Annotated in this window: 55 protein-coding genes, 3 tRNA genes and 2 pseudogenes (1 of these 60 cut by a window edge); 24 read left to right on the top strand and 36 right to left on the bottom strand. The window is 68.5% G+C overall.

The window, feature by feature from the left end; genetic code table 11:
* Window positions 1-59: 59 nt before the first annotated feature.
* The 6 genes from ACFU53_RS06765 to ACFU53_RS06790 form a co-directional block, all read right to left on the bottom strand.
* Window positions 60-428 carry a hypothetical protein gene (locus tag ACFU53_RS06765; protein ID WP_383986768.1) on the bottom strand — a complete coding sequence of 123 codons (369 nt, stop codon included), beginning with the start codon at window positions 426-428 and terminating at the stop codon, window positions 60-62.
* A 218-nt stretch (window positions 429-646) separates the two neighbouring features.
* On the bottom strand, window positions 647-1,663 hold the full coding sequence (gene hpaD / locus ACFU53_RS06770) for a 3,4-dihydroxyphenylacetate 2,3-dioxygenase (protein WP_383986770.1): 1,017 nt from the start codon (window positions 1,661-1,663) through the stop codon (window positions 647-649).
* A complete protein-coding gene (hpaE, locus tag ACFU53_RS06775; protein WP_383986773.1) occupies window positions 1,660-3,147 on the bottom strand; it encodes a 5-carboxymethyl-2-hydroxymuconate semialdehyde dehydrogenase in 1,488 nt (495 codons plus the stop codon). The genes hpaD and hpaE overlap by 4 nt, the downstream gene beginning before the upstream one ends.
* A complete protein-coding gene (locus tag ACFU53_RS06780) occupies window positions 3,131-4,684 on the bottom strand; it encodes a fumarylacetoacetate hydrolase family protein (RefSeq protein WP_383986775.1) in 1,554 nt (517 codons plus the stop codon). Before ACFU53_RS06780 ends, hpaE begins: the two co-directional genes overlap by 17 nt.
* A complete protein-coding gene (gene hpaB, locus ACFU53_RS06785; RefSeq protein ID WP_383986778.1) occupies window positions 4,681-6,150 on the bottom strand; it encodes a 4-hydroxyphenylacetate 3-monooxygenase, oxygenase component in 1,470 nt (489 codons plus the stop codon). Before hpaB ends, ACFU53_RS06780 begins: the two co-directional genes overlap by 4 nt.
* A 59-nt stretch (window positions 6,151-6,209) precedes the next feature.
* Entirely contained in the window at window positions 6,210-6,713 is a 504-nt protein-coding gene (locus tag ACFU53_RS06790; protein ID WP_383986781.1) for a flavin reductase family protein, read from the bottom strand.
* 326 nt (window positions 6,714-7,039) lie between these two features.
* Here ACFU53_RS06790 and ACFU53_RS06795 point away from each other — a divergent pair, with 326 nt between their 5' ends.
* Window positions 7,040-7,585 (top strand): MarR family winged helix-turn-helix transcriptional regulator, encoded by a 546-nt coding sequence (locus ACFU53_RS06795; RefSeq protein ID WP_383986784.1) that lies wholly within the window; start codon window positions 7,040-7,042, stop codon window positions 7,583-7,585.
* On the opposite strand, the gene ACFU53_RS06800 is transcribed toward ACFU53_RS06795, so the two are convergent.
* From ACFU53_RS06800 to ACFU53_RS06815, 4 genes are all read right to left on the bottom strand, one after another.
* Window positions 7,521-8,294 (bottom strand): alpha/beta hydrolase, encoded by a 774-nt coding sequence (locus ACFU53_RS06800; protein WP_383986786.1) that lies wholly within the window; start codon window positions 8,292-8,294, stop codon window positions 7,521-7,523. The genes ACFU53_RS06795 and ACFU53_RS06800 overlap by 65 nt on opposite strands.
* 325 nt (window positions 8,295-8,619) lie before the next feature.
* The gene (locus ACFU53_RS06805) at window positions 8,620-9,537 is read right to left on the bottom strand and encodes an alpha/beta hydrolase (RefSeq protein ID WP_383986789.1); all 918 of its coding nucleotides are present in this window, start codon (window positions 9,535-9,537) and stop codon (window positions 8,620-8,622) included.
* 85 nt (window positions 9,538-9,622) lie between these two features.
* Window positions 9,623-10,684, bottom strand: a complete 1,062-nt coding sequence (locus ACFU53_RS06810; protein ID WP_383986791.1) for an alkene reductase — start codon at window positions 10,682-10,684, stop codon at window positions 9,623-9,625.
* A gap of 322 nt (window positions 10,685-11,006) precedes the next feature.
* Window positions 11,007-11,798, bottom strand: a complete 792-nt coding sequence (locus tag ACFU53_RS06815; RefSeq protein WP_383986794.1) for an SDR family NAD(P)-dependent oxidoreductase — start codon at window positions 11,796-11,798, stop codon at window positions 11,007-11,009.
* A gap of 694 nt (window positions 11,799-12,492) precedes the next feature.
* Between ACFU53_RS06815 and ACFU53_RS06820 the strand changes: the two genes are divergently transcribed.
* The 3 genes from ACFU53_RS06820 (at window position 12,493) to ACFU53_RS06830 (ending at window position 15,477) form a co-directional block, all read left to right on the top strand.
* A complete protein-coding gene (locus ACFU53_RS06820; RefSeq protein WP_383986796.1) occupies window positions 12,493-13,059 on the top strand; it encodes a TetR/AcrR family transcriptional regulator in 567 nt (188 codons plus the stop codon).
* A gap of 725 nt (window positions 13,060-13,784) precedes the next feature.
* The gene (locus tag ACFU53_RS06825) at window positions 13,785-14,798 is read left to right on the top strand and encodes an NADP-dependent oxidoreductase (RefSeq protein WP_383986799.1); all 1,014 of its coding nucleotides are present in this window, start codon (window positions 13,785-13,787) and stop codon (window positions 14,796-14,798) included.
* A 603-nt stretch (window positions 14,799-15,401) separates the two neighbouring features.
* Window positions 15,402-15,477: transfer RNA gene (locus ACFU53_RS06830), tRNA-Arg, on the top strand.
* 55 nt (window positions 15,478-15,532) lie between these two features.
* Here the strand turns inward: ACFU53_RS06830 and ACFU53_RS06835 are convergent.
* From ACFU53_RS06835 to ACFU53_RS06885, 11 genes are all read right to left on the bottom strand, one after another.
* Window positions 15,533-16,696: a tyrosine-type recombinase/integrase gene (locus ACFU53_RS06835; RefSeq protein WP_383986802.1), complete on the bottom strand. Its 1,164-nt coding sequence runs from the start codon at window positions 16,694-16,696 to the stop codon at window positions 15,533-15,535.
* Window positions 16,696-16,878: a helix-turn-helix domain-containing protein gene (locus tag ACFU53_RS06840; RefSeq protein WP_037705495.1), complete on the bottom strand. Its 183-nt coding sequence runs from the start codon at window positions 16,876-16,878 to the stop codon at window positions 16,696-16,698. The genes ACFU53_RS06835 and ACFU53_RS06840 overlap by 1 nt, the downstream gene beginning before the upstream one ends.
* A complete protein-coding gene (locus ACFU53_RS06845) occupies window positions 16,871-18,154 on the bottom strand; it encodes a replication initiator (protein WP_383986957.1) in 1,284 nt (427 codons plus the stop codon). The genes ACFU53_RS06840 and ACFU53_RS06845 overlap by 8 nt, the downstream gene beginning before the upstream one ends.
* A 155-nt stretch (window positions 18,155-18,309) precedes the next feature.
* Window positions 18,310-18,555, bottom strand: coding sequence for a SpdD protein (locus ACFU53_RS06850; RefSeq protein WP_383986805.1), 246 nt, complete (start codon window positions 18,553-18,555; stop codon window positions 18,310-18,312).
* Window positions 18,556-18,580: 25 nt separating this feature from the next.
* A complete protein-coding gene (locus ACFU53_RS06855) occupies window positions 18,581-18,775 on the bottom strand; it encodes a hypothetical protein (RefSeq protein ID WP_383986808.1) in 195 nt (64 codons plus the stop codon).
* A gap of 15 nt (window positions 18,776-18,790) precedes the next feature.
* Complete coding sequence (locus tag ACFU53_RS06860) at window positions 18,791-18,979, bottom strand: mobile element transfer protein (RefSeq protein WP_383986811.1); 189 nt, start codon at window positions 18,977-18,979, stop codon at window positions 18,791-18,793.
* A gap of 2 nt (window positions 18,980-18,981) precedes the next feature.
* Window positions 18,982-19,167, bottom strand: coding sequence for a hypothetical protein (locus ACFU53_RS06865; RefSeq protein WP_383986814.1), 186 nt, complete (start codon window positions 19,165-19,167; stop codon window positions 18,982-18,984).
* A 3-nt stretch (window positions 19,168-19,170) separates the two neighbouring features.
* Window positions 19,171-19,836, bottom strand: coding sequence for a DUF2637 domain-containing protein (locus tag ACFU53_RS06870; RefSeq protein WP_383986817.1), 666 nt, complete (start codon window positions 19,834-19,836; stop codon window positions 19,171-19,173).
* A gap of 88 nt (window positions 19,837-19,924) precedes the next feature.
* The gene (locus ACFU53_RS06875; protein WP_383986820.1) at window positions 19,925-21,301 is read right to left on the bottom strand and encodes an FtsK/SpoIIIE domain-containing protein; all 1,377 of its coding nucleotides are present in this window, start codon (window positions 21,299-21,301) and stop codon (window positions 19,925-19,927) included.
* The gene (locus tag ACFU53_RS06880) at window positions 21,301-21,657 is read right to left on the bottom strand and encodes a hypothetical protein (protein WP_046709300.1); all 357 of its coding nucleotides are present in this window, start codon (window positions 21,655-21,657) and stop codon (window positions 21,301-21,303) included. Before ACFU53_RS06880 ends, ACFU53_RS06875 begins: the two co-directional genes overlap by 1 nt.
* A 168-nt stretch (window positions 21,658-21,825) precedes the next feature.
* Window positions 21,826-22,614, bottom strand: coding sequence for a GntR family transcriptional regulator (locus ACFU53_RS06885; protein ID WP_383986822.1), 789 nt, complete (start codon window positions 22,612-22,614; stop codon window positions 21,826-21,828).
* Window positions 22,615-22,721: 107 nt separating this feature from the next.
* On the opposite strand from ACFU53_RS06885, the gene ACFU53_RS06890 reads away from it, so the two are divergent.
* Genes ACFU53_RS06890 through ACFU53_RS06905 form a run of 4 tightly spaced genes read left to right on the top strand, consistent with a single transcriptional unit; the run spans window position 22,722 to window position 24,447 of the window.
* Window positions 22,722-23,129, top strand: a complete 408-nt coding sequence (locus ACFU53_RS06890) for an NUDIX hydrolase (RefSeq protein ID WP_383986960.1) — start codon at window positions 22,722-22,724, stop codon at window positions 23,127-23,129.
* 46 nt (window positions 23,130-23,175) lie between these two features.
* The gene (locus ACFU53_RS06895) at window positions 23,176-23,604 is read left to right on the top strand and encodes an ATP-binding protein (RefSeq protein ID WP_383986825.1); all 429 of its coding nucleotides are present in this window, start codon (window positions 23,176-23,178) and stop codon (window positions 23,602-23,604) included.
* Complete coding sequence (locus ACFU53_RS06900; protein WP_383986828.1) at window positions 23,598-23,990, top strand: hypothetical protein; 393 nt, start codon at window positions 23,598-23,600, stop codon at window positions 23,988-23,990. Before ACFU53_RS06895 ends, ACFU53_RS06900 begins: the two co-directional genes overlap by 7 nt.
* A gap of 22 nt (window positions 23,991-24,012) precedes the next feature.
* A complete protein-coding gene (locus ACFU53_RS06905; RefSeq protein WP_383986831.1) occupies window positions 24,013-24,447 on the top strand; it encodes a hypothetical protein in 435 nt (144 codons plus the stop codon).
* A gap of 343 nt (window positions 24,448-24,790) precedes the next feature.
* Here ACFU53_RS06905 and ACFU53_RS06910 read toward each other — a convergent pair whose 3' ends face one another.
* A complete protein-coding gene (locus tag ACFU53_RS06910) occupies window positions 24,791-25,414 on the bottom strand; it encodes a hypothetical protein (protein WP_383986834.1) in 624 nt (207 codons plus the stop codon).
* Window positions 25,415-25,848: 434 nt separating this feature from the next.
* Window positions 25,849-26,166, bottom strand: a complete 318-nt coding sequence (locus ACFU53_RS06915; RefSeq protein WP_383986837.1) for a hypothetical protein — start codon at window positions 26,164-26,166, stop codon at window positions 25,849-25,851.
* 237 nt (window positions 26,167-26,403) lie between these two features.
* On the opposite strand from ACFU53_RS06915, the gene ACFU53_RS06920 reads away from it, so the two are divergent.
* From ACFU53_RS06920 to ACFU53_RS06930, 3 genes are all read left to right on the top strand, one after another.
* A complete protein-coding gene (locus ACFU53_RS06920) occupies window positions 26,404-26,829 on the top strand; it encodes a hypothetical protein (protein WP_383986840.1) in 426 nt (141 codons plus the stop codon).
* 96 nt (window positions 26,830-26,925) lie between these two features.
* A complete protein-coding gene (locus tag ACFU53_RS06925) occupies window positions 26,926-27,171 on the top strand; it encodes a hypothetical protein (RefSeq protein ID WP_383986843.1) in 246 nt (81 codons plus the stop codon).
* 412 nt (window positions 27,172-27,583) lie between these two features.
* A tRNA-OTHER gene (locus tag ACFU53_RS06930) sits at window positions 27,584-27,670 on the top strand.
* Here ACFU53_RS06930 and ACFU53_RS06935 read toward each other — a convergent pair.
* From ACFU53_RS06935 to ACFU53_RS06965, 7 genes are all read right to left on the bottom strand, one after another.
* Window positions 27,632-28,501, bottom strand: coding sequence for a site-specific integrase (locus ACFU53_RS06935; RefSeq protein ID WP_383986846.1), 870 nt, complete (start codon window positions 28,499-28,501; stop codon window positions 27,632-27,634). The genes ACFU53_RS06930 and ACFU53_RS06935 overlap by 39 nt on opposite strands.
* Before the next feature lie 252 nt (window positions 28,502-28,753).
* Window positions 28,754-29,887, bottom strand: coding sequence for a hypothetical protein (locus ACFU53_RS06940; RefSeq protein WP_383986848.1), 1,134 nt, complete (start codon window positions 29,885-29,887; stop codon window positions 28,754-28,756).
* Between the two features lie 87 nt (window positions 29,888-29,974).
* Window positions 29,975-32,056, bottom strand: coding sequence for a methyltransferase, FxLD system (gene fxlM, locus ACFU53_RS06945; RefSeq protein ID WP_383986851.1), 2,082 nt, complete (start codon window positions 32,054-32,056; stop codon window positions 29,975-29,977).
* A 24-nt stretch (window positions 32,057-32,080) separates the two neighbouring features.
* A complete protein-coding gene (locus tag ACFU53_RS06950) occupies window positions 32,081-33,346 on the bottom strand; it encodes a lanthionine synthetase C family protein (protein ID WP_383986854.1) in 1,266 nt (421 codons plus the stop codon).
* Entirely contained in the window at window positions 33,343-36,288 is a 2,946-nt protein-coding gene (locus ACFU53_RS06955) for a lantibiotic dehydratase (RefSeq protein WP_383986857.1), read from the bottom strand. Before ACFU53_RS06955 ends, ACFU53_RS06950 begins: the two co-directional genes overlap by 4 nt.
* A 227-nt stretch (window positions 36,289-36,515) precedes the next feature.
* Complete coding sequence (locus tag ACFU53_RS06960) at window positions 36,516-36,695, bottom strand: FxLD family lanthipeptide (RefSeq protein ID WP_328339846.1); 180 nt, start codon at window positions 36,693-36,695, stop codon at window positions 36,516-36,518.
* 509 nt (window positions 36,696-37,204) lie between these two features.
* The gene (locus ACFU53_RS06965) at window positions 37,205-37,651 is read right to left on the bottom strand and encodes an ATP-binding protein (protein WP_383986860.1); all 447 of its coding nucleotides are present in this window, start codon (window positions 37,649-37,651) and stop codon (window positions 37,205-37,207) included.
* Window positions 37,652-37,891: 240 nt separating this feature from the next.
* Here ACFU53_RS06965 and ACFU53_RS06970 point away from each other — a divergent pair, with 240 nt between their 5' ends.
* From ACFU53_RS06970 to ACFU53_RS06980, 3 genes are all read left to right on the top strand, one after another.
* Window positions 37,892-39,178, top strand: a complete 1,287-nt coding sequence (locus tag ACFU53_RS06970) for an XRE family transcriptional regulator (protein WP_383986863.1) — start codon at window positions 37,892-37,894, stop codon at window positions 39,176-39,178.
* Window positions 39,175-39,714, top strand: coding sequence for a GNAT family N-acetyltransferase (locus ACFU53_RS06975; RefSeq protein WP_383986865.1), 540 nt, complete (start codon window positions 39,175-39,177; stop codon window positions 39,712-39,714). The genes ACFU53_RS06970 and ACFU53_RS06975 overlap by 4 nt, the downstream gene beginning before the upstream one ends.
* Window positions 39,715-39,904: 190 nt before the next feature.
* On the top strand, window positions 39,905-42,178 hold the full coding sequence (locus ACFU53_RS06980; protein ID WP_383986868.1) for a restriction endonuclease: 2,274 nt from the start codon (window positions 39,905-39,907) through the stop codon (window positions 42,176-42,178).
* Between the two features lie 131 nt (window positions 42,179-42,309).
* Here the strand turns inward: ACFU53_RS06980 and ACFU53_RS06985 are convergent, their stop codons facing one another.
* On the bottom strand, window positions 42,310-42,579 hold the full coding sequence (locus ACFU53_RS06985) for a tetratricopeptide repeat protein (protein ID WP_383986963.1): 270 nt from the start codon (window positions 42,577-42,579) through the stop codon (window positions 42,310-42,312).
* A gap of 142 nt (window positions 42,580-42,721) precedes the next feature.
* Between ACFU53_RS06985 and ACFU53_RS06990 the strand changes: the two genes are divergently transcribed.
* Window positions 42,722-43,216: a hypothetical protein gene (locus ACFU53_RS06990; protein ID WP_383986871.1), complete on the top strand. Its 495-nt coding sequence runs from the start codon at window positions 42,722-42,724 to the stop codon at window positions 43,214-43,216.
* 305 nt (window positions 43,217-43,521) lie between these two features.
* Here the strand turns inward: ACFU53_RS06990 and ACFU53_RS06995 are convergent, their stop codons facing one another.
* On the bottom strand, window positions 43,522-44,277 hold the full coding sequence (locus ACFU53_RS06995; protein WP_383986874.1) for a formylglycine-generating enzyme family protein: 756 nt from the start codon (window positions 44,275-44,277) through the stop codon (window positions 43,522-43,524).
* A gap of 485 nt (window positions 44,278-44,762) precedes the next feature.
* Here ACFU53_RS06995 and ACFU53_RS07000 point away from each other — a divergent pair.
* From ACFU53_RS07000 to ACFU53_RS07010, 3 genes are all read left to right on the top strand, one after another.
* Window positions 44,763-44,840, top strand: a tRNA-Arg gene (locus ACFU53_RS07000).
* Between the two features lie 213 nt (window positions 44,841-45,053).
* The gene (locus ACFU53_RS07005) at window positions 45,054-45,320 is read left to right on the top strand and encodes a hypothetical protein (protein WP_383986877.1); all 267 of its coding nucleotides are present in this window, start codon (window positions 45,054-45,056) and stop codon (window positions 45,318-45,320) included.
* Window positions 45,317-45,763 carry a hypothetical protein gene (locus ACFU53_RS07010; protein WP_383986879.1) on the top strand — a complete coding sequence of 149 codons (447 nt, stop codon included), beginning with the start codon at window positions 45,317-45,319 and terminating at the stop codon, window positions 45,761-45,763. The genes ACFU53_RS07005 and ACFU53_RS07010 overlap by 4 nt, the downstream gene beginning before the upstream one ends.
* Before the next feature lie 365 nt (window positions 45,764-46,128).
* Here ACFU53_RS07010 and ACFU53_RS07015 read toward each other — a convergent pair whose 3' ends face one another.
* Window positions 46,129-46,371: a winged helix-turn-helix transcriptional regulator gene (locus ACFU53_RS07015; protein ID WP_383986881.1), complete on the bottom strand. Its 243-nt coding sequence runs from the start codon at window positions 46,369-46,371 to the stop codon at window positions 46,129-46,131.
* A gap of 7 nt (window positions 46,372-46,378) precedes the next feature.
* Between ACFU53_RS07015 and ACFU53_RS07020 the strand changes: the two genes are divergently transcribed.
* Window positions 46,379-46,798: an alpha/beta hydrolase fold domain-containing protein gene (locus ACFU53_RS07020; RefSeq protein ID WP_383986884.1), complete on the top strand. Its 420-nt coding sequence runs from the start codon at window positions 46,379-46,381 to the stop codon at window positions 46,796-46,798.
* A gap of 57 nt (window positions 46,799-46,855) precedes the next feature.
* Window positions 46,856-47,080, top strand: a pseudogene (gene prpE, locus ACFU53_RS07025) (propionyl-CoA synthetase); the annotation flags it as partial.
* A gap of 136 nt (window positions 47,081-47,216) precedes the next feature.
* Here prpE and ACFU53_RS07030 read toward each other — a convergent pair.
* Complete coding sequence (locus tag ACFU53_RS07030; protein WP_221750426.1) at window positions 47,217-47,684, bottom strand: helix-turn-helix domain-containing protein; 468 nt, start codon at window positions 47,682-47,684, stop codon at window positions 47,217-47,219.
* 93 nt (window positions 47,685-47,777) lie between these two features.
* Here ACFU53_RS07030 and ACFU53_RS07035 point away from each other — a divergent pair, with 93 nt between their 5' ends.
* A complete protein-coding gene (locus ACFU53_RS07035) occupies window positions 47,778-48,278 on the top strand; it encodes a PaaI family thioesterase (protein ID WP_383986887.1) in 501 nt (166 codons plus the stop codon).
* 294 nt (window positions 48,279-48,572) lie between these two features.
* Here the strand turns inward: ACFU53_RS07035 and ACFU53_RS07040 are convergent, their stop codons facing one another.
* On the bottom strand, window positions 48,573-50,024 hold the full coding sequence (locus ACFU53_RS07040; protein WP_383986889.1) for an FG-GAP and VCBS repeat-containing protein: 1,452 nt from the start codon (window positions 50,022-50,024) through the stop codon (window positions 48,573-48,575).
* A gap of 236 nt (window positions 50,025-50,260) precedes the next feature.
* Here ACFU53_RS07040 and ACFU53_RS07045 point away from each other — a divergent pair.
* Window positions 50,261-50,475 (top strand): annotated as a pseudogene (locus ACFU53_RS07045) (GNAT family N-acetyltransferase); the annotation flags it as partial.
* A 623-nt stretch (window positions 50,476-51,098) separates the two neighbouring features.
* On the opposite strand, the gene ACFU53_RS07050 reads toward ACFU53_RS07045, so the two are convergent.
* The gene (locus ACFU53_RS07050; protein ID WP_383986892.1) at window positions 51,099-52,607 is read right to left on the bottom strand and encodes a helix-turn-helix domain-containing protein; all 1,509 of its coding nucleotides are present in this window, start codon (window positions 52,605-52,607) and stop codon (window positions 51,099-51,101) included.
* Window positions 52,608-53,363: 756 nt separating this feature from the next.
* On the opposite strand from ACFU53_RS07050, the gene ACFU53_RS07055 reads away from it, so the two are divergent.
* Both ACFU53_RS07055 and ACFU53_RS07060 read left to right on the top strand, forming a co-directional pair.
* Window positions 53,364-53,975, top strand: coding sequence for a DUF4232 domain-containing protein (locus ACFU53_RS07055; protein ID WP_383986895.1), 612 nt, complete (start codon window positions 53,364-53,366; stop codon window positions 53,973-53,975).
* 331 nt (window positions 53,976-54,306) lie between these two features.
* Window positions 54,307-55,438, top strand: partial view of a S1 RNA-binding domain-containing protein gene (locus ACFU53_RS07060; RefSeq protein WP_383986898.1) — the 5' portion only. The gene runs 395 nt beyond the window's last position; 1,132 of the gene's 1,527 nt are visible here — the first part of the coding sequence; the start codon lies at window positions 54,307-54,309; its stop codon lies off the right edge, out of view.

Here is a 55,438-nt window from a genome sequence, read left to right on the forward strand (position 1 = left end):
GGCCAGGACCACCGAGGTGGTCCTGGCCCGTCGCGTGAGTCGCAGAAAGGGGGGCGGAGTCAGGACACGGCGGGTGCGCTCGTGGCTCGCTCCGTGGCGCCGGCGCCGACCGCCGCCGCGTTCTTCCTGCGCAGGACGGCGGGAGCCGTCTCCTTCAGCCCGAGCGCGAGCAGGACGACCAACACGGCACCCGCCGCCGAGATGTACATGGCCGTCTCAAGCCCCCAGTTGTCGGAGGCCCACCCGGCGATCACCGGGGCGAGGAAACCGCCGGCGAGCTCCCCGATGCCCATGACCAGGCCCAGGGCGGTCGCCAGCGCGCCACGGGGGACGGTCTCCGCGGGGATGGTCGCCATGAACAGGGTGAAGCAGCCGAGACCCGTGTACGTGAGCACGACCACTGCGCCGAGCGCCACAGGGCTGCTCACATACACCACGGCCAGGGGGCAGAGCGGGCATGGGTCTCCTCTGCGGGCCCTTCGGCAAGCCGGCAGGTAGGCGTGCCGCCGGATACTAACTGGCATATCCGGTTTTTACAAAGTGTCATGAATAGGATGTATAAGAAGATTTCTTGTCTGTCGTGAGCGCGGCGAGGGGGTCCCGGAAGGGCGCGAAGCACCTCCGGGTCCCCGCACCGCCCGGAGCGTCAGCCGAGGCCGTCCGCGCCCACCTGAACCGCGGACTCGTCGAGGACGGTGTCGGTCACGGGCCGCGGGCGTCCGTCCAGGTCGAGGACGGGGACGGCCTCCTTGTACCAGGACTCGATGACGGCGTTGCCCCAGAAGTCGCGGCGGCGGTCGTCGCGCACGTTCCAGCGGTACGTCTCGTGGTCCGGGTCACCGGTGTAGTAGTCCGAGGTGTAGATCTCCACGCGGTGGCCGTCGGGGTCGCGGAGGTAGAGGTAGAAGGCGTTGGAGACGCCGTGCCGGCCGGGGCCTCGTTCGATGTGGTGCTCCTTGTGCAGCGAGCCGAAGATGTCGGCAGCGCGCAGTACCTGGTGGGACTCGTGGGTGGCCACCCCGACGTGGTGCAGGCGCGGCCCGGCACCCCCCGTGAAGGCGACGTCGTGGACGGTCTGCTTGCGGTACATCCAGGCGGCGTACAGCTCGTGCTCGCCGTCCTCGCTCTGTCCCTCGATCGTTTCCGAGCAGCCGAAGCCGAGGGACTGGTAGTGGGCGTAGGCGGCCGGGATGTCGGGGGTGCAGATGTTGAAGTGGTCCAGGCGGGCGATCTCGGCGCCGTGGCGGATGTCGTAGCGCTGGATGAGGCGCTCGGCGCGCTCGATCTCGTGGAAGAACTCCACGGGGAAGCCGAGCGGGTCGATGACACGGACCGCGTCGCCGACACCGTGCGTCCCCTCGCCCTTCTTCAACCGCTTGACCGGGCAGCCGAGTCCGGCGAAGAACTTCTCCGCCTTGTCGACGTCCTCCGGGGTGCGGACGCGATAGGAGATGTGGTCGAGAGCCGCCAGGTCGCCCTTGCGCAGCACCAGCGAGTGGTGGGTGAGTTCGTCCGTGCCGCGCAGGTACAGCGACTCGGCGTCCTCGTACTGGATGTGGAAGCCGAGCATGTCGGCCCAGAACCAGCGGGCGGCACCGAGGTCGGTGACGGCGAGCTGGGCGTAGGCGGACCGGATGACGTCGGGGGCGTTCGAGGCGGTCATGACGTGGCTCCGAAGCGGGGGGTGTGCACCTCGGCGAGGGCGACGTGGACGATCTTCGATTCGGTGTAGAAGTCGATGCTGTGGGCGCCGCCCTCGCGGCCGACGCCGGAGGCCTTGACCCCGCCGAAAGGCGTGCGCAGGTCGCGGACGTTGTGGGAGTTGATCCAGACCATGCCGGATTCGACGGCGTGCGCGATGCGGTGGCCGCGCTTGAGGTCCGAGGTCCAGACGTAGGCGGCCAGACCGAACTGCGTGGCGTTCGCGAGTTCCACGGCCTCGGTCTCGTCGTCGAAGGGAGCGACGGCCACGACCGGGCCGAAGATCTCCTCCTGGAAGATACGGGCGTCGCGTTCGACGTCGGCGAAGACGGTGGGCTGAAGGTAGTTGCCGTCGGCGAGGTGGTCGGGACGGCTGCCACCGGCGACCAGACGGCCCTCCTTCCTGCCGATCTCCACGTAGCTCAGGACGCGCTCGTAGTGTTCGGGGTGCACGAGCGCGCCGACCTCGGTGGCCGGGTCGGAAGGGAGCCCGACGCGTACGTTGGCGGCCCGCTCCGCCAGTCGCCGGGTGAACTCCTCGTACAGCGGGCGCTCGACGAGTACGCGTGAACCTGCCGTGCAGCGCTCGCCGTTGAGGGAGAACACCCCGAACACGACCGAGTCCAGGGCGGCTTCCAGGTCGGCGTCGGCGAAGACGACGACCGGGGACTTGCCGCCCAGCTCCATCGACACCGTCTTCAGGTGCTCGGCGGAGGACCGGATGATGTGCCGGCCCGTGTCGGAGGAGCCGGTGAAGGAGATCAGCGGTACGTCCGGGTGGTCGACGAGGGCCTGGCCGGCCTCCTCGCCGATGCCGTGGACGATGTTCACCACCCCGGCGGGCACGCCTGCCTCGTCGAAGATCTCCGGCCACAGCGACGCGGACAGCGGGGTCCACTCGGCCGGCTTGAGGATCAGCGTGCAGCCGGACGCCAGCGCGGGTGCCAGCTTCCAACTCTCCAGCATGAAGGGGGTGTTCCAGGGAGTGATCAGCCCGGCGACCCCCACCGGCGTGCGCACCACATAACTGAACTGGTCGTCGCCCTGCCGGAACGCCTCCTCGCCGAGGGCCACGATGACATCCGCGAAGTAGCGGAAGTTCTCGGCGGCCCGCCGCGCCTGGCCGCGGGCCTGCGTGATCGGCAGCCCGGAGTCGAACGACTCGAAGGCGGCGAGCCGGTCATGACGGGCCTCGACGGCGTCGGCGATCCGGTACAGGACACCCGCGCGCGCCCGGTTGGACAGCCCGGCCCACTCCGGGAACGCCACCCGGGCAGCCGTCACCGCCCGGTCCACGTCGGCCGCGGAGCCACGCGCGGCCTGTGCGTAGGCCGTGTTGGAGACCGGGTCGGCGACGTCGAAGGTGCGTCCGTCCCCGGCGTCGACGAGGGCACCGCCGATCCAGTGCGGGATCACGGAGGGAAGGTACTCAGGGGTGGTGCTCACTGCGTGGCTCCGATCTGCTGGGTGAGGTCTCCGCCCTCGCGGAGCAGCGCGCGGATCTTCGACAGGCCCGCGTCGGTGGGAGAGGTGAGCGGCGGGCGGACATGGGACGACGCGATACGTGCTTGTGCCACCGCTCGTACAGCTCGTGCCAGTCGGGACCGAGGGGGTAAAGGCCGTCGATGTCGTGCCCGGCGCGCACCTGCTCGGTGACGAAGCGCTCCCGCTGTTCCTGCTCCCGGCAGTCGGTGATCAGGTCCTCGGCCAGCTCGGGAGGCACGACGACCACGCCGTCCGCGTCGCCCACCAGCAGGTCGCCGGGCTGCACGAGGGCTCCGCCGCAGGCGATCGGCACTCCCGTGTCCCACGGCACATGGCGGCGGCCGAGGACGGAGGGATGGGCTCCGCCGTGGTAGACGGGCAGCCCCAGTTCGGTGACGGCGACGCTGTCGCGCAGGCCTCCGTCGGTGACCACCCCGGCCGCGCCGCGCTGCTGGGCGCGCAGGGCGAGGATGTCGCCGATCGTGCCGGCGGATGTGTCCCGGCGGGCGTCCATGACCAGCACATGGCCGGGTCGCAACTGCTCGATGGCCCGCTTCTGGGCGTTCATGCCGTTGCCGTACCGCTTGAACAGGTCCTCGCGCAGCGGCAGGTAGCGCAGCGTGTGGGCGACGCCGACCATCTTCGTGTCCGGCCGTGTGGGACGTACCCCGTCGATGGACATGTGCGGCAGTCCGCGCCCCCGCAACTGTGCGCTGAGTGTGGCGACCGCGACCGAACGCAGTCCTCGCTCGATGCGTTCGTCGAGCAGTGGCTCGGGGGCGAACGCGGCTCCGTGGGCGGCCTCGCGTTCGGCCGCGTCCGTCCTCGGCATCGCTCCGTACGTCTCCAGCGCGGGCCCGGAGGCGATGGGGTTGCGCAGCCGCCCGGTGGACTGCCCGCTGCCGGTGACCTCTACCTCCACCGTGTCACCGGGGGAGACGACGGACGCGCCGGCCGGAGTGCCCGTGAGGATGACGTCCCCGGGCTCCAGGGTGACCAGTCTCGACAGATCGGCGACGAGCTGTCCGAAGGGGAAGAGGAGCGTGTCGGTGGTGTCGTCCTGCACGAGTTCGCCGTTGACCCAGGTACGCAACCGAAGTGCGTCCGGGGCGAGTTGGCGGGCGTCCAGCAGTCGCGGCCCGATCGGGGTGAAGCCGTCGGCGCCCTTGGAGCGGAGGTTGGAGCCGCGGTCGGCATACCGCAGGTCGTAGACGCCGGCGTCGTTCGCGGCGGTCACCCACCGCACGTGGGACCAGCCGTCCTCCGGCCGCACCCGCTGGGCCCGGCTGCCGACGACCAGGGCGATCTCACCTTCGAACCCGAGAAGTTCACACCCCTCCGGGCGGACGATGGCCTCCTTGGTGCCTGCCAGCGACGAGGGGGGCTTGAGGAAGTAGGAGGGCTGGGCCGGGATCCGGCCGCGCTCCTTGGCCCGGCTGGGGTAGTTGAGATGGACAGCGATGATCTTCGACGGGGGGTTCCCCAGGGGGTGCGTCATCGGGAGCGCTCCAGGCTGCGCTGATTCAAGAAGTCCTGGACCTTCGCCTTGTACGGCTCGCGGTCGTACGACTTCACGTACGCGCCGGCCATGCGGACGGGGTCGCCGAAGAAGTAGTACTCGTAGAGGGCCTGGCGGCTGGAGAAGGCGGAGATGCAGGTGTCCCAGACGAGACGGAAGAGCTTCACGCGCTCGGGGCCGGTGAGGGTGGCCGACTGGAGGTAGGCCTCGATGTCGGCGGCCGCCGGGCCGTTGATGTCGAGTTCGGTCGGGGTGGCCATCAGGCCGGAGGCGCCGAGCTTGCGCAGGATCTGCGGGAAGCGTTGGTAGAGCTTGGGGTAGAGGTTGCGGGCGGCGTTGAGGGGGGCCCAGGCCGGGGTCAGCACCCCGTACTCGTTGACCTCGGCGTCGGCTTCCGCCGCGCGCAGGAAGGCACGCAGCGTCTCCAGCGTGCTGATGATCTCGGCGATGTCCTCCTGGACGTGCTGGAACTGCTCGATGCCGATGGCCTCCGTGAGCAGGGTCACCAGCCCGAGGATGTACTCGGTCTTGGCGGTGGTGCGGGTGACGACCTGGTGGGTCATGTGCACCACGGAGGACGTCTGGGAGTAGAAGCCGTTGCACAGTTCGGCGTCGCCGAGGGCGAAGCAGCGCTCGAAGGGCACGTGCACGTCGTCGAAGACGACGACACAGTCCGATTCCTCGAAGCGGGAGGCGAGGGGGTGGTCGTGGCGCGGGCGGTCGTAGTCGAGGGGCTCGCGGGCGATGTAGCGCAGGCCGGGGGTGTCGTTGGGGATGGCGAAGGCGTACGAGTACGGCTTGTCCTCGGGGGTGCCGCGGAGCACGGTCGAGGGGAAGACGAGCATCTCGTCGGCGAAGGGGGCGATGGTGGCGAGCATGCGCGCCCCGCGGATCACCACGCCGTTGTCGTCCTCCTTCACGATGCGTGCCGCGAGCTTGCCGCCCGCCTGCTGGGTGCCGGCCACGGCCCGGTTGACCTGCGGCGGGATCAGCGTGTGCGTGCACAGCAGATCCTCTTCGCGGGCCTTCTCGTAGTAGCGGCGGATGTTCTCGCCGAAGGCGGGATTGGCCTGGGCGAACCAGTCGGCGGCCGAGGCGAGCGCCATCAGGGAGCTGTTCATGTAGTCGCCGGTGCGGCCCAGCATCCCGTTGCTGTGGTCGGCCCACACCTTGAACGCCTGACGGCGCTTGACGAGATCGTCGGGTGTGCGCGGAGTGAGGAAGGACGTGCCGACCGGCTCACCGGAGGTGGGCGAGGCGTACGTGAGGACGTCCTTGTGTGCGTCGCTGTGCTGGAGGTCGTACAGCTCGGCGTAGGTCTGCACCACGTTGCGGAAAGCGGGGTGTTCCTGGATTCCTCCGGTGAGCGTCTCGCCCTGGATGTGCACGGTCGGGCGGGACTGGGAGAGGCGATCGAGGAATTCCTTGCCGGTGCGTGCGGCCATGGCGGTTCTCCTGGGGAGTGCGGTGGGGCTTGAGAGGGGGTGGGACGGGCGGAAGAGCTTCAGAAGAGGTGCTCGATGCCGTCGGTCGACTCGGTCGTGGAGGCGAAACGGCTCCAGGCGTAGGTCAGGGCGTCGCCGTCGCGGTGACCGAGGTCGGTGACGCGGCCGAGGACCAGGGTGTGGTCGCCGCCGTCGTACGCACGCCAGGGCTCGCACTCCACCCAGGCGAGCGGGTCGGCCAGCCGGGGGACGCGCGCGCCCTCCGCCCACCGGGGCTCCGCGGTGCTCGGGGCCCCGGCGAACAGCCGGGCCACCTGCTCCTGTTCGGCGCCGAGGATGTTCACGCAGAAGGGCCCGTCGGCCAGCTGGTCGTGGCAGCGGGCCCGGCGGGCGACGCTGACCAGGACGAGCGGCGGTTCGGCGGACACGGACGTGAAGGAGTTCATGGTGGCGCCCCGCGGACCGCTGTCGGTGGCGTACGACACCACCGTGACGCCGGTGGCGAAACGGGACATGCAGGCACGCAGCGCGCCGGGACTGGGGGGAGCGAGTGCTTCGGGCATACGAGGCTCCTTGGGATCGATCGCCCGGACCGTCCCCGTCCCCGTCGACGGACAAGGCGGACCGACCAGGGCTACCCGCCCGCGCATCGGGGCGCACGGCCGGGAGGAGACCTGCCCCCTGACAGACCCAGGGGACAAAACAGGACGACTAATACTCAGAGCATGTAATCAATGCTTTGATTAATTGGGGACCGTACCCCCGTCGGCAACTCTGGGGAAGCCCTCGGGCGAAGGTTTTTTACGGCCCGGACACCTGGACGGAGGGCCGACGCACGCCCCGCTTCCCGAGTGCGGTCCCGTGCTGCCGCCCGACCTAGACTCCGACTGTGACCCAGGAACCGGAACCGCTGGATGCCGACCGCCTGCATTTCTGGTCGTTCATCGACCACGCCGTCGACCGGGCATCGCGGGAACTTGCCGGCATCGACCCGCTCGCCATGCGGATGGTTCTCACCCTCCACCGCGCGGCCAACATGCTCGTCTACGACCTCGAATCCGCCGTACACCGGCCTCGCGGCTGGTCATGGCCCGGCTTCAGGGTGCTGTTCGCCATCTGGCTGTCGGGCCCGGTCGAGGCGAAGAAGGTCGCGGAGCTGTCCGGCATGAGCCGAGCCGCCGTGTCGGCGCTGGTGAACACACTGGAACGGGACGGACTGGTGAGCAAGGAGCGCGCCTCCTACGACGGGCGCGCGGTCCAGCTCGGCCTCACCGAGGCCGGACTGCATGCGATCACCACTGCCTTCCAGGCACACAACGCACGTGAACAGGAGTGGGCGGGCGCCCTCAGTGAGGACGAGCAGCAGACCCTCATCGGGTTGCTCGGCAAACTGACCGCGCACTCCGCGCACTTCGATGTCCGGCATCGGACCTGAGGGGTCTTCCAGGGCAACGAGCCAATGGCAGGCGTCCTACCCGGCGGACGGCGTTTGCTTCGCCGCCCAAGCCGCCCACCTTCGCCGCCCAAGCCGACCACACGTGCGGCACGCGCACCTTGAGGGTGTCCAGGTCGGTTCTCGTCGTCGTGCGGTCGTCCAGCATGGGGTAGAGGAGCAGTTGGAACACCGGCCGGATCTCGGCCCGGTCATGGGCGAGCAGCGCGAGGGCCGCGGCGATTCCGCCGCCCGCGCTGGCACCGCCGATCGCGATGCGGTCGACGTCGATGTGCAGGTCGCCCGCCCGCTCGGCCAGTCCACGCAGCGCGGCGTAGGCGTCCTCGACCGCGGCGGGCGCGGGGTGGTCCGGCCCCAGTCGATAGCGAACCGCGGCGACGGTGATGCCGAGCTCGCGGGCGAAGGCGATGTTCGTACGGTCGTCCTGCTCGGGTGCGCCGAAGATCAGCCCGCCTCCGTGAATCCAGAGCAGTGCCGGAGCCGCTGCCTTCAAGCCGGTCGGCTGGAAGACGCGAAGCGAGACGGGCGGTGCGCCCTTGGGCCCGGGCACGACGATCTCCTGAACCGTGACGTCCGGCCCTGGATCGGTCGCGCGCCACTTCACGCTCCGCACGATGCGCGACGACAGACGTCCGTAGGACACATTGGGGAGGAAGCGACCTCGTTTGAGATCGGGGTGGAAGACGCTCATCGGGTCCTCGTTCTTTCCCTCATCGAGGGTGTACGGAATCGTCTGGCCACCGGCGGGTGGCCGGCGTCGAGAGTGGGGACGGTCATACAGCCGGTGCGGCGGAACCTATGGGGTAAGGCTGGCGCGCAGCTACATGAGACTCGCGCGGCGGTGCGTGCGCTGCTGAGGCCGCCGTCGTGGTCGGCCGTCCCGACCGTCGGCTGCCGGACCGGGGCGAGGGCGCGGGCGTCGCGGACCTGCGTGCGACCGCGGGTATGTCGGCGTCCGTCCACCGTCCCGATCCGGCAGGCGTGCGGATCTTGCGACTGCCGCCGGTAGCGCTCGCTCAGATCTTCGTCTTCTCGCGGACCCACGCGCCGATCTGTGCGATGGCGGCGTCGGTCTCCGGAATGCGGCCGGCACCGTAGACGTACGAGTGCTGGCCTCCGGGCACCACGACGGTCGCCGTGTCGATTCCGGCGTCCTTGACGCGGGCGGCGAACTCCTCGTCCTCGCCGGCCAGGACCTCGTAGGTTCCCCAGGAGACGAGGGTCGGGGGCAGGCCGCTCAGGTCTGCCCGGTTCAGATTGATCCGGGTGTCCGTGAACTCGATGCCGGTGCCGCCGATCCAGGCATCCCGGAAGAACTCCAGCAGTTCCTTGCTGAGGATCTTGTCCGTCTCGGCGTTGGTCGCGATGGTCTCGTTGGCGATCTCGAGGTCGCACCAGGGGGAGATCGACACGATGGCGCCGGGCAGGGGCTGCTTCTTGTCGCGGAGGCGAAGCGCCAGGGCGACGGCGATGAACCCGCCGATCGAGTGGCCGATCGTGATGATGTTTCCCGGCTCATACCCTTCGGAGAGCAGCCAGTTGAAGGCCGCCTCCGCGTCGTCCACCTGAGCGGGGTACTTGTGTTCCGGTGCTCGCCGGAAGTCCAGTACCAGTACGGGGGCCCCGGCGGCCTTGGCGATATGGCCTGCGAGCTTTCGGTCGACGTGTGCCGACGCCAGAACGGAGCCCCCGGCGTGGGTGTGCAGGAGGACGTAGTCGGTGTTGGCGTCGACGGGTTCGCACCAGATTCCCAGCACGCCACCCGCGTCCACCTCCCGATAGGTGACGCCTTCCGGCTCCCGGGCCGCGAGATGGACTTGCTCCGCCTGGATGCGCGCCGCCTCCAACTCGGACGGGGGCTTCGCCCCTGTGGCCAACCATTCCGCGAACGCGGTCGCTTCCGGGCTCAGTTCAACAGCAGGGTGCTCAGACACGTGGTACCTCCATGGGGACATGTGGGCATACCGGCCCGTCAGGACCGATATCGCCGGGTTTTGTCAGGCGGTGTGGGTGGGTTTGTCAGCCGGTGAGGGTGGGGTAGTCGGTGTAGCCGGCATCGCCGCCGCCGTAGAAGGTGTCGGGGTCGGGGGTGTTCAGCGGAGCGCCGGTGCGTACGCGCTCGACCAGGTCGGGGTTGGCGAGGGCCATCACGCCGACGGTGACGATGTCGGCCAGGCCGTCTTCGATGTCCTTGGCGCGGGTGGCGATGTCGGTGCCGGCCCGGTTGAGAACCAAGGTGTTCGGCCACAGCTTGCGGAGGGTGTGCAGGAGTTCGTCGTCGCCGCCGTGGCCGATGTGCAGGTAGGCGAGGTCGAGCGGGGCGAGGGCGCGTACGAGTGCCGGGTACAGCTCCTGGGTGTCGCTCTCCGCGATGTCGTTGAACGGGTTTCCGGGAGAGATCCGGAGGCCGGTGCGGCCGGCGCCGATCTCCTCGGCCACGGCGGTGGCGACCTCGACTGCGAAGCGGATGCGGTTGTCGATGGAGCCGCCGTAGCGGTCGGTGCGCTGGTTGGTGTTGGTGGCGAGGAACTGGTGCACGAGGTAGCCGTTGGCGCCGTGGATCTCGACGCCGTCGGCGCCTGCCGCGATGGCGGCCGCGGCGGCGCGCCGGAAGTCCTCGACCGTCGCGGCGACCTCCTCGGTGGACAGCTCGCGCGGTACCGGCATCTCCTGGAGCCCGGTGGCGGTGAACATCTCGCCCGCCGGCTGGACCGGGGAGGGGGCGACCGGCTGCCGGTGGTGGGGGGTGTTGTCGGGGTGGGACATCCGTCCGGCGTGCATGAGCTGGATGACGAGGCGACCGTCGGCCTTGTGTACGGCGTCGGTGACCTTGCGCCAGCCGGCGATGTGCTCCTCGGAGTGGATGCCGGGGGTGAGCGGGTAGCCCTGGCCGTCGGCGTTGGGCTGGGTGCCCTCGGTGATGATGAGGGCGTGCGAGGCGCGCTGGGCGTAGTACTCGGCGTTCAGCTCGGTGGGTATGCCTTCCGGGGTGGACCGGTCCCGTGTCATGGGGGCCATCGCCAGCCGGTGCGGCAGGGAGATCTCCCCAGCGACGATCGGGGTCCACAGGGCGTTCAACATGGATGTTTCCTCAAAATAAAGGGGTGCGAGAGAGTTGCGGGCTGGCGGGCTGGCGCGAGTAGCGCGTAGGCGGTGACCGGCCGGACGGGCCTGGTGACCTTCCACCATGGAAGGCGGACCGCGTGGAGGGGCAGTCGACGGTGCGGAGGGGCTTGCCACGCACGCGACCGCCGCCATGGAGGGCTGGGCCCCGGCTGTCTGGACAGGAGGGAGATCGCCGAGCGCGTCGGTCTTCCCCCACGCCGCAGGACGCATCGGTCGTGTACAGCAGCGGCCGTGCCGTAGTCACCAAGGGACTGCGGCACCGGATTGGGAGCGGTGGTCAGCCGCGGTAGCGATCGGCCGGGACCCTCAGCGACAGGTTCGGGACGAGGGTCTGACGCGCCTTCTCGAACGACTCCCAGTCGCTGATCTCCGGCAGCGACGGGATGGTGACGGGCTCCCCGGCGTCGAGGCCGGCGAGCGCCGCGTCGACGACGTCGTCCGCACTCATGATCCACTCATCGGGAAACGCCCCGAGGTCGGCGCCGGAGCCGTCCCAGAACTCCGTGCGGACAGCGCCCGGCAGCACGGCCTGGACCACGACGGGGCTCTCGGCGAGCTCCTGCTGCAGGGCCTGGGTGAACGTCAGCACGTAGCTCTTGGTGCCGCTGTAGACGGCGCTGACGGGCAGGATGTTGAGAGCCAGAGCAGAGGAGATGTTCACCACGGTCCCGTGCCCGCGGGCCGTCAGGCCCGGCAGGACCGCGGTGGTCAGCCTGGTCAGCGAGGTCACGTTGAGGTTGATCAGCGCCACGGAGGCCGCGGCGTCGGAGGTTGCCAGCGGGGTGAACAGCCCTCCGCCGGCGTTGTTGATCAGCACCGCGATGCTCTCGTCGGTCCGCAGACGCTCCTCGACCACGGAGATCTGCGCCGCATCGGTGAGGTCGGCGGTGACGATGTCCACGGCGCGGCCCGTGCGGCTGCGGATGTCCGACGCCAGCGTTTCCAGCCGCGCAGCGTTCCGGGCCACCAGGATCAGGTCGTAGCCCCGGTCGGCAAGACGCTGCGCGTAGGCGGAACCCAGGCCGGCGGACGCGCCGGTGACGACAGCGGTCTTGTTCTGCGTGGTCATGGGGTGGATCTCATTTCTGGTCCGGCGGATGAGGAGAGGGCCGAGGCGTCGACCTCTCTTTAGATTACGATAGGTATCTAAAGCGATCCAGTCAATGTCCGCCGCCCGCCGCCCGCCGCCGGAGACTGCTCGACGCGCAAACGCGGGGCCGCAGAGTCGGGCGTCGATCAGGTCCGAATGGGGACCCCCCGGGCGCATGGTCGGCACGGCACGGACGGTTTCGCGTACGGCCCTCACGACGAGCGCACGGGCACGGGCACGGCGAACGACACCCCTGCGGAGACACGCACGCTGCACACACGCCGAGCACAACGCGAGCCGCCTCCGACCGGCGCCGGATCACCCCCGGCCGCTTGAGGGCGAGCAGCACGGTCTCCGGCTTCGACAACCCCTCGGCTTGCTGCGTACAGGCTCAGGTCCCCAGGTATAGGACCCACGTGTCACCAAAGGGGATCGAACAGGCCCGTTCAGTCGCCACGCATGCGCTGCACGAGACTTCGCATCGGCACCTTCTCGCGACCGCACCCGGGAACGGAGGCATCACACGGGCGGAAGTCACTGCCGGTTCGGACGCGGGCCCACGAGCTTCTCGCCCTGCGGCAGAGAAGGATCCGTACGGAAGAGGGTTCCGTGGCCGGCCGCCCGGCGCTTCGCATATGATAGATGCACTTCACTATCTATCGCGGGGTGACTGATGAGTCGCGTTTCCCAAGCGCAAGCGCTCGAGAACCGTAGGCGCGCGGTCGCCGCGGCCTCCCAGCTCTTCCGGGAGCGGGGCGTGAACGGCATCAGCGTCGCCGATCTGATGAAGTCCATCGGACTGACCACGGGCGGCTTCTACAAGCAGTTCCCCTCCAAGGAGGCCCTGGTGGCCGAGGCGGCTCAAGCCGCTTTCGGGGACCTAGACCTACTCCTGGCGTCGTTCGACACGGCGCACGGCGATCACGACACCGCGCGCGGCGCCCTCGTCGACTTCTACCTGTCGGCCGAGCACCGTGACCAGCCCGGCGCCGGTTGTCCCACCGCGGGATTCGCAGGGGACATGGCTCGCGAGCCCACAGCCGGGGAGGTGCGCGAAACGTACGCAGCCGGGGTCCAGGAATTCGCCGCGTGGCTGTCTACCGACGCCAACGACGGCCTTCCCGTGGTGGCCACCCTGGTCGGCGCGATCCTGCTCGCCCGGGCCACGGCGGGAACAGAGCTGTCGGAGAAGATCCTGGCGTCGACCCACAAAGCCCTGACCGCACAACACAGGCCTTGACCGAAATCCTGAACACGGGTTAGACGGCTGTGGCCCAACGCCACGTAGTTGCAGGGTTGTTGGTCCCGTCAAGGGGGTTGCTTTCCCTGCGGCGGCAAGGACGTACTTCCCGAAACCGAACTTGCAGAGCCCCGCCCACTGCCGCCGTCCCAGCGTCGGGCCGACGACTGCACGAGACGGTCGACCGAGCCGGACTCCCGGCCGCCGACGGCTGGCTACCCGCATCCAGCGCCGTCACAACGCTCAACCGAGCAGCAGCCCAGCCCCCGAACCACCCTGCACACAGCCATCACGAACGGACGCCTGGAGCCTGCCGGCACCACGAGCATCACCACCGATCCCGCAGCCGCGCCGGCACTGATCGCCCAGGACGCCGTCGATCCGCTCCCGTCCGCCGAGATCCGGCGCGTGCGCGTCCGCGGCGCGGACTGGGCGCCCCACGCTTCCTGGACCGCCCCCCACACCCACGACCTCAAGGGTCCTGGCGATCGAGCAGTTCGGCATGTCCCTGTTGAGACGGGGGTCCCTGCCGGCGCCCTGAAGAACTTCGGTCCCCGCATCCGTAAGGGTGACCCCAATCCTCCTGAGTTTACTTTTCTATACTCAGCCGGTAGCGTCATGACCAGTACATCAACCCGGCCGCACGCGAGAAACGGGCGCGCAAGGGGACCTGCGCGAAGAATCACATCGACCACCAGAAACCCCCACACAGAATGGCGGCCGGCATGAAGGCAATCGTCGTCGAGAAGTACGGCAAGGACGGCGCGCGCGCCGCAGAGGTACCCGAGCCCATGGTCGGGGACCGCGACGTCCTGGTCAGAGTGAGCGCCGCCAGTATCAACCCGCTGGACAAAATGGTCCGCAACGGGGAGTTCAAGCAGCTCCTGAAGTACAAGCGTCCGTTCGTACTCGGCCACGACGTGGCCGGCGTCGTGACGCGGGTCGGCTCCGCCGTACACGGCCTCGAAGTCGGCGACGAGGTGTACGCCCGTCCGCGCGACCTGCGGATCGGAGCCTTCGCGGAGTTCATCGCGATCGACATGGATGATGTCGCGCCCAAGCCGGCCTCGCTCACCCTCGAAGAGGCGGCCGCAGTGCCTTTGGTGGCCTTGGCCGCCTGGCAGGTTCTCGTGGACCGTGCCCATGTGAAGCCGGGTCAGAAGGTGCTCATCCACGCCGGTGCCGGTGGCCTCGGATCGACGGTCATCCAGCTCGCCAAGCACCTTGGCGCCACGGTGGCGACGACCACGAACACCGACACCGAGAAGCTGGTCAGGAGCCTCGGCGCCGACGTCGTCGTCGACTACACCAAGGAGGACTTCTCGAAGGTACTGTCCGGCTACGACCTGGTGCTGGACTCCCTGGGCGGAGCGAACCTCGAGAAGTCGCTGACCGTACTGAAGCCCGGCGGCCTGGCCATCAGTGTCGTCGGCCCGCCGGACGCCGGCTTCGCCAAGCAACTCGGCGCCCCCTCCTTCCTGGGTCTGGTCATGAACGCGCTCAGTCGCAAGATCCGTAAGCAGGCGAAGGCGCTGGGCGTGCGCTACCAGTTCTTCTTCATGCAGGCCAACGGCTCCCAGCTGCGCAAACTCGGCGCCCTCTACGACAGCGGGAAACTCCGCCCGGTCATCGACAGCACCTTCCCGTTCGACCAGACACTCGAGGCGATGGCGCACGTCGAGCAGGGCCGCACCAAGGCCGGCAAGGTCGTGGTCTCGATGGTGCCCGACAACGACTGAGGATCGTCGCTGATAAGCCATTTCCATGCGGGTCGATGGAAACCGACTAAATCAATCTGCACTCGACCGATTGAGAAAACGATGAGCCAGAACTGTCGGCTGATCCTCCATGCGCAGTCTGATGTTGGTCCGCCTTGCGGCTTCTCCCGCCCTGTTGCCGGGCCTGGCCTGGTACCGCGCCAGCGACCGTGAGCTCCGGGTCTGCGTGGATCGCACGAGACCCCTACCGCCGGGGAGCAAGGTGCGACCTGTCATGCCAGGCGCTGCGAGACAGCGCCAAGTAGCCCCACAAGCTGACGCAGGGAGCAGAACGGTCCAACCGCCCTCGGTCCCGGCGCCCACAACGTCCACCAACCATTCACTGCAAACCATAGAAACACCAGGTCAGGGGCACTCTAGCTCGCCGTGGCGCTCTCCTGCCCCTATACAAAGGCCCCTCGCTGGCGCGCATCCGCTACGCTATCCCTGGTCGGTCGCTGGTACGTCATGCTGTCTGCTTGAGTGACTCTGCGGAGGGCGTCGCACCACGTCTGACCAGCGGGCTTGTGCTCCTCGTCGAAGATCCGCAGCCTGGGTTTTCAGCAAGGTTTCCCACAAGCCCCCGCCTTCGTAGCTCAGGGGATAGAGCACCGCTCTCCTAAAGCGGGTGTCGCAGGTTCGAATCCTGCCGGGGGCACCAGCCAAAAGGCCCCGGACCGATCATGGTCCGGGGCCTTTGACATCCACTTTTGACATCAACGCGGGCGGTCACTCGCAACCGGCCGCCGCTTGAGCAGGCGGTCCATGTGGCTGATCGCCTCGCGCTGCGTGTCCTGCACGACGTGCGTGTACACGTCCATGGTGATGCTGATCTGACTGTGCCCGAGGATCTCCATCACGACGCGGGGCGCGACTCCGGCAGCCGTGAGGAGCGTGGCGGTGCCGTGGCGAGCGTCATGGAGCCGGATGACGCGAAGGCCGGCGGACTCTGCGACGCGGGTGAAGGAGCGGTAGACGTTCCGAGGCTCGACCTGGCGGCCGGTGCGGGTGGTGAAGACGTAGCCCGACTCGTGCCACTGCTCCCCCGCCTTCGCACGAGCGGCGGTCTGCCGCATCCGGTGCCAGCGCAGCGGGGCGACGCAGAGCGCGGGCAGAGGGACGACACGTCGGCGACGGCTCTTGGGGTCGTCGTCGTACAGGACACCACGGCGTCGCTGGGTCTGCTGGCGGACGTAGAGGACGCGGTTTTCGAGGTCGAGGTCAGACCAGCGAAGACCGATGATCTCTCCCCGGCGCAGGCCCATGGCGATGGCGAGCACGAAGGCCGCGTAGAGCGGGTCTCTGCGGGACGCAGCGAGGAAGTCGAGCGTCTCGTCCAGGCTCCAGGGCATCAGCTCCCGATTGTCCGTACGCGGCGGCTCGACGAGCTTGGCGACATTGCGCGCGATCAGCTCCTCTCGGCAGGCGGATGACAGAGCGGAACGCAGAACGCGGTGCGATTCCTTGGCTGTTGCCGCAGTGCTCTCCTTCTCCAGGCGGACGAGGAAACGGCGTACATCGGCCACGCTGAGGGATTCCAGCCGCTTCGCGCCGAGCATCGGCACCAGGTAGAGCCGGACGTGCGACTCGTACTTGTCGTACGTGCTGAGCTTCCGCCGAGGCTTGATCACGTTGTCCAGCCAGTACGGCAGCCACTCGGAGAGCTTGGCCGAGCGGGTCGGCACGGGCACGCCCTGATCGACCTTGGCGAGCAGCTCGCGGCGCTTGGTGTCGCACTCCTGCCAGGTCTTGCCGTAGGCGAACTTGCGGGCGCGGGTGCCGTCCGGCTGGAGCACGTAGACGGCGCACTGAAAGCGACCGTCCTTGCGCTTGGTGATCGTGCCCGCCCCGTTCGGGTTGCGCTTGCGCTGGCCGGCCATCAGGCTGCCGCCTCCATTTCGTGGGTGATGTAGTCGCTGAGGGCCCGCGCGGGTATGCGGCGGCACCGGCCGATGGTGATCGAAGGCAGCCGACGGGAGCGGATCAGGTCGTAGACCGTCGACCGGCCGAGCTTGAGTCGCGCCATGACGTCAGCCACGGTCAACAGCTCGTCATCACGCATGCGTCGGTTCTCCTTCTGTTCCGGGGGCGGGTGCGAGGGATTCGGCGAGCCAGGCTTCGGTGTCGGACAGGCCGGTTCCGGCGAAGACCCAGTGGGCGAGGACGTACGTCGTGTCGGGCGCCGGTCCGTTGGCCGTTGCGGTTTGGGCGCGGCGCCATTCGGCGCGGGCGTCGCGGAGAGCGCCGAGGGTGGTGGAGTAGCGGCGGGACTTGGTGGAGAAGTGGCCGCGGAAGCCGAGCATGTGGGCCCAGGCGCGCAGGCGGAGGTGTTCGAGATCCTTGCGGGCGCCGAGGGCCCAGGCGGTTCGGATGAGTCGGCGGGCGTGGTCGCTGATGTCGAGCTGGGCGAGTTCGGCGGCGAACTTCAGCGGTCGGTCGAGAGCTCCCGTGGCGGTTTCGGCGCCCTTGGTGGCGTACTTGGCGATGTACGCGGCGACCGCGCGCTCGGTCAGCTCCTGGCCGTCGTTGAAGTCGGCGGAGCGGATGGTGCGCACGTCGAGTTGGCGGCCGAAGGTGAAGGTGTGGGCGCGTCCGTCGATGACCGGGCCGTCCACGCGAACCTTGACTGCCGCTGCCTCGATGGCGTCGGTGAGGAGTTCGGCGGTGGCCCAAGCCGGGGGCGGGGTGTCGCCGCCGGTGGGGCCGTCGATGCGGATGACGGCGTGGAAGTGGACGGCGCCGCGCTTTTGGTACTCGGCGACCTTGGCGAAGGAGACGCGGGCGTGGTCGCGGAATCGGCGTTGTGACAGGCCCGCGCGCTTGGCGACCTCTCGGCGCAGGTAGGTGGAGAAACGACGCCAGAGCGGACCGGCGTGCGCGTTCCAGAGAACGGCCGCTTCGTAGTCGTACGTGTCCGGGTCGAGCGGGGTGCCGAGTGCGGCGTCGTCCTGGTCGTGGCGGGTGCCGCAGCGGCAGGGGCGCCCGCTGGTAGGGCGGTTGTGGACCGGGCCGAAGCTCGGTGCGGTGAAGGTGGCGAAGACGCGTGGGTGGGTGGCGACGTGTTCGGGGACGCCCTTGCCGCCGCGCAGGCCGGAGGTGATCAGGTGGAAGGTGTCGCGGCGGTAGACCTCGGAGCAGGCCGCGCACCGAGTCGTGCGGCGGTTGTTGCAGCGGACGAGGAGTTGGCCGGCCGGGAGGTCGGTGGAGTCGAGGTGCTGGAGGACGCGGCCGATCTCGCCGGTCGTGGTGTCGACGTCGTGCTCGGTGCGGTGGCCGTCGAGGCGGATCGGGTTGACGCAGCCGCCGAGTCCTGAGAGCTGACGGAGGATACCGGGCAGGGTCCCGTGCTCGGCCAGCTTCGCGAGTTCCGGGAGCGGGGGCGGTGTGGTGCGGGGGAAGATGGCGATTCTCCTTCTGACTGGCTCGGTCAGGAGTGATGGCCCCGGGGCGGCGGATGCTTGGTCGTGTGTGCCGCCCCGGGTGTCGGGCGCGTTCAGCGCCGGTTTTGCTCGCGGATCAGGGAGCGCAGGACCACGGCCGCGATGGCGACGGAGATGGCCGAGACGGCGACGGCGGCCAGGAGCGCGGTGAGGACGACACCGCCCACGACCACGGCCGCCACGACTGCGGGGCTGATCTGGACTGCCGGGAGCGAGCGTCGTACGGGCGCCGGATCAGCCGGAGCGTGGGTGTGTGCGGGCGGCGGGGTGGGGCTGTCGGGGTACTTGGGCAGGAACACGGTCGGACTCTCCTTATCTACTCGTCTAGGTATGTGAGCCGTTTATGACGTCCACGCCGGAGCGCGTGCCGGATTCGATGGCGGGGGCGAGGAAGGTCTGCGAGAGGTAGAAGCCGAAGAGGGCGATCAGGACGACAACCCAGGTGCGGACGCCGAGGAACTTGACCGCGCCCCAGGCGAAGAAGCCGAGGATGACGACGAGGGGCAGGCTGACGGTCACGGTGGGCAGGTCCTTTCAGCGGACGGGGCAGCGGTGGGTGCGGGCGGCCAGCTCGGCGGCGGCGCGGCTGTCGTAGTCGGCGGAGAAGCCGCAGCGCGGAGCCGTACAGGCGGCGGTGTGCTTCTCACGGCCCCGGCCGTCATACGCCGTGGCGACCTGGACGGGGCCGATGCGGGTGACATTGCGGAAGCGGCGGTTGGGCATGCTCAGCCCTCCTGCCGCAGGCTGGGGCCGGGGAAGTCGTGCAGGATGCGGGCGGCTTCGGCGGGGTCCGTGACGCGGTCGGCGGCTTCTTCGGCGAGGAGCCGGGCCAGCGTGGTCCGACCGCTGAGGGCCATCTCGCGGGCTGCTTCGAGGTAGTCGGCGGCGGTGTTGAAAGAGAAGAGGGGCACGGGTCAGCTCCCGGTCGGGGCGAGGTGGGCGGCGATGGCTTCGGCCATGGGCGCGGGGACGCCGAGGCGAGCCCGGAGGGTCGGGGTGTCGATCGGTGTTCCGGTGCGGGTGTGGTGTTCGGCGGCGACCTTGCGGGCGTGTTCGACCAGGGCGGCCGGGACGGGTACGGCGGGCCGCTCGGGCGGCGGTGGCTCGATGGCCGGTGGTGTCGGCGGCGGTTCCTCGGAGGCGAGTTCGGGCGCGTGCCCCTGGTCCACGGTGTGCTCCGTGTCCTCGCGGTCCTTGTGGTCTTGGCCGGTTGTCGCGGGGGCGGTGTGGGCGAGGAGGGTTCCGCCGAGGAAGGCGACGGCGGGCCAGCCCGCGACGAGGATGCGCAGCCAGGCCGGGACATCGTTGAGGTCGAGTAGGCCGGCGGTGGCGACGTTCGCGCCGAGGGAGGCGGTGAGGGCGATGACGAACCAGCACCACCCGCCCGCTTTCGCCTCACCGGTCCGCAGTCGGCGCCAGGCGGCGACGAGCAGCAGGTCGACCGAGACGGGATAGGCCCACGCTTTCCACCCGTCCTGACCGGCAGCCGAGGCGATGTCGTGCAGGTGGGCGAAGGACAGCGCGGCGGCGATGAGCGCTTGGACGAGCACCGCGTCGACACGGGCCAGTTGGGCGCGCATGGTGCGGCTCCTTCCGGTTTCAGGCATGGCGGGGGTAGGGAGTTGGCGCGAGGCGGTCACGCCGACCGGGGTGAGGGGTGGGCGAAGGTCAGTCGGTCACCGGGTGCGGCTGCACCGTCGGGGCCGAGGACTCCACGGGCCGTACGGGGATGTCGGGCCGGAAGGGCTTGAGCGTGGGCAGGTCGGGCACCAGATGGGCCGAGTCCCGGCAGATCCCGGCAGCGGCGCCGAGGGACAGGTATGGCGTGCGGATGCGGGACCAGCCGCCGGAGGTGTCACCGGCCACGGCCAGGCCGGGCAGTTCGGGAGCGATGGCGCAGGCGGCGAAGACCGCCTCAGGGGCGATGTCGCCGAGTGCCATCTTCGCGGAGGCTTCGTCGTTGACGCGGTGGCAGACCCGGCCGGTGAGCTGGGCCCGGAGCATGGTGGCGCCCTTGCCCAGCTCGGCGCCGAAGCGCTGTCCGCAGACCTCCAGGTAGATCCCGGCGGCGCGGCCGAGCTGGGCGAGGCGGATGAGCTGGGTGACCATCTCGTCCCGCCGTTCCTCGTCCTTCTTGGTGGCGACGAGGAAGAGTTCCGCCACCTCGTCGACGAACAGCACGATCGGCACCGGGCGTTGGCTCTCGGGCAGGCCCCAGATGTCGGAGGTGATCTCCTCGTCTGGTGTGCCCGGGGCAATGCCCTGCCGGGCTTTGATCAGGTCGTAGCGGTCCTCCATTTCCTTGACGAGCACGGGCAGCAGCTCGGCAGCTTCGTCGGGATCGGTAGCGAGGGCTGAGAGCCGGGAGGCGAACGGCGCCAGCTCCACGCCCCGCTTGCAGTCGATACCGACCAGGGCGACGGACTGCCGGGCCAGTCCAATGACCAGGTGGCGCAGGTACATGGACTTCCCCGACAGCGTGGCACCGAGGGTGAGTTGGTGCGGAATGGTGCGGTAGTCGCGCACGAACGGGGTGGCGTCCTCCCGCAGCGCCACGGGTACCTTGAGGAGTTCGGCGGCGGCCTTACGAGGCATTCGCACGTTTCGCAGCACGTCGAAGCCGACGAGCCGCAGTTCGACCACGCCCGGCTTGACGGTCGAGACGTACACGGCGTGAACGCCCCAGGCGTGCCGCAGCCGTTCGGCCGAGGCAGCGACGTCGGCGGGTTCCTGCCCGGGAGCGAGGCGCAACCGGAGCCGCAGCCCGGTCGAGGTGGGCCGGATGATGCCCCGCCGAGGCGGTACCGGCCGGACCTCCCGCCGGGTGGTGGCCTTGACGGCGAGGACCCGCAGCCGGGACGGCGCCACGGTCAGCCCGCATGCCTCCATGACCGAGCCGTACGAGCCGAGGAGCCGGGCGGTGGATATCGGCAGGCCGACCGTGGGCCAGTACACGCGGGGGTGCTTGGCCCGGGTGTAGGCGGCCCCGCCGCTGAGTACGGCGACAGGACCACCCACCTCCAGAAGTGTCACCAGGTCGCTCATCAGGCGGTGGCCCCCATGGCGGCCGGGAAGGCGGCCGGAGTCACGGCGGCGGCGCGGAAGGCGATGCCGTGTCGCTGCTGCCCGTTGAACACGCTCTCCCACGGCCGGGCAACCAGCCCCGGCAGCGAGACCGGCGCCCCCAGCGTCAGCCCTTCGGCCACACCGCCCTCAGGCACGGTGACCTTGACCAGCGACGATTCCCCGTCCTCGATGTAGACGACGCCGAGCGTCATCAGCGCTTCCCCGCTGACGGCGTCCTTGGCGATCTCGCCCGTCTGCCGGTCCCGGACCTTGGGCTCAGGGGCCTCAGTGAGCAGGATCGTCGCGGCCGAGGTCTCAACACGAATGGTACGCAAGGCAATTCACCCATCTACTCGTCTATACATGAAGGGACCTGCGAACCCGATCTCCGGGCTCACGTTGACCACCCTGCCACACCACTTGCCCACTCGTCTATACGAGTATGCTTGTTGGGGTGTACGAGTCGGAGAAGCGTCCCCCGCGCACCACCGCACATCACCCCATCACGTCGCCGGAAGCTGATACGACAGCACGTAGGCATCCGCCGCCATGACTGTGTCGCAAACCTCTACAGCTCGCCCTTCGGCGTCGAAGGCGGTCCGGATCAGGTGGATCACCGGCACACCGGAGGCCAGCCGGAGCGTCTTCACCTCAGCGGGCGAGGGCATCCGGGCGCGAATCTCCTCCTCGAAGTGGTCGAGCCGGTGCCCCAGCTCTTCGAGCCGGGCGTAGATCCCGCCGGGCCCGGGGTTCAGCTCAGCGATCGGCGTACCGCGCGCGATGTCGAGGGGGAGATAAGAGGTGGCGAACTCGACCGGCCGTCCATCGAGCAGATACCGGCGCCGACGAGCCAGCACCCGACGCACGGAGCCAAGCCGTGTCGAGACGTCCTGACTGGCCTTTTCTTCCTTGACCTCAAGGCTGTCGACCTGCGGGTGACTGCCGGCGGCGTTGGCTTCGACGATGAAGGCAGCCTTGCCCTGTTCCCGGTGGCGCCGGGCGAACCGGTCGGAGGCGAGTCGCCGCACGGGCGGCCGGGGCCGGACGAAGACGCCCTTGCCGTGCTCGGCGTGCACGAGCCCTTCGCCCTGGAGGACGGAGAAGGAGTTGCGGACCGTCATCCGGGATACCCCGTAGTGGTCAACAAGCTCAGCTTCCGAGGGCAGTTTTTCACCCTCCTTGAACCGCCCACGGTCGATGGCCTCGCGCAGCTGGTCGGCGATCTGCCGAAAGACCGCACGATCACTCGTGGGATCGAGATCACCGAGGAAGCCGGAAGGAAGAGAGGGCACGTGTACTCCTTTAGATATCTAGACGAGTGGGCGATTGTTGTTGCTACGGTGGAGAGCCTAGCCAGCCGAGAGGGCCGAGGAACGTGAGCACTGACCGTCCGCACTCCGTGAGCGTCGCCGGAGTCATCGTCGACGACCAGGGCCGCGCCCTCTTGATCAAACGCCGTGACAACGGCAAGTGGGAACCCCCGGGCGGCATCCTCGAACGCGAGGAAACCCTCCCCGAAGCCCTCCAGCGCGAAGTCCTCGAAGAGACCGGCATCAAGATCGCGCTTCCCGCGACCCTGACCGGCGTCTACAAGAACATGACGGGCCTGATCGTCTCGCTGGTCTTCCGCTGCGAGGCGGCCGACGGCACGCCGACCACCGGCGACGAGACCCGCGCACTGCGCTGGGCCACCCGTGATGAAGTCACCGAGCTTGCCGACGAGGCATACGCGATCCGCGTCCTGGACGCATTGGACGCGGCATCCCCGCCGGCCATCCGCGCCCACGACGGCGTGAAACTCGTCTAGCCCGAACCCGCTGCACATGGCGGCCTACCAGCATGAAGGAACTTGTATGCACGAGTATACGAGCACAGCCCGGGTCTGGGGACTCACTTGCCCAGGATTTCCGGAAGAGGTGAGCCGGGCCCGCCGCTGGACCCGCGACATCCTGCGCGGATCCCCCATGGCCGACGACGCCGAACTGATCGTGAGCGAGCTGAGCGCGAACGCGATCCTCCACACGGCCAGCGGCATGGAATCCGGCAGCTTCCACCTCGCCCTCGCGGTCTCCCGGCAGGTGATCGCCCTGTCGGTGACGGACGGCGGAGGAACAGGGACTGCCCCGAAGGCCGAGCACCAGGACGGCGAGGCCGAACACGGCCGGGGCCTGGGCATGGTCACCGCACTCGCCCACCGGGTCATCGTCCACGGCAGCGAGGGCGGCTACACGGTCACCGCGGAACTGTTCACCGGCCCCCGACCGGGAGACCACCTGTGCTGAAGGACGAAGCCCACCGGGGCTACTGGTGCGAGTGCTGGACCGAAGAACTCACCGACGAGGGCGAGTTGGTACTTCGAGCGTCCTTCGACGCCTACTCGGCACCCCAGGCAGACAGATGGGTTGCCGTCGCACTCCGCACCATCTCACCGGCATTCGACCCAGAAGCATCCGAGCAGGCATGGCAGTGGCTGTACGACGGCCGCATAGAGACACGACGAGCCCTCCTGCGCTCAGAGCCCTGCACCGTGTCCGTCACCCTCTTCACCACCCGCATCACATGGACAATCCGCCCCGTGATCTTCCTGCCACTGGCACACCGGCAGGGCACCCAACTTCCGGTATGCGCATACGACTTCAAGCCGCTCGACGACGGCCATCAGCGGTGACGGCCTCCATTAGCGTGGCCCTATGACAGAGGCAGGGAAGGCCACGCGGAGGCTCAGACAGCTGAACGAGCTGACAGATATGTACGACTTCCTGGACGAAGTCAGGCTGCGTCCGGGCATGTGGGTGCGAGGCGGGTCGCTCCTGCACCTGGAGTCCATGCTGATCGGTTACACAGCGGCCCTTGGGGTCCATGGCCTCGACGAGGACTGCAACCTTCGTGCCGGGAGCCAAGGGCCGTTCGCCCAGTGGCTGTGGAGCCGCCTAGGGATGGCATACCCCAGCTCACTGGGTTGGGCGGTCGAGATCGAACGCAGGGCAGAGCAGACCGACGTGCCTGCCCTGGAGATGTTCTTCGAGCTACTGGACGAGTTCCGCGCCACAGGCCACGGTGCCCACCAGGTGAATCCAGCCGGACAAGCATCCACCGAGGCTGAACAGCCCCAACAGTCCGACTGAGTTACAACTTTCTCTACTGGTTCAAGCCCCGGCTGCGCTCCGCTCCGCCGGGCGCGCTTCCCGGCTCTGGCCGCGCCCGCGCTCCTGCCTTCGGCCCGCTCGGCGCCGCCGACGCCGACGCGCGCCCTGGTTAGGGTTGGCTGGCGGCATGTGGTCAGAACACGTCGTGGCTGGGGCGGTCGGCTCCACGACTTTAGGCAGCCACTTTGGGGCGAGCCTCGAAGATCATGGCCCCAACGTCGTGCTTTACGGGCAGGTCCACTGACTGCCCGACTCGCCATGAGCTTACGGGGCCATGATCACTCGCCCCAAAGCAGCTCCAGCCCAAAGTCGCTCCGCCGACCTATCGATTGACAGCCTCCAGAACGGTCGCCACCACTGCAGCGATAGCTGAAGCCATGCCCAGCACTGCCGGAAGCGCTTCACGGCGCATCATTCGGTCTGAGGAAGACGGCTCCGGAGTCTCATTGATCACTTTTGTGTCAATGAAGTAATGCTCCACAGATAGCCGGGGCTTGCCCTCAGTGATCAGGGAGAGAGTCACAGACTGCCCGGCAGGCATCAGTTCGGGGCCGTACTTGACTTGGCTTCCGCTCACTTCGAATGCGCTGACCGTAGGGCTATCCAGTAGCACGACTAGGCGACCCAAGTCGAACTTGATCGGTCGCCCCTGGTCGTAGTGCTCACTCGCTACTGCATGACGCCCCGTGCTCCGCAAGCGGAGCTTGACGACGTGTGGATCCCGTAGATGCTCTCCGTTGTAGTTGACCGTAAGAGCTCCGGGGAGGGCATGCGCGTCGCCAGCCAAAAGTCTGGAAATGTCCATCCTGTACGAGATGGCACGATTTGCCGGGAAAAGCGCTCGCCGGGCGTAGAGAACGCCCACCACGCCAGCAACCAAGGCGACAAGTGCAATGATGATCGTTAGGAGGTTGAACCCTCGTCCATCAAGCCAGTCCGCAGCCATGAAGCCCCCTCCAACGCTCACGCAACACCCTCTCGCTCGCCCGTCTCTGACGGCCCATCGTTCATCCTGCCATCCTCTTGCGAAGTCCCACTCGCGTGCCAGAGCAGGCGGGGACCAGCGGGAAATGACGGGGACGCACAGAACCCCACAGGCCACCGCTTTGCCAGCTCAGCCCACCAGCGGATACGCGATCTTCCAGACTGGCGACGGCCCCGAACGGAGTCTCGGGGCCGTCGTCGGGCCGTCGAAGGGTGCTCAACAACAACCAACGCTAACAACCGCCGACAGCTAAGTCGCAGTTCACAGCGTTGATCGTTCATGTAATTGCAGGCCAGAGACCCGGCTCTTCACTTCTTCGGCTACTGATCGCACTCGACGGCCCTTGACTCGCCCATTGAGACTCCACTGACCTGACGTCGGCGCGGATGGAGACCTCAGATTGCGCTGGGTATGTACCTCGGTGCGACAAGCTCGGCCAGCACCCGCAGTCGTGCGTAGTAGTCCCTGCAGTACTCGTCATCGATCAGGGGCAAGACCTTGTCGAGGTCCGTGATGCACGCCCAGAGGATCGCGACTTCGTCATGATCCAGCCCGCCGCTCAGCTCTCCCATGACCAGACCCGCAACGCTTGAATCAAGCAGGACCAGCTCCACGCCTGCGATGTCCACACCGCGGAAGCGGCCGGGGAACGGCGCGCGCCGGTGCTCCTCCCACAGTGGGCGGAGCCGGTCGTTCAAGTCTGGCTTACCCATGCTCTGATTCTCTCCAGGCGGTGACTCGTTCGAAAGCGGGGTCCAGCTGTACACAGCGAAGTACAGCAACCGGTGCGACCGCAGCCGACCATCACTGCACGTATGCGGCCGGCTGGTCAGCCCAGCAAGCCTCAGCGACCGCCGCGCCCGTAGTTCGCATCGAGAAGCGCGCACGTCGAGGATGGATTGACTCAGTAAGCGCTACGCCGATGTCTTCAATCTGCTAAACCAGTGGTCATGGACGAGGGATTGGCAGCCTTGATCGCGGGAGTAGCAAGCTTAATCGGCGGCCTCGCGGGAGCTCGCATGGGCAGTAAAGCAACAATCGCCTCAGCTCGCTACAAGGGGCGACAGGAGGCATACCATGCCCTCACAACAGCACTAAACCAGTTTCGCCATTCCCTTGAAGCCAACGACTTTACCCAAGCAAGCTTTGAGGCGGCCGACCGGAGAGTCCACGACGTCGTCAACGATGTCTCGCGAGAAGGCCCTCCGAAGGTGGCCAAGATTGCAAAGGACATCCGCCTACGCTGCCTGGAGATCAGGCAGGAAGTCGAAGGCGGGAATCTTGGCTCTCTCGATCAACGGGTTGCAGCGTGGCGAGCACGGATCTTGCCACTTCGGGATGATCTAGACGAGGCCATCTTCAAGCATGGTATCTGACGCGCCATGCCAACGCCGTGGATGATCGCAGCTTCCCAAGCTGATGGCTTGGTGCCCGGCCTTGACCCGATCGGGCGGTGCTGATCGGCTGAGCCCATGGCTACGGACCCCAGCGAGTACGACAAGGCAATGCCGATCGTGGCAGCCCATCTCGCGAAGATCGAGCGAGCGGTTGACCGGACCCTTGCCTCATATGCGGGGCAGCCGTTCACGGCGGTCCATCAGGCACTTGCCGAAGCACTGGAAGACGAGGGCGCTCAACGAGTCGTGCCCCAGGTCGTCGAGGAGTTGGCACGCCAGATCTCTGGTGCATCGACCGAGCCAAGAGGAGCGGCGGGGTGAGTGTCTAACTCCGTGACAACGCCGACGAGCAACGGCAGACGCCCGTGAACGTCAGCAGACCATCAGCACAGCTCAGAGCCACACCAGACCAAGGCAGCGCCCCCACCCAAGTTGCTTCGGGACGAAGTGGTCGCTCCGTTAGGGTGCGCCGCATGATCAACGAGCCCCCGACCTGTCCCGCATGCAGCCAGCCAATGAAATCTGGTGGCCTGGTGCTCACCGAACGGGAGGACGACGGCCGGCGGACCTGCCGGTCGCTGTGGCGGTGTGCCGATCGGCATATCTGGTGGAGCTGGGCAGACCGGCCGGATGAGCCACTGGAGGTCTGCCCGGTCCCAGGGCTGTTCCGCTGACATCCAACGTTGACATCAACGAGCACGGACGGCGGCGACAACCAGCGGCCATATGCGGCGCCAGTGCGCGAGGCGAGTCCCCACCACGCCGCGCTCGGATCGAACTCCTAAAGCGGGTGTCGCAGGTTCGAATCCTGCCGGGGGCACAACGCATTACCGCTCTGACCTGGGGTTTCCCCCCCAGGGAGGGCTCCTACTCGGCCTCGGACTTCTCGTCCGGGGCCGTTTGCGTGAGCGGACGGAGAGTTGATCTCCCGAATACCGCCCAACGGATCAGCATCACCCGGCACGGACTCCGGGCCGGGATGCTCCGCGTCGTCGGGCTCGGCCTCCGCTTCGGGGGCGGTGTTTTCGGAGGTGGCGCGGGCGCGCGGTACGAGCCGGGCTGCGGCCTCGGCGATCGCCAGGTCCGCTTCGGGGAGCAGGCTCGTGTACGTGTCGGCCGTGATGGTGATCGAGGAGTGGCCGAGCATCTCCTGGATATCCTTCAGGTCAGCCCCGGCCGCGTGGGCGAGCGTCGCGGCACCATGGCGGAGATCGTGGAGCCGGACCGGCGGGAGGCCGATCTCCTCATACAGTTCGATGAACCGCCGTGTGACGTTGGCTGGGTGGAGCAGCTCACCGTTCTCCTTGGTGAAGACGCGTCCGGTCTCCACCCAGGCGCTCCCCCACTCCTTGCGGTCCTTGTCCTGCTGGGCACGGTGCCGCTTGAGAGCCTGAACCGTGTCGGAGTCCAACGCGATGGTGCGGGCGCCGGCGTCGGTCTTGGGGTCGTCCTCGTACACCTCCCAGCCGTCCACGACGAGTTGCTTGGCGACGGTGATGAGACCGGCGCCCAGGTTGGTGTCGGTCCACTTCTGCCCGCACGCCTCACCCCGTCGCAGTCCGCGAAACGCGATCAGGTGGAACAGCGCGTACAGGCGGTCCTCCGCGACGTGGTCGAGGAAGAGGCCGGTGTGCTCCGGTGTCCAGACCATCACTGACGAGGGCTTTTCGCCGGTGCTCTTCCAGTGAAGGATGCGTTCCTCGGTCCATACGAGGGCCTTGGGTCGCTTGCCCGCATCCAGCACACCGGCCGAAGCTCAGCACCCAACCGCCGCGCCGAAGCCGCCCGCCAACAATCGACCATGGCAGGCTCGATCCCCACTCAGCAGACCGGAAACAGTCGGCTCCCCTCGGTGGCTCCATCGCCTACCAAACAGCAGCACGGACAGCGCCGATAGACACCGTCAGAACCGCAGGGGTTGCGTTCCTCCGGGATCGGAGGAACGCACGACGCTTTCCCGGATCACGCTATCGCTGGCGCGCAGGGCCGCCGTCAGTTCTCCTCGCAGTTCGTCTGGGAGGATCCCAACACCGAGGGCGCAGGCGCGCACCAGCGCGCGGCATTCCTGCACTTGCCGGTCCGTGGCGATCTCGGTGAAAAGAGGATGCGCCAGGTTCTCGCGGGCCGCGTAGCCGTCTTGGGCGTCCGTCGTCTTGCGGTGGAGGTGCTCGACGATGCGGCGCGCGGCGGGCGCCTCGGCCGAGCCGATCGCGTCGAGAACGGTAAGGCCGAGCCGGATGTCGAAGATGGTCATTCCTGGTTCCGTCTTACGCTCAAGGAAAGCGGCTGTCAGGTCTGTCAGGTGGCCGTCGATCGGCTGCCCAGCGTCGCGGCGGCACAGCACGGTCAGGCAGGCCGTGACGGCTTGCTCCCAGGGATCGCCAGGCATTGTGTCGGCAAGGAGGACAGCAGCCCACGCTGTGTCACCTGCAGCGAGAGCGGCGACTACGGCGACTTGGCGCCCGTCGAGCATCCTTTTGCCTACACCGCGGTGAGCTTCGATGTGTGCCTTGGCCTCAGCCCAACGTCCCGTGGTGGTGAGGGTGCGCGTGCCGTCGGCGAGGAGCACGCGCCACAGCCACGCGCGGACCTCATGGCGGTCCTCGTCGGTCACAGTGAGGTCCGCCGGTACGGCGACACCCTCGAACTGGGCGGCTGCGCCCGCCTCGACCGCCCCATACAGGTCGAGCAATCGTTGACGTCCCTCGTCTGCGCGGCCGGCGCGGATCTGGAGGCGGGCGAGGTTGACCACCGGTTCCAACCCTCGGATCGCGCTCATGCCGGGCAGGAGGCAGGCGTGGAGGTAGGCGGCGGCGTGCTGGCGGCACATCTCGCGGGCGAGGTCGGGAAGGCCGAGATCGGAGGCGATGAGCGCGGCCTGGTTGTAGACCGCCGATGCGAGCCCTTGATCGCTCTTCTTCACCGCCGTGTCAGCCAGTTCCACGAGGCCGCGTACGCGCTCAGGCAGCGGCAAGCAGGCGGGTCGGAATCGGGCGACGAGCGGAAAGCGCTGGGCTATGGGTCCGTGCGGGTCCATGGGTCCCCCGGGGCGTAAGTGAGGACTGCGGAGCGACGGTGCCCGCCAGCCGTACGCCGACGGGCACCGTCCACTACACGTGGGGCGTCACTGCCAGTCGACGACGATGCGGTTCAGAGGAGTGTCGAGAGCGAAGAGGCCGGGGCGCTGCTCGATGGCCGGGGCGTCAAGGGACTGGATCTCGAACGTCGCCTCACGGTCGCGGTACTCGCGGTCCCAGGTCCGGATGGCGTCGGCAACCTTCGCGGCCAGCTCGTCGCTGCCGGGGCCGTGGCCGATGATGCCGAACTCCCAGAGCTTGCCACCGTCGGGAGTCTTCTCCGTCGACAGACGCCGGGCGAGGTAGGTGACGGCGCCCTTGTCGACAGTCGCGGTCGAGGAGGGGTAGGGGTCCTCGGTGAGCAGAGTGCCCTTGGCACCCTGGGGGAACAGCATGCGGATCAGGCCGGAGGGGAGGGAGCAGGTGAGGAACAGTTCCATCCACTCCGGCGACTCCATGGCGCGGACCATCATGCCGGTCCACTCCTCGGTGCGCGGCTGGTCCAGGACGCCGGCGAGGACCTCGGCGTCGATGCTCTGTCCAGCGGGGGCTTGCAGTCGGACGGTGCCGTCCGCGCTGAGCGGGACGGCGCGACGGTCGTCGTCGGCGATGCCCCTCCGGAGAGGCATGAACGTATTCATTTCGCTGCTGACGGACATCCATCGGCCGTCGCGCTGCTCGTAGGCGATAGAGCGGGAGACGGTGCCCTTGAGGCGCTGGGGGACGAGGAGCCGGCCGCCGGGCGCGAGCTGCTGCAGCCAGACGTGCGGTACGCCGTGCGCGCCGACAGTGGCGATGATCCGGTCGTACGGCGCTCCTTCGACGTAGCCGAGGGCCCCGTCTCGGGTCACGGCCTCGACGTTGGTGATACCGGCGGCGGCAAGGTGCGCCCGAGCGCCCTCCACCAGGTCGTCGTCGACGTCGAGGGTGGTCACGTGTCCGCGCTCGCCGACCAGGTGGGCGAGCAGGCCGGCGTTGTAGCCGGTGCCGGCGCCGAGTTCGAGGATGCACTCCCCGGGCTGGGCGTCGAGCTGGTCCAGCATGAGGGCGACGACGCCCGGCTGGGAGGCGCAGGAGATCGACGTGCCGTCAGTGTCGTACTTGATGTGCACCGGCGCGTTGGCGTAGGCGTCTTCGAGCGACGCATCCGGCACGAACACGTGGCGGGGCACGGTACGCAACGCAGTCTCGACGGCTGGAGTGCGGGCGTGTCCGTCCGCAAGGAGCTGGTCGACCAGGGCGTTACGGAGGCGCTCGGCGTCCGCTGTGGGGGTGGTGATCGTGTCGGTGTTCACCGCGCTGACGCTATCGGTGTCAGCCTCTGCCTCGCTGGTCAACGCGGTGTTGTCGCTCGTTCCCATGACTACCTCTCGTGCGATGTTGGACATAGCGCTCTGGTCACCCCGGAGGAGACCGGCGCGGTTGGAATGGAAGATCACGTGGTGGGCAAGGACGGCTCGCAGACCGCGAGTGAGGGCGCCTTGATTGGCGAGGGAAGCCAGCGTGGCGCCCGCTCCCTCGAAGGCGGACACCCACCCGTCGTGCCCGGCAAGCGGGCCACTCGGTCGACACAGGCTGTGGGCGTCGACGGTCATCAGCTTGCGCATCGCAGGCGCCAGTTCGGCGGTCCGCTCGGAGGGCAGATGGCCAGTCGCCGGCCGAAGCGCGGCGACCTTCGCCCACGCATCACCCTGTTCGAACCAGTCCAGGCCGGCCGCCCGCATCATCGCGCTCGCCAGCAGTACGGCGGTTTCACGGTGCCCAAGGTTCTCCGGGGCAGGCTGATGGGTGAGCAGGTGGCGGCTGTCCTGGTGGAACAGCTCGTGAGCGACATCCATGGCGTCGGTCCCGCCGAAGGCGTCGGTCTCGGGTTCGTAGTGGCAGGGCAGCCATGACACGGCCGTGCCGTCGTCGACGAGGTCGCTCAGCAGCGCTTCGACGATGGGTGAGGGCTCGGCGGCGCGGTACCGCAGCGGCCAGGGCTGCTTGTTCATGAACCACCAGCCGGTGAGCTGCCCGTCCGCTTCGGCCGCGAGCAGGACGGGGGCGATGCGTTCGGCGATGGCGCGCTGGGCGCTCTCGCGGTCGGCGAAGGTGATGTTGTGTTGCTGCCAGCGGTCCGGGGGCATGCGGGGGTCCTTCGGTCGGCGAGGTCAGGCGATGAGCAGGCAGGCGTCCCAGGCGGATCGGGGCGGTGCGGCGGTGCTGGACGCGAGGAGGGCCAGGGCGATACCGGCTGCGCCGTCGAGGAGGCCGGGGCCGCGCTCCTCGTCCTGCATGAGCGTCGTGGCGGCGTGTACGGGGTCGGTGTCCGGCGGGTGGACTGCGGCCAGGAGTGCCGGGATCATGGCGCGGAGCTGTCCGACGGTCGAGGGGTGGGCGTCGTCGGCGGCCCGGGCTGCGACGTGGGCAAGGCCGGCGAAGCCGTGGCATAGGGCGTTGTCCGTCGTGGCCTTGAGCTGGGCGGGGTCGGTGAGGGCGGCCACGAGCGCGTTCTCGGCGTCCAGCTGACGGTTGACGTCGCCGAGGGCGAGCGCGGCGAGTTGCTGGGCGCGGGCCAGGCCGGCAGTGCCGTAGCACCAGGACGGCCTCCGTGGTGCGGACGGGGTGAGGGGTCCGGTGCGCAGCTCATCCCGGGTGACCCAGTATGGCCAGGCCGGGCCTCGGCCCGTGTCCTCCTGCCAGCGGTCCAGCCATGCCAGGATCCGACCAAGTGCTTCGTCGTGGCCGTCGACGAAGGTGCCCTGCCGGGCGGCGAGTGCCAGCAGCGCGAGCACGCCGCCGATGCCATGCGCCATGCCGCTGTTGGCGTGCCCGCCTGGGAAGTGGTCGTCCAGGCGGCCCGACGGCCCCGTGTCCGTCCACCAGCCCGGCAGTACCTCTCCGTCGTCCATGATCGGTTGCGTGAGGCGTACGCAGTAGTCGAGGACAGCGAGCAGGGCGGGGGCGCTGGGGTTGCGGCGCAGGAGGTAGGCGCCGTAGCCGGTCAGGCCCCGGATGATGTCGAACTCGGCGAGCGCCGGGAGGCGTCCGGCGTCCATGCGGCGGTGAGCGGCGTCGAGGCGCCGGTTCACATCGGCCGTCATCTGCCGGTCGAGAGTGTCAAGAGCGCGCCCATAGGCGCCGGTCAGGTGATCGGCGGCGCAGGCCAGGGCGTGCGCGAAGGCGGGCGCCCCGTAGAAGGGGTGGCTGTCGGGGCCACTGGTGAGCGGTGCGCGGGAGGCGGCGGCGAGCCAGTCGTGGGCACGCTGCCACGGCCCGAGGCCAGCCGCAGCTCGCTCGATATGCAGCAGCGCGATGCCGGGAAGGCCATGGGCGAGGTGCTGCCGACGTCCCGCTGGGCCGAGGGGGGCGCTGTAGGGGTCGACGAGCTGATCGGCGACGGCGTCGGCCAGGTCCAGCGCGGCCTGTGCGGTCACGGTGTCCTCCCTGTGGTGCGGGCGGTCCAGGCCAGGGCGGCAGCGCGGGCGAGGTAGAGGCAGACCTCTTCTTCGGGGAAGTTCACCGCGATGTGCCGTACGAAATGGACGTGCAGCAGCGAGGTCAGGACGTCATCGAAGGCGATGCCCTGCGTGTGGGGGCCTGGCAGGTGCCGCCGGTACGCGGCGAGCGCCGCATCGCGATCGGCCCACGCCGACACGATGGCCGCTCCTCCGGGGGCGCCGCGCAGCGCCGCCCAGTCGTCGCCAGGGTCGGCCAGACGTACGGCATCAGTGAACTGCGGGCGTGGTACGGACACCGGCGCTGTGGGCGGGATGTGGTCGATCAGCCAGCGCATCCCGGCTTGCGTGCTGCCGAGGAACGCGGAGGCGATAGCGACGGTGTGCGCGACCACCAGCGCGCGCTGGTGTGGGCGCCGTGGCTGGGAGAGCTGGGCCAGGATGGCGCGCGAGTCTGCCCGGAACACTTCCTCGGCCGCGTCCCATGCCGCTCCGGAGCCCCAGCGGCCCATCTCGCGATAGGAGGTGGGATAGCGCAGGTCCGCCAGCAGACCGGCTCCGCTCAGCTCGTCGGCCCACTCGCTCACCGTGCGTGCCGTCTCGGCGAATGCCTCAGGGGAGGGGAGCGCGATGCGCAACCGCAAGTGCTGCTCGGGGTCCCGGAAGCGGATGAACCACCACGGAGGGCTACCGAGCCGTTCGAGGAGATCAGGCAAGTGGCGGGAGAGCAGCGTGTCCTGGCGGCGAGCATCTCCGTACAGGGTGGCCAGTAGCACCGACGAGGCGGCCGGGGTATGCCTCTGTGCCGGGGAGAAGGCACGGGCGGGGGTGGGAACGGGCAGGGGCGGCCACGCCGGCGGCCGGGTCGCCTTGAGCGGCACGACTACCTCGTGAGCGCGACCGTCGCACCAGCCGAACGCCTCCGGTTCCGCGCCCTCGACGAGCACGGCCAGGCCCACTCGGTCGAGGTGCTGGCGCAGCAGCGTCCGGTGACCGGCCTCGTCGAGGTCGAGGTACAGACGCCGGTCGTCCTCCACGAGGTAGACCCGTCGAGGCAGCCGCCGCCGGGCCCGCCAGTCGGTGAGGGCCGAGTCCCATGCGGCACGAGGACATGCGCGGCCAGGCAGCTCGGCCGCCTCCAACCGCCAACGTGCCGGGGCGAGCACCGAGCGGCCGTACCGCACGCGCGGCAGGAACGGCATCGCCGCTGCGGCGCCCCAGTCGAACACGGTGACCTGCGCGCATTGAGCACGGGACAACTCGGCGAGGAATCGCACCAGTGGCGGAGTGTGCGTGTGCAGGCTGAGCGCGTGCATCCCGACGGCCTCGATGCGCTGACCACGCTCGGGGGCGGCCAGGTACATGCGGCGGCCGTCGCACCCCACCGCCAGGTCCGCAGGGGTTAAGACGTCGTCGGCAGGGGCTCGGTGTTCCTGGAAGCTGACCACGGTGGGCAGGACTCGCGGGCTCCGCGTGACGTGGGCGCTCTCGGCCAAAAGCGGCGGAAAGGAGAGCTGCGCGGGCACGGTGTTGCTGTCGGCGGTCGGAAGGTCAGCCAGCTCAGCGGCCAGGGCCTCACGGCCTGCGGGGGTCAGGACGCTGAGGAACCGGCCGGTGGAGACGCCAGCGCCGCGAGACACGCTCACGACCTCCAGCCGGAACCGCCCCCGCTGCAACTCGCCCACGTTGGCCGCATGGACCCGCACCCCCAGCTCCAGGTGCGGCGGCAACCGGGGCTCGTCAGGCCCTTCGTCCAGGGCGTCGATCAACTCGTCGGTGAGGACCACCTCGTCGCGGCCGTCGAGCACAGCGGCCTGCGCCAGCCGTACGAGGGCGTCATCCCGAGCGGAGACGCGAGGTCGACGGGCGCCGGGCGGGGTGCCCGGGTAGCCCTCGGGGTAGCCGGTGCCGCTGTCCGCGACGACTTCCTGGAGCGGCACCATCGTGCCGATCCCGTACCGCTCGTAAAACCGCTGGTGGTACGCGCCCCACGCCGCGGTGCCGTACGGGCGGGCACTGACTCGGATCAGGATGAGGGCGGCGCGCTCGATCTCGCGGGCGACCTCGTCCGGCAGGACGAGCTGCGCGTCCAGGTGCAGGTCGACCGCGACAGGGTGGCGGCGCAGGCCCGGCACGAGGGCCCTCATCCGCGCTGCGACGCTGTCCCGCCCATCGCGCGAAGTGCACTCCTTCAGACTGGTCCGGATCGCCCGCAGCTCGCGCACGATCTCTGCGACCGGAGGGTCGGTATCGGCGTCGGTCGCGTCGAGTTGGTCGAGCAGATACCCGAGGGCGTCGGTCTCGGTGCTCGGCGCGTGCAGGCTCGTGATCAGCACACGCCGCTGGATCAGCTCCACCAGCAGCCGGCGCACCTTCTCCGGCCCGGCCTCGGGGAACTCCGCCTGGAGCTTGTCGGCGAGCGCACCGGCCCGGATCGGCGCCCGTGTCGCGGCGAGGACTGCGCGCACGGGCCCGGTCAAGGCCAGGGATGCCTCAACCGCGCGAGCCTGATCGTCTTGGGCGTCGGATTGAAACGGCACGATGAGCCGGTCGCCGCGGCTCGTCACGGTGTTGTTGACGACCACGGGCAGTCGCTCGAGGAGGTCGGGGCAGGACTCCAACTGCTCGATGACGGCTGCCAACCACTCTGCGCCCGCATGACCGACGGCCACGTGTTCCACACCCCAGCCGGCGCGTACCTGTGGACCGAACTCAGCGGTGGTCACCCCGGCGAAGAGCCCGAACGGCGTCGCCCGGTGCTGGGAGCGCAGCAGGTAGCGGGCCACGGACAGTGACGTACGCCGGACGTCTCGCGTTGACGGCTCAGCGGCCGTGCCCACGGTCCGTACCTGCACGGCAAGGACCGGGCTGGCGTGTTCCAGGGCTTCGGCGAGGTCGCCGTTCGCCCAGACCGCGCGCAACCAGGCGACACAGGTGGCGGACCCGTTGGGAGAGCGATCGTCGAGGTCCGGAAGCGGAGGACACGGCAGTGTCGGCCGGGCAACGGCTCGTACGAGAGCGGTCGTGCCGGTTCGGAATGCTGTGAGCGGAGCAGCCACCACTACCTCCGTAGGTGAGGGACGGGCGGCTAGTGCCGCCACGCCACGAGGCGCGACGGCACCAGCCCGGAGAGACGTGGAGCCTCGGGTCAGGCGACGTTGGTGGTGCAGGCGCCGCAGGTGGTTCCGCAGTTGTCATCGGTCAGGTTGACCAGACCCGCCGGGTCGGCGACCTCGACGAGGGAGACGTCCAGGTCGAAGCCGTCCGACGTCCCCGGGGTCTGCTGGGGCGCGTAGGTGCTGCTCGGTACTACGGCGCTGCGTGTCATGCCAACTCCTCTAAATCGTTGGGATGTTGTTGTGCGGTGGTGCCCGCCCCCGGCCGTACGGCACAGCACTGCACGGTCGGGGGCGGGAGTCTGGTCAGACGGCAGCCGGCCGTCGCTCCATGAAGTAGGCGAGCGCCTGAGCCTTGAGGCGGTCGAGGCACGGTCTGCAGGAGCAGACCGGGGCGTGCTGCCCGTCCCACTGAAGCGGGCCGAGCCAGATCACGGGCACTCCAGTGCGCCCGCACCCGAGCCAGCAGTCACCGGTGACCCAATGCTCGGCCACGCGGGGAGTCATGCCTCGGCTCCGGTCCGTGTCCCAGGGGTGGGCGACCGGCAGGTCGGCCCACAGACCCAGAGCCGGAACAGCAGGCCCCGATGACGCACATCGCCCAGCACCTCGCCGCGCGCCCCCAGGTACCGGGCGCAGCGTGCGCACTCCATGGCCATCTGCTGGCGGGGACGGAGGCGGGCGAGGTCCGTGTGGGGCGGGGTCACCGCGGCCGGGGTGCTCACGCGTCGCCCCCAATGAAGAGTTCCGCCCAGACCTCTTTGCTGCGTGGACGCCTCTCCGGACCATGCAGGTCATAGCCCCAGCGGTCGGCGATGCCGTCGATCAGGAGCAGACCACGGCCTGACTCGTCGTCCTCATCAGCCTGGCCAAGGACCGGGAGGCGCGCAGGCGCCCGGTCCACCACCCCGACACGGACCCGTGTCGCGCTCGGCCGCCCGACAATCAGGCGGATCGAGTGGCACGGCGTGTGCCTGACGGCGTTCGCGATCAGCTCCGACATGATCAGCGCGGCAACGTCGGCGAGGTTGTCGAGGTGCCATACGCCGAGGGCGTCACGGACGAGCTTGCGGCCGATCTCGGCCGTGGACGGCTCGCACGGGAAGGACTGGCTGTAGGCGGGGTGCCCGGTGGGCGCGACCTGAACTGGCGTACTGAGACTCGTCATTGGGGTTGAGCCTTCGCGTTGTCTCGGCGCCCGGATCACCCCGGAGAAGGCATCAGGGGCGGGCCGGGCCGTCAACAGTCGCCCGCACCGGAGAGAGTGGCGGGCGACCAGTAACCAGACAACTCCCTTTCGCAGCACAGTGATTAGGGCGATCAGCCGTCCACCCGGCGGAAAGACCTAGGGCGATTTGACCTTCCCTTTACCTGGTGGTGGAGAGTGCGTGAGAGCTACCGTGCGTGCATGGACACCACGCGCAACACCGTTCTTGAGGCGTGGATGGCAGAACACGGCTACAGCTCCAACAGCCTTGCCGACTCTGTGAACAGCGCCTTAGAGCGGCTGACCGGGCGGCCCGGCGGCCTCGACGGCTCATCGGTTCGGGCCTGGAAAGCAGGCCGGGTCACGTGGCCCAAATCGGCTACCCGCAAGGCGCTTGCGGACGTCAGCGGCCTGCCCGCTGTCGCTCTAGGGTTCGTGCCACGGGGCCGGCCTTCGCCGACCCCAGCCTCACCGCAGCAGGAGGACCCCGACATGAAGCGCCGTACCCTCGTCGGCGGCCTTGCGGCGGCTGCCGCCGTAGCAGCAGCCGCCCCCGGCACCGCAGCGCCCCGCCGAATCGGCATGAGCGACGTCGACCGCCTGAACAAGCGCTTCGCCGAGATCATCGCCAACGACCACCGCCACGGCGGACAACTCGGCATCGAACAGCGGGCCGCCGCGCTCACCGACGAGGCACTGAACCTCCAGAACGCCGGCAGCGCCACCCAGCGCGTACGCAGCAGCCTCTACGCCTCCGCGGCGGCGTTCCGCTCATCGGCGATGTGGGCCGCCATCGACGGCCGCCGCTACGACGTCGCCAAGGCGCACATGCGTGAGGCCCAGGCCCTCGCCGAGATGTCCGGCGACCAAGCCATCAAATTCCGCATCTGGAGCCACGCGGGCACCATGTACCGGCACATGGGCCGACCCGCCGACGCGTTCGCCGCCAACGACGTCGCCCGCAACCTGCACCTCACCCGCCGTGACCCACTGTTTGCGTCCCTGGGCTTGGCCCGGCAGGGCGCCATCCACGGCGCGGGACAGGACCGCACCGGCACCCGCCGTGCGTTCGAGCAGGCGCAGGAGGCCATGCTGCGCGCCGACCCCGCCGACTACCGGCCGGTATGGATGCTCGCCTTCTACGACCAGGCCGAGCTGGACTCCCTGGCCCTGTCCGCCTACTTGGCGCTCGGCGCCTACCCGACCGCCGAGTACCACGCCCACCGCTGCCTGTCCGCCCTGCGGCCCCACATGGTCCGGTCCCGGGCCATCGCCACCACCCGTCTCGCACACGCCCAGCTCGCGCAAGGTGCCGCCGACGCTGCCACGGCCACCGCGATGAAGGTCCCCGCCGACGCCGCTACCCAGCACGCCCGGGTAACGCGCATGCTGCAGGAGTTCGGGGCTGCGCTGCGGGCCACCGCTCCGGGGAGCTCCACCGTGCAGACCTGGACCGAGCACACCGCCTCCTGGAGGATGGCCGCATGACCACGGCGCCCGCCATCGAACTGCGCACGTTCACCACTCTGGATACCGTCCGAGGCGATCTCCTCGACGTATACGCCGATGTGCGCGCCCCACTGCTCCACCTGCCGAACTATGCGGTCACCGCGTTCGGCGAGCGCCTGGACCGACACAGCGGCGAGCCGGGGTTCACGGCCGTCCTCGCCTACGCGGATGGGCACTCGGTCGGCTACGCCTACGGCAACACCATTGAGCACGGCGACCGCTACTGGCAGCGCACCACCCCCTCGCCGGCGGAGAAGTACACCGAGCGCCCGGCGGTGGCCCTGAAGGAGATCGGCGTCCGGCTAGCCTGGCGGAAGACGGGCACCGCTCGCCGCATCCACGACGCCCTTCTCGCCACACGCGACGAGCCGTACGTCACTCTCATGGTTAACCCGGCCGCCGGGGACGGAAAGGTCCATGCCCTCTACAAATCGTGGGGGTACGAAGACATCGGTCAGAGCCAGCCGTCACCGGCCTCGCCGATCCTCACCGTGATGATCCGCGTCATCCGCTGATCGGCGCTTACGACCCCGCCGTCTTCGAACGACACAGCTGCTGCCGTATCCAAAGCCATGGCCAGCGCCAGCCGCACCCATGGCATCGCGACTCATGGAATGCTGATCCACGCTCCGTTCAGCGTGACTTCGGGGCCCGCAGCCCTGGCTAGTGGCCCGGCACGCGGATGATCAGGCAGGGGGCGGGACCATGGAAACGTTCGACGTGGGCAGGCTGACGGACTTCGACTTCGAGGCCGTGTGCAAGGACCTCCTCGAGCTGGAATTCGGCGTTCGGCTGGAGATCTTCACCTCCGGGCCGGACGGAGGCGTGGATCTGCGGCATATGCAGGGAGACGATCCCGCCCTGATCGTGCAGTGCAAGCACTTCCACCGGTCCGGCCGAGCCAAGCTGCTGGCCCACATGCGGAAGGCGGAGGCCCCCAAGCTCGCCCATCTCAAGCCAGGGCGCTACGTCCTTGCCACATCGGTCGAGCTCAGCCGTGCCGCCAAGGACAAGCTCTACGACATGCTGCAGCCGTTCGTCAGGTCACCGGGCGACATCTACGGCAAAGATGACATCGATGCGCTTCTCCGCAAGCACGATCAGGTGGTCAGGCGACATCTGCGACTCTGGCTCACGAGCGCTTCGGTACTCAACTCCCTCATGTCCAAGAGCATCGTCACGCGTTCCCACGCCCTCGCCGACGCAGTCAACGCCACACTGCGCACGTATGCCGACAACGGCAGCCTCGGGGAAGCGCTGCGACTTCTTGACGATCGGCACGTGTGCGTGGTCGCCGGGGCTCCGGGAGTAGGTAAGACCACCCTCAGCCATGTGCTGTGTGCCCACTACGCGAGTCACGGGTACGACATCATAGAGATCTCCGAAGACGCGGAGGAAGCAAATGAACTATGGGACCCTGGCGTCCCTCAACTTTTCTATTACGACGATTTTCTGGGGCAAACCGCGATCGGCGAAAAGCTGGGGAAGAACGAGGACGGCCGCCTCATATCTCTGATGCAACGGGCGGCAAACTCCCCCAACAAAAGGTTTTTGCTCACCACGCGGGAGTACATTCTCGCGCAGGCCAGACAGAGGTACGAGCGCCTCGACAGACACCGTTTCGATATCCAGACGTGCGTGCTCGATGTGGCCGATTACACGTACGGGGCGAGGGCGTCAATCCTCTACAACCACGTCTCCACCTCCAGCCTTCCAGCCCGCACGAAGTCAATATTCGCATCTCCAGATGCGTACGCACCCATTGTCCAGCACGAGAATTTCAATCCGCGCGTCATCGCCGCGACACTGTCCGAGGCTGTAGCATTCGGGACCACCGGGAAGCGCATCGCGACCGAAATGGTTGCGAACCTGAATGACCCCGGCCGCGTTTGGGGTCACATCGTCAACCACCAAATCGGCGCATCCGACACCCTCCTACTTAAAACGCAACTATCCTTCCTGTCCGGTATCCGGATGGATACCCTTGAAAGCGTCTGGGCTTCATTGGGGGGTGCACTCCGGGACCTGCACAATGCTCTGAAGGTGCTGGACGGGACGATGCTTAGGAGCGTGCGTCACGGAGAAGTAGTGTTCGTGGAGTTCCATAACCCGTCGGTGCGTGACTACATGCGCGCTTTCATCTCTTCCGATCACTCCGAAATGAAGGACTTCGTCGGTCGCATCCGGCTCTTCGAGCAGGTCGAGTCGCTATGGTCCATGCTGTCCTCCCGTAACGCGGAGCAGGTGCTGAAAGCCTTGATGCGCTGCATGCCGGAGTTGGAACGGAGTGCGGAGCTTGCCTTCCGGTCGGAGACCGTCGTGGTAGAAGGTCACCACTCCGCGCATGACAACGCCCATCGGGCCCTGCTCTACCTGAAGCTGGGAACCGCCGTGACGTCCGAGCGTGTGCATGACATTGGCTGGCGGAGTATCAGCGAAGACAGCGTGATCAGCGAAGCATGGGATCAACAGACGGTTCAGGATATTCTCAGCTTTCTCGGCGATTCAAAGAGGCAGGATCTCAGAGAATTCCTCCCGCAAGCAGTCGACCAGGCAGCCGAATGGATAATGGAGTTCGATCTTTCGGATTGGCGATCCTTGAGCGACGCCCTGGATTTCGCCTCACTGCTGACGGATTTCGAAAAAGGCGAAGAGGCGCATGAGCATGTCGCAGGCCGCATGGACGATTACGCCGAATGGGCTCTGGAGAGCTGGATGGAACACGGTGATGGGTCCAGATATGACCTGACCGAGATGGAGGCCATCTTCCGTCATTACGAATCCGGGGATGGTGACCTTTACCGGCTTGACGAGGAGATTTTCGCCAAGGTCCGCGCTCTCGTGGAGGCATCGGCATCGTCCCTCAGCGCCCCGAGGACCCCGAGACGCCCTGCGCCCGCCCGTTCGACCGGGCCAACGGCGGCCGAGAGGGAGGGCGTGGCCCGCATGATGGCCACGCTCACTTCCGACGGCACCTGAGGCCGCTCGGCGGAGGCCCCGACTGCTCGGGCTCGGGCCGCCGAGGCCGCCCTGCTCGTGGCGCTGTCACGCAGTCAGACACGCACCGGTCGGCGCCGCAGGCACCCGCGCCCACCTGGTGCTGCGTCTGGTCATGGATTCTGACTCCATCCCAGCAGCACCCGCGTTGCTGCAATAGAGTCGGGATGGTCGGGGCCCAGGATGTGCTCGGTGTCGTCGGCTGCCTGTTCCAGTAGTTCGATGGCCTTGGTGGTGCGTCCAGCGTGCTGATAAGAGGCTGCGAGTTTGGTACGGGCGGTGAAGCTTTGCCCGGCAAGCGGCCCCGACGTGATGTCGATCCGCTTCGTGTCCTGGTCAGCTGCCGCGGGTGCGATGAAGCGCTTCTGCAGAGGTCCTGCGATGCGCTATGGTCGCCACCGAGCGGCATGATGTGAACGCCGTTTCCGAGCGGTTTCGCCCACGGAGGCCGTGCACCGGACAAGGGCCTTTAGGCCCCACACTCCTGCATGTAACCTGCGCTCCGCGCACGACGTCTTGGGGTCCGTGGGCGATCCCGTCTGGGAGACGATCGTGCCTAAGTCCGGCAGTAACCGCGTCAAGAAGCGCGCCCGGGAAGAGCACCGCAGGGCAGCCCGCAGCCGCAGGTACCCCGACGTGCGCACTGAGATCATGAACTCCGTTCCAGTCCTGCCTAGTACAGAACTCCTGCCGGTATGCGGCAAACAGCAAGGTGGCTACGCGATCTTCGGCATCGAGGTAGCCGCCTACCGGTGCACCCGCCCGGCTGGCCACGCCGTCCTCGACAACATGGGCGACGTACCTCCGGGCGAAACCTGCCTTGGCGACTTCAACTACGCCGTGCACATCTGCCACGGCGAGCACATGGCCCTCGTCGACCACGAAACCCGCATGAACACCGATACCGCAGATATGGCCGCCTGGTTCGAGGCCCAAGATCATGCCTATGCCGAAGAACAGGATCTCCTCCGCAGCGAGTTCGGCGAAGACGAGCAATTCTTTGCGGGCATGCCCGGATAGCCGCCTGCGCGCCGCAGGTCGGATCTCCCCAGTTTCGCCTTCCAGACCGCGAGCTCTATGCGTGCGCGATGCGTGAGCGGATGGTCCAGCACAGGGCGTCACGAGCAGGATGAGGTACGACGCCCCAGGGCGCTGATCAGGAAGAACAGCGCCCTGCGGCAGGGTGGAGCACCCCCCGGCAAGGATCCAATCCCACTCCTAAAGCGGGTGTCGCAGGTTCGAATCCTGCCGGGGGCACCAGTCCAGAAGGGGGCCACCTCCGAAAATTTCTGAGGTGGCCCCCTTCTGACATCCAGATCTTGCCCCTAACTGGTTGGCAGGGGTGCGACCGGGCGGACCGCAGTGAAGTCCTGAGACTCGTCGCGGGTGGCGGAGAGCAACAGCAGCCACTCGTCGCAGCCCTGCCACGGAGATAGGTCGCCGCCACCTCCTCGCACCACCCGCGGTCCGTCGCCGGTACGGGGGCGTGCATCCGCCGGCGCGTCCGTGAAATGCGGGATCCACACATCGGCGCAGACCTCGTTCGCCGACCCCATCGCCGCCAAGCCGAAGGCGTTCTCAGCCGCGGCTGTGCGCTCCTCGTCGGCAAAGTCGTCCAGCACATGGTCCTCGTCCGGCTTTCCGTCCCCTCGGAAGGTCAGAGTGGTCGTCCCTGCCCGGGCCGCGTACTCCCACTCCGCCTCGCTGGGCAGCCGGAAGGGCAACGCCCCGAGCAGGTCGTCCAAGTCGTCCTCGAAGCGGGCCGTGCTTGCATCCGAGTCGGCGAAGCTGTCCTCGTACTCGGGCAGCCAGTGCCGCGCTTGCGCCACCGTCAGCGGATGGCGGGCGATCAAGAACGGCTCAACCCGCACTTCTCGTACCGGCCGGGCATGGACAGCACCGGCGAAGAACGCTTCGAGGTCGTCATCGGCGCCGTCGGACCGCTCAATGGCACGAACCGCGTCCAGTTCCGCGTCGGACAGACCCATCAGGAACGTCCCACCGGGGACAGCCCGGAAGACCACTCCGGAAGGGGTGTGCCGCCACGCCGGTCGACCGGCCACTATCTCGTGAGCCCACATGGTGCCGGACGCTAGCAGCCGGGCATCCCGGGCGAGGGAGGAGGTCCGGGAAGGGAATGTGGTCAGCTGATCACCTCCTGGACGCCGCAGCTCCGCACCACTACCGCACCAGATCGAGCGGGGAACAGCGGGGAACCACGGTGAAAGCCGACAGCACCTGCGAGAGTGCAGGTCAGCAATCAACGCAGGTCAGCGCCCAGATTCAGCCTCGAATGATCGCAGCTTCCCAAGCTGAGGGCACGGAGGCTGTCGTCACGGACCGGCCGTCGTGACCTGCCCTGGTCGACGACACAAGCCAGTAGCGTGGCTGAGACTGGTGGGGGTGCAGCGAGGCACACGCGCGCCTGGTCGGTCGACGCACCCGCCATCGTGGCTGACTGTCGTCGGCCGAGGTTCGTGCCATAACCGTGCCAGATGCAGGGGTCAGCCACGGTCAATGGGGGTGTCCCGCAGTCGAGTTTCTGGCCGCCTCACCAGGTATCGAAGCCGCAGGTCAGCAGCACGATTGCCCAGCCTCTCTCCTAAAGCGGGTGTCGCAGGTTCGAATCCTGCCGGGGGCACCACCTGCGACGCAGGTAAGAGAGATCCAGGCCCCTCGTTCCATTCGAACGGGGGGCCTTCCTCACGTCTGGAGTCCACAAAGAGTCCACATCCCCATACGAACCCCAGACGCGCCTCTCGCAGACCTGCGCGGTATCCGTCGGGAGGGCGGCCCGGGCAGATGAGGACCCCTAGGAGGCCAGGCCGCGCCGGACGAGATCTGGCATACTTAAAGTATGGCAACTCGGAAGATCACCATCACCGTGCCGGAAGAGCTGGTGGAATCCATCAAGGAGCGCGTCGACGCGCGCGGAGTGTCCGGGTACATCGCGGCCGCCGCCGCTCATCAGGACGCCATGGATCGACTGCGCGAGTTGGCCGAACGTCTCGAAGAAGAGCACGGCGCCGTGACGGACGACGAGCAGCAAGCAGCGCTGGACCGCGTCGCCGCCATTGACGGCTGGCATGACGAGCAGCGATCACACTCGGACGAGGCCGCGTGAGCCGCACCGCCCGAGCGAAGCTGCACCGGCCGCGGCAGCGCGTCTTCGTGTTCGACTCCGAGGCTCTCTCCAAGGCGGTTCAGGGCGATCGGGAGATGGCTGCGCTGATCAAGACGGCTCCGCGGCTGGACATCCCGATCGTCACCTCGGCGCTCACGACCCTGGAGGCGTGGGACCCACGCGAAACGTCGAGGCAGGCATTGTGGAACTGGACGCTGTCCCGGATCCGCATCGTGCACACGGACGACCAGGTGATCGCCATGGCGCGCGACATGCTGAAGGCAGCCGGCCTGCATGGGCACAAGTACGCCATCGACGCCATTCTGGCGGCTGTGGCCGGGCTGGAAGCCACGCAGGGAGCTCAGGCAACCGTCTTCACCTCCGACACCGACGACATGAATCAACTCCTCGCGGGACACCCCGTGCGAGTCGAGAAGGTCTGACGAGACGCCGCCTGTACCTCACTCCGACCACTCTCCGCCCCCCTGAACAACCCGTGGCCTCGTCGGACAGCATCCACCGGCACGTATGCAGCACACACGGGAACGGGAAGCTCCGCGAAGACGTGAGAACTACGGAGGAGTGTTTCCCCAGGCCAGACCCGCTGTTGTCCATATTTTCGCAGGTCACAGCCCTGCCCAGGGAAAGCTCCTAAAGCGGGTGTCGCAGGTTCGAATCCTGCCGGGGGCACAACGCGTTACACGCCTGACCTGGGCTTTCTCTCCCAAGGGAGGCGCCTTTTCGGCCTCGGACTCCCCGTCCGGGGCCGTTTGCGTGAGCGCAGTGCTGTGCTGGCCGGTGCACACCACTAGCGCGCCGACGACATCAGCCTCCGTAGTTGAACTGAACCGGGGCCTTGGCTCCGTCTGTTTGGCCGCTTTTCCAGCAGCCCTTCCGCCACCAGTCGGCGCAGCCGGTCCGTCAGCGTGTTGCGGGCGATCCCCAGCGACTCCTGGAACGCGTCGAGCCGCAGGATCCCGTAGCACGCCTCCCGCAGCACCAGAGGCGTCCACCAGTCCCCGAGCAAAATCCACTTCGGCGGGTCGGTCACCGCCTCGATGCACTCGGACCGCAAGGCCGCCGGCCACCTCCCCATGGCCTCCGGCGCCCGCTCCCTCGTCATGGACTTCCGCCTGGCACCCGAACACCCCTACCCGGCACAGCTCGACGCCGCCGAGACCGCCTACCGATGGCTGCTCTCACAGGGCCACGAGCCGCGGAACATCGGCAGCACGGGCCACTCGATCGGCGGCACCCTCGCCGTGAGACTGCCGCTGCGTCTGCTCGCCAAGGGCGAGGCGGCCCCGGGTGCGATCGTCAGCGTCTCGCCGTGGACCGACCTCACCCTCCAGAACGCGTCGGTGGACGAGAACGAAGACAACGACAAGATGCTCAGCAGGAACACCCTTGAGCTCTTCCGGGCAGCCTGGCTGCAGGAGCCGGAGTGGACTTCGCCGCCCTCGAGATCAGCCTCGTGAACGCCGACCTGACCGGTCTGCCGCCCACCACCGTCCACAACGGCGCAACCGGGCGAGGCCGAGCTCGTCCAGCTCGTACGCGAACGCATCGGCGCGGTCGCCTCCCTCAAGGACGTCGCGGTCGTGGCCGCCCTGCCCAAGACCCGCTCGGGGAAGATCCTGCGCAAGACGATGCGCGGCATCGCCGACGGCCACGACGAGCCCATCCCCTCCACGGTGGACGACCCCGGCGTCATCGAGGCCCTGCGCCCTGTTCTCCGCCGCGCCGGCCACACCCCGTGAGCGGCCGGCTCTCGGAGGGGTCGACGGTGGGTCACCGCGCCCACCAGGCTCCACGGGGCACGACCCGCCGACCAAGGAATGGGACGGGTAGGTTCAGGGTGACGCCGAGCCCCGGCTGCGGTTTCACACCGATGATTCACGACCGAAGCCGGGCACCGGGTCCCAGCCGGGCGGTGACTTGCCCAGGGGTGAGAGTGGAGTGCCCCTCGGAACACTCGACGACGACGCGGACCGGAGCGTCGCAGTCGGTGTGGCGAACGTCCAGTACGGGGCCCTCGGGGTCGAGGGCGTACGCCTCGCCCCACTGGCGCAGCGCCATCAGGACGGGCCATAGGTCCCAGCCCTTGCGGGTCAGGCGGTACTCGTTGCGGGAGCGGCTGCCCGGCTCCTGGTAGGGGACGGTCTTGAGGATGCCGGCCGCGATCAGCTTCCGGAGGCGGTCGCTGAGGACGGCCTCCGACAGGCCGATGTGGCGGTGGAAGTCGTCGAACCGGCGGACTCCGTTGACGGCGTCCCGCAGGATCAGCAAGGTCCATTTCTCTCCGACCACGTCGAGCGTGCGCTGGACGGGGCAGTTCTCCGTGCTCGCTTCAAGCCACTCCATCCAGCCATCGTAGGGGCCTGGCTTCTTCATTGACAGTCAGGTGAGACGGAAGCTAGCTTCACTGGAAAAAGCCAGACGGGAAGGCGCTCGGTCGTGGGACGAACACGTACGTATCAATGGGAAGATCCCGCGATCCTGGCGGAAGCCGCCGGACGCATGGCCGGCATCGACTTCCTGCGCGAGTTGCAGGCGGGGCGACTGCCGGGGCCGCCCATCAACTACGCCATCGACTTCACCCTGGACGAGGTGGAACCCGGCAGGGCGGTCTTCTCCCTGACGCCGGGAGAGGAGCACTACAACCCGATCGGCAGCGTGCACGGCGGCATCTTCGCCACCCTGCTCGACTCGGCGGCGGGCTGCGCCGTCCAGACCACCCTCCCGCAAGGCATGGCGTACACCTCACTCGACCTGACAGTGAAGTTCCTACGGCGGATCACCGTGGAGACGGGCACGGTGCGCGCCGTCGGCACGGTTGTCAGCAAGGGCCGTCAAACCGCCCTCGCGCAGGCGCAGTTGATCGACGCGAAAGATCGTCTACTCGCCCACGCCACCAGTAGCTGCCTGCTCTTCCCGGTTCCTCCGTCTCAAGGGTGAGTCTCGGCGGGGACCGGTGAATCGGACCCTGTCCCCCACTCGCCGACGCCGCATCCCCGGACGGCCAAGACGGCGTTGAAGGAGGCGTGACCACGACGATGCGGCTCACGCCCGTCATGAGCACGCCATCGCGGCGCTGCTCGTCGGGAAGATCACCAAGACGATCATGGTGCTGTAACTCAACTACACCGCCTGAGGCAGGTGTTGACTCTCCCTCCAACGTGAAGATGGCGGCTGGCTCTGGATCGCTCCTCGCACCGCCCGCTGTGGCGGTCGCCGCAGCGGTCAGCGGGCTCAGCGTGCGAACGGGCCGCCCAGCCGCGCATACGACAGCTTCAGGGTGGTCACGGAGTACGTCTTGGAGCCCGTCGTCGTGATGCCCGACGTGGAGCCCTTGAGCTGGTGGACGAGGCCCCAGCGGTCCTCGTACCCCAGCTGCTCGTTGGTGTCGATCATCAGGTCGGCGCGGCCGTCGCGGGTGTAGTCGGTGAGCTTGAGGTAGGCGCCGAACTGGTCATCGGTCTCGGGGGTGCCCGCGACGCCGGAGGTGTCCTGGGTGTAGGACTTGGCGCCGGTGCCGGTCAGGCCGCCCGCGCGGCCGAGCAGGAGGGTGACCGAGCCTGCGTTGCGCTTGGTGCCGAGGTCCTCGCCGCGGGCGCCGACGGCGAGGTCCGCGTAGCCGTCGCCGTTGACGTCGCCGACGGCGATGGCGGAGCCGAAGTAGTCCTCGTTCTCCGAGGAGCCGGGCACTCCGGTGGTGTTCTGGCTGAACTTCACCGGCTTGCGGGCCGTGTTGGGGCCGCCGGAGCCGCCGTACTGGACGGTGACGTAGCCGCGCTCGCCGTCGCCCGGCTCGTAGCCGCGGCCGATGGCGAGGTCGCCGTAGCCGTCCTTGTCGAAGTCGCCGATGGCGAGGATGTCGCCGCCCTGGTGGCCGCCGTCGTCCGGCACCAGCACCTCGCCCGCGCGCTGGGTGAAGGTGCTGCCGCCGCGGTGGAAGTAGGCCCGCAGGTTGATGTCGTTGCCTGCCTGGAGATCCAAGCCGAGCATGTACAGGTCGGTCGCGGCGTCGGCGGTGACCCGGCCGGCGACGAGGTTGGGGGCGTGCAGATAGCCGTAGCCACCGCCCAGGGAATCCCAGCCGCTCTTTCCGCCGGTGCGCGTGAAGGGGCCCTTCAGGAGGACGACGCCCGCCCGGCTGTTGCTGGTCACGGCGAGGTCCGGGTCGCCGTCGCCGTCGAAGTCGCCGGAGACCACGTCCTCGCCGAGGTGGTCGCCCTGGTTCTCGTACTCCTGCGGGACGGGCGAGTTGAAGACCGTGCCCGAGCCGAGGCCGCCCGCGCTGCCCCAGACGACGGTCAGCCCGCCCCGGGACCGGATGGTGCCGACGTCCTCGCCGGGCGAGGAGACGACCAGGTCGGCGTAGCCGTCCCGGTCGAGGTCGGCGGTGACGGCGGCGGCGCCCCACGAGTCACCCTCCTCCACCGCGCCGGGGATGCCGGGCGAATCCTGGTGGATGGTCTGGACGCGGGTGCCGGGGCCGGTCGACGTGCCATAGACGACGGTGACCCGGCCGTCCTTGCCGTGCGAGCCGCCGAGCATGACGAAGTCGCGGTAGCCGTCGCCGTTGAAGTCGTCGGACAGCTTGGCGGGGGCCGCCGACGCCGCGGGGGCCGTCAGGAGCGGTGTGCAGACCGCTGCCGCGAGGGCCACGGCAGCGGCGAGGGCGGTACGTCTGGCGCGCATGGGTCTCCGTTGTCGAGATCGTGCTGTGAGCGACCTGTTGAATCTGATCGACTGCGCTCTACGACGTACGCGGCGGCCGAATGGTTGTACCTACGCTCTGGGACAGCTCGAGAACAGCTCTCCGGCAGGGAGAACCGTGGCTCACACCGTCACGGGCACCGGAGGGACCTACTGGTCCACCCACCCACGGGGTGGCTCGCGGTGGTGCTGCTCGACCTCGTCCTCGAGGGACGGGCCTGAGCACCCTCGACACCATCCGCGGCGGCCTCCTCGACGTGTACGCCGACGTGCGCGCCCCGCTCCTCCACCTGCCGAACTACGCGGTCACCGTGTTCGGCGAGCGCCTGGACCGGCACGGCACCGAGCCGGGTTCACTGCCGTCCTCGCGCACGCGAACGGCCACCCGGTCGGCTACGCCTACGCCAACACCATCGGGCACGGCGACCGGTACAGCGCACCAGCCGGGCGCTCGCTGACCACGAGCACGCCGTCCGCTGGACGCTTGACCCCAGCGAGAAGAAGCCGATGGCAGATGCGCGCCCAGCAAGGATGGGACATCGCCACGACCGGCGGGTGGAGCGGGAGTACCACATCAGGAACCTACATGCGCGTGCGTCGCAGGAGCTTGGGCTCCTGACCGGCCTCGCGTGCGTGCGCGATGCGTGCGCGATGCGTGCGCGGACGGTCCGGCACAGGGCGTCACGAGCCGGATGAGGTACGACGTCGCAGGGCACTGATCAGGCAGAACAGCGCCCTGCGGCAGGGTGGAGCACTGCCCGGCAAGGATTCGATCCCACTCCTAAAGCGGGTGTCGCAGGTTCGAATCCTGCCGGGGGCACACGAAAAAAGGGCCAGCTCAGGAGGGTTTCCTGCTATCAGGGCCCGCAGGAGTTGGCAGGCCTTGACACCACATGGCGGCTTGCGCGCTGCGGGACCTGAAGCCGAACAGACTCACGAGGTGCGCGGCACCACCTCCCTGCCCCGGCCCCGCCCGGATCCCACCGACGGCGGGGACGGTCGGGCCCCCGCCCGGCCGGTCCTGCTATCGGACGGGCTGTGCGGCCTGTTGCTTCGTCAGTCGCCGGAGTCGCCGGAGTCGCCGGAGTCGCCGGTTTCCGCCTTGTCGTAGGCGGCGGTCATGGGGACCCAGCCACGGGGGTTTTGGTACCAGTAGTGCGGTAGGCCCTTGATGCTGGTGGTGCGGAACGGGCGGCCGTGGTCGTCGATGCGCACCGTGCCGGTTCGACCCTGTGAGGACCAGTCGAGGTCGAGGTACCAGTCGCAGGTGCAGGACTCGGTGCGCGCGGCGAGCAGCAGGACCTCCGGCTCCCGCAGGGAGACCTGGTAGGGGAAGTCGATCGCGGGGGTCGGTCTGTCCGGTTCGTTGCCGGGTATCGAACGGGCCAGGGGTCGGTGCGCGTCGAGGTTCACGGAGAAGTAGCGGGGGACGAGGATGGCGCCGCAGCCTTCATACGTGGAGTAGGCGATGCCCCGGCGGGCGGCGGGGGTGGTGCGGTTGACCACGCGCACATGCAGTGCCTCCAGTACGACGGCGGCGGAGCCGCGTCCCTGCACCGTGATCCGCAGATTGGTGGTGCGCCCGTGCACCGCCCCCTGGGACGCGGCCCACACCGCGGCGTCCGCCGGGATCGGCGGCGGTGGGACCTGCTGCGGTTGCTTGGCGATGACGTAGTTGTGGTCGCATTCGTGCTGCCAGAGCTGGGAGTTGGCCGTCCAGGTGAGCGGGGCCTGCGGCGGGACCGTGTCGGCGCTCGCCCGGTTCTCCTGCGGGCCGCCGTCGCTGTGCGTGGCCGACGCCGAGGGTTCCGGTGTGGTGCGGGCGGACGCCGACGACTCACCGCCACTGGAGGGGGGTCCGGCAGCGGATTGCGGGCCGCCGTCGTGCGTGGCCGACGCCGAGGGTTCCGGTGTGGTGCGGGCGGACGCCGACGATTCACCGCCACTGGAGTGGGGTCCGGCAGCGGATGCGGTGAGGCCCGCGAGCGCAATGGCGAGCGAGGCCGCCAGTGCTATCGATCGGACGGGCCGTCGTCGGGGGCGCCCGGCATGGGGCCGCCGGTCGGCCGGTGAGGTCGGCCCCGGGCGAGGGTCGGCCGGTGAGGTCGGCCCCGGGCGGGGGTCGGCCGGTGAGGTCGGCTCGGGGCGGGGGTCGGCCGGTGAGGTCGGCTCGGGGCGGGGGTTGGCCGGTGAGGTCGGCTCGGGTGCCTTGTCCGTTGGGCTGTTGTGGCTCGCGGATGCGGCCGATGCCGCGGTGCTCGTGGTGTCGTGGGGCGTCTGTGCCCGCCGGGCATCGGATGGGCGTGGTCGTTGCCGTGCCGCGACTGCCAGGATCCACCGGCGGTGCAACTCCACGCGTTCCTCGGGGGAAGCGCCGCAGAGTGCGGCGAACCGCTCGATCCCGGTGAAGTCCATGGGAACCGCCTCACCGGCGCAGTAGCGGTGCAGCGTGGAGGCATTCATGCCCAGACGGCGGGCCAGCGCCGCGTAGCTGCGGTCTGTGCGCTCCTTCAGACGCGTCAGCAGTAGCGCGAACTCCACTACGTCATTGTGGATTGCATCCATGTGGTCCGTACTCGCATCCATCCGTCGGCCTGTGCGGTCAGTCCTGATCCGGGACGGCATCCCAGGCACTCCCCAGGCACTCCCATACCTGCACGTCGATACGGCTGAGATGGTTGCAGGGCCCCTCTCCTCGAGACCACCCTCACCCGCGGCCCTGGGGCGCCGCCTTCTGCACCGCCGCCGGCCGGGCCCGGACACCGCATCGGATCACCGGTCGCCTCCGCCCTCCGGGGTCACCACCGCTGCGCGGGCCGGGCTGCCCCGCTCACCCGAAGCAGCGCTCCACGAAGGGCCCGCCCCCGGCACCGGCACCGGGGGCTCTGGGGCAGGGCCGTTTGCACCGTCGTCGGCCGAGGCGGTGGGCGCGGGCCGAGTCCACCGGGTGTCCGGACGCCGGCCTCAGGGGGTTTCCCATCCCGGACAGGCATCCCAGGCTGCCTTGTCTCTGCAGGTTGTCGGGGGTGGGATCGTCCCTCCGTTGCAGGTTGGGGGGCAGCCGTTGTCCCAGGCCCACGAGGCATACGACGCTATGGCTGTCGCACCGGCTGAAGCGGCCGACCGTACGGCAGCACCACGCCCCCGACTCACCCGTCCACTGGGACACCCACTCTCTTTGGGCACCCGGGTGCAGGGCGCGGACGCTCAAGGGGGGCGCCCGACCGCCTTCGCCCTCGCCACCGCGGTCCGAGGAGGAGGCGGGGGTGGCGGCGACAGCCCAGCACGCGACCTCATACCGATCAGAAAAGGAACACGCATATGAACGTGAAGTCTTTTGCGACCCACCGTGTGGCCGTGGCCGCGGGTCTCGTCCTGGCTCTTGGGTGTGTTGTGTCGGCACAGGCCTCCGCCACCGGGCCGCGGACGATCAGCGGGAAGGCCAGTGATGCGGTGACGCACCGCTCGGGCGGCAGTGGCGCCAAGGGCACCGTCGCCGCCTGCTCCCAGGAGGTCCTCGGGGTGTCCGCCGTGAAGGAGCCCGCAGACAGCAAGGACGCCAGGCACCTCCTCCTCACCGTCCAGAACGCCGGCGACAAGAAGTGCAACGTCTACCGCTACCCTCTCGTGCGGCTTGGTGCCGGTCGGACCACGGCCCCCGTGATCAAGGAGAGCGACCCGAACCCGGGGGTGCCCGTCACCCTCGCTCCGGGTGAGGAGGCATATGCCGCCCTGCTCGTCAACGGCCCCATGGACGAGTACGAGGCGAAGAGCATCACCCTCAGCCTCCAGGGTCGTAAGCCCGGCAGCAGCGCGGGCAAGCCGATCGATGTCCCCATGCCCGTCGACACGTTGTACGCCAACGACGGTCAGCGTGTCACCTACTGGACGACTGCTCCCGGTTACGCCCTGGATTTCATCATGTCGAAGTGACGGACCTCGATCGGAACCGCTTCCCAGCGGCTGACCAGAACGCTCACATGGCCTACTGAACACCGGCAACCTTCGCCGAGGACCTCGACGAACTCTGCCGCTGAGCCAGGTCGGATTGACTGAGCTCGGTTCGTTCCTGCCGCTGGCGCACCCGAACGGATCAACACAGGCGCCAACGTGCAGTGCCGGAAGTCCCCGGTGATCCGTTCGGTAACCGGGGCTATCCGTACACTCACGGCAATGTATGAATCCATCAGGTGCATAGCGTGCCGTCTCGAGGAGCAGGGCCTCACCACCCGTCAGCAGGCCCACCGAGTCACAGGGCGCCCCAGTGGCAGGCAGTGACGTGCTGCCGTACGTCTACCGGCTCACCAAGTACGATCCCGCCGACCGCGACGAGCACGGCAACTACATCGGCGCCGCCGAGGCGACCAGCGACCACGGACCGGTCGAAGAGGCATACCTGCAGGCGGTGGCCGCCTTCGCCGTGGATGCCGGAATCGACCAACTGGCCATACGGGAACCGCAGATCGCCGGCCTCGTGCATTTCGGCCTGGAGCCTGCAGTATCCGGCCACGGTCTGACGGGCATCTTCCCGCCGGACCTCACCGGCTACCACGACGGCGCAACGGTGCCCATGGCCATCGGTCTGGAACTGGTCAGGGCAATGCTCCGCGACAACGGCGCCTGGTGCCGCCTGGAGGTGGAGGGCGCGTTCGCCGTACACGTCGGGTGGGACCAGTACGTCTATGTGGGCACCAACACGCCATCCGGCAGAGCGGTGGCCCACACCCGCGCCCTTGGGCTGTTCCCCGAACGCCTGGACGCCTCCCCCTACGACGCGGCTCTCGACGAGCAGGACGGTGAGCAACGCCCCGCCGACGACGACTTCTGGGCACGACTGCACTGGTCCGTCGCCGGAGCCGCAATCCTGGAAGAGTGCTTCGTCGGCAACGCGTCGCGCTGGCATCGCCTCACAAGCGACACGGTGGATGCAGTGCGCGCTCGACTCACGCCACGCGCCCAGTTGACCGTCTGGCCGGACCTGTCCCCGGACGTCGATACGGTCCTTGCCGACCTCCCCGACGAGGGCCTGGTCGAAGTCGTTTGGGAGAGAGAGAACGGGCAGATCACCAGCGTCATCGCCGACGAGACTCAGTTCGCTGAACTGGCCGAACAAGTCCATGGCGCCCGTGCCGCGACCGTACTGTCCCTCTACACCGATCAGCGCCATCCGCTGCTCACCGCGGTCCTGCCCGACAGTGACGGTGTGCTGCGGGCCCGGTGGAGGACCGAGCCGACTCCGAGCGACCGGAACTGGGCCATCCTGAAAACCCTTCGCAGAGGCCAGGTCTGCACTGGGACGGTGACCGAGATCGCCGGCTTCGGCGTCACGTTCGTCGACATCGGCGGCTTCATCGCAATGATCAACATTCCCGAACTGTCCTGGCGGCACATCAACC

This window comes from Streptomyces sp. NPDC057474, assembly GCF_042802555.1.
In the GTDB taxonomy this organism is placed as follows: Bacteria; Actinomycetota; Actinomycetes; order Streptomycetales; family Streptomycetaceae; genus Streptomyces.

Excerpts from the sequence above, each read along its gene's own strand:
- hpaD (WP_383986770.1), bottom strand. The coding sequence starts at position 1,663 with ATGACCGCCTCGAACGCCCCCGACGTCATCCGGTCCGCCTACGCCCAG.
- ACFU53_RS06780 (WP_383986775.1), bottom strand. The coding sequence starts at position 4,684 with ATGACGCACCCCCTGGGGAACCCCCCGTCGAAGATCATCGCTGTCCAT.
- hpaB (WP_383986778.1), bottom strand. The coding sequence starts at position 6,150 with ATGGCCGCACGCACCGGCAAGGAATTCCTCGATCGCCTCTCCCAGTCC.
- ACFU53_RS06790 (WP_383986781.1), bottom strand. The coding sequence starts at position 6,713 with ATGCCCGAAGCACTCGCTCCCCCCAGTCCCGGCGCGCTGCGTGCCTGC.
- ACFU53_RS06800 (WP_383986786.1), bottom strand. The coding sequence starts at position 8,294 with ATGAGCGTCTTCCACCCCGATCTCAAACGAGGTCGCTTCCTCCCCAAT.
- ACFU53_RS06810 (WP_383986791.1), bottom strand. The coding sequence starts at position 10,684 with ATGTTGAACGCCCTGTGGACCCCGATCGTCGCTGGGGAGATCTCCCTG.
- ACFU53_RS06815 (WP_383986794.1), bottom strand. The coding sequence starts at position 11,798 with ATGACCACGCAGAACAAGACCGCTGTCGTCACCGGCGCGTCCGCCGGC.
- ACFU53_RS06820 (WP_383986796.1), top strand. The coding sequence starts at position 12,493 with ATGAGTCGCGTTTCCCAAGCGCAAGCGCTCGAGAACCGTAGGCGCGCG.
- ACFU53_RS06825 (WP_383986799.1), top strand. The coding sequence starts at position 13,785 with ATGAAGGCAATCGTCGTCGAGAAGTACGGCAAGGACGGCGCGCGCGCC.
- ACFU53_RS06835 (WP_383986802.1), bottom strand. The coding sequence starts at position 16,696 with ATGGCCGGCCAGCGCAAGCGCAACCCGAACGGGGCGGGCACGATCACC.
- ACFU53_RS06840 (WP_037705495.1), bottom strand. The coding sequence starts at position 16,878 with ATGCGTGATGACGAGCTGTTGACCGTGGCTGACGTCATGGCGCGACTC.
- ACFU53_RS06860 (WP_383986811.1), bottom strand. The coding sequence starts at position 18,979 with ATGCCCAACCGCCGCTTCCGCAATGTCACCCGCATCGGCCCCGTCCAG.
- ACFU53_RS06870 (WP_383986817.1), bottom strand. The coding sequence starts at position 19,836 with ATGCGCGCCCAACTGGCCCGTGTCGACGCGGTGCTCGTCCAAGCGCTC.
- ACFU53_RS06875 (WP_383986820.1), bottom strand. The coding sequence starts at position 21,301 with ATGAGCGACCTGGTGACACTTCTGGAGGTGGGTGGTCCTGTCGCCGTA.
- ACFU53_RS06895 (WP_383986825.1), top strand. The coding sequence starts at position 23,176 with ATGCACGAGTATACGAGCACAGCCCGGGTCTGGGGACTCACTTGCCCA.
- ACFU53_RS06905 (WP_383986831.1), top strand. The coding sequence starts at position 24,013 with ATGACAGAGGCAGGGAAGGCCACGCGGAGGCTCAGACAGCTGAACGAG.
- ACFU53_RS06910 (WP_383986834.1), bottom strand. The coding sequence starts at position 25,414 with ATGGCTGCGGACTGGCTTGATGGACGAGGGTTCAACCTCCTAACGATC.
- ACFU53_RS06915 (WP_383986837.1), bottom strand. The coding sequence starts at position 26,166 with ATGGGTAAGCCAGACTTGAACGACCGGCTCCGCCCACTGTGGGAGGAG.
- ACFU53_RS06920 (WP_383986840.1), top strand. The coding sequence starts at position 26,404 with ATGGACGAGGGATTGGCAGCCTTGATCGCGGGAGTAGCAAGCTTAATC.
- ACFU53_RS06925 (WP_383986843.1), top strand. The coding sequence starts at position 26,926 with ATGGCTACGGACCCCAGCGAGTACGACAAGGCAATGCCGATCGTGGCA.
- ACFU53_RS06935 (WP_383986846.1), bottom strand. The coding sequence starts at position 28,501 with ATGGTCTGGACACCGGAGCACACCGGCCTCTTCCTCGACCACGTCGCG.
- ACFU53_RS06940 (WP_383986848.1), bottom strand. The coding sequence starts at position 29,887 with ATGGACCCGCACGGACCCATAGCCCAGCGCTTTCCGCTCGTCGCCCGA.
- fxlM (WP_383986851.1), bottom strand. The coding sequence starts at position 32,056 with ATGCCCCCGGACCGCTGGCAGCAACACAACATCACCTTCGCCGACCGC.
- ACFU53_RS06960 (WP_328339846.1), bottom strand. The coding sequence starts at position 36,695 with ATGACACGCAGCGCCGTAGTACCGAGCAGCACCTACGCGCCCCAGCAG.
- ACFU53_RS06965 (WP_383986860.1), bottom strand. The coding sequence starts at position 37,651 with ATGACGAGTCTCAGTACGCCAGTTCAGGTCGCGCCCACCGGGCACCCC.
- ACFU53_RS06970 (WP_383986863.1), top strand. The coding sequence starts at position 37,892 with ATGGACACCACGCGCAACACCGTTCTTGAGGCGTGGATGGCAGAACAC.
- ACFU53_RS06975 (WP_383986865.1), top strand. The coding sequence starts at position 39,175 with ATGACCACGGCGCCCGCCATCGAACTGCGCACGTTCACCACTCTGGAT.
- ACFU53_RS06980 (WP_383986868.1), top strand. The coding sequence starts at position 39,905 with ATGGAAACGTTCGACGTGGGCAGGCTGACGGACTTCGACTTCGAGGCC.
- ACFU53_RS06995 (WP_383986874.1), bottom strand. The coding sequence starts at position 44,277 with ATGTGGGCTCACGAGATAGTGGCCGGTCGACCGGCGTGGCGGCACACC.
- ACFU53_RS07005 (WP_383986877.1), top strand. The coding sequence starts at position 45,054 with ATGGCAACTCGGAAGATCACCATCACCGTGCCGGAAGAGCTGGTGGAA.
- ACFU53_RS07020 (WP_383986884.1), top strand. The coding sequence starts at position 46,379 with ATGCACTCGGACCGCAAGGCCGCCGGCCACCTCCCCATGGCCTCCGGC.
- ACFU53_RS07030 (WP_221750426.1), bottom strand. The coding sequence starts at position 47,684 with ATGGAGTGGCTTGAAGCGAGCACGGAGAACTGCCCCGTCCAGCGCACG.
- ACFU53_RS07040 (WP_383986889.1), bottom strand. The coding sequence starts at position 50,024 with ATGCGCGCCAGACGTACCGCCCTCGCCGCTGCCGTGGCCCTCGCGGCA.
- ACFU53_RS07050 (WP_383986892.1), bottom strand. The coding sequence starts at position 52,607 with ATGGATGCAATCCACAATGACGTAGTGGAGTTCGCGCTACTGCTGACG.
- ACFU53_RS07055 (WP_383986895.1), top strand. The coding sequence starts at position 53,364 with ATGAACGTGAAGTCTTTTGCGACCCACCGTGTGGCCGTGGCCGCGGGT.